This window comes from Eubacterium sp. AF34-35BH (assembly GCF_003477765.1).
Taxonomy (GTDB): Bacteria; Bacillota; Clostridia; order Lachnospirales; family Lachnospiraceae; genus Eubacterium_G.
This window is the reverse complement of record NZ_QUDZ01000003.1, coordinates 57,672-115,342: the sequence shown is the minus strand read 5'-3', so window position 1 is coordinate 115,342 and position 57,671 is coordinate 57,672. Positions and strand designations below refer to the sequence as shown.

Genomic DNA, 57,671 nt, shown 5'->3' with positions numbered 1-57,671 from the left:
AAAATATTCAATGGTAAAAGTAGAGCTTGCAAAGCAGGCAGCTGACCTTATGAATAGCGAGAGAAGTTTTAAGCCGTTATATATTGATATTTTAAGCAGAATTTATAAAGAAACTAAGGACAATGAAGTTTTAACTTCAATATGCAGTGAAATAATTAACAGCGGAAAAATCAATAATGAATATTTTAAGTGGTTAAGAGAAGGTGTAAGAAAAGAATTAAAAATTACTAACCTTTATGAATACTACATATATTCAATAGACATTAACAGTTATGAACCACTGGAGAAAACAGCCTACAAATATTTTTCTTATGGTACAGATACATTGGTTTATAACAAAGATTATTTTTATGCCAATATGCTTGAAAACTTAGGAAAAAATGATGAACTATATCCTAAGTACAAAGCCGGCTTGGAGAAATATGTAACAGAACAGTTGCTTAAAGGAAACAACAATATACATTTAAAGAGAATATATTCGTATATATTAGATGATGAATTTTTAGATGGTAACTTAGATGAATATATGCCTGGAATTATGAACACTTATAGAATGAAGGTTAATAATCAGGACATAACAAATGTTATTGTTTCCCACAAAGAAGTGGAAAGTATACAGAGCATGCCATTAACAGATGGTGAAGCGTATATTACATTGTATACAAAAGAGCCGGTAATTGTTTTCATTAATCATAGTGGAAAAGTATTAGCAGATGTAGATTATACCATGGAAAAAATGGAGGTTACGGCACCACTTACAAAGACAGGCAATAATCTAATGACAATGCTATGTCAGTTAGAAGATGTTATGGATTCTCCTGAAAAATATGTAGGGCAGGTTGTACAGCTTAAAGAAATAGAAGAATCTGACACATTAACAGTTGAGTTTAAAAATTACTTAAAAGAGTTTATTGTTGACTATTATTACAAGGAATTTGATAAGGGACAGTTTGATGACTATATACTTGAGTTTGACATGGAAGAGTTGTCAATGGCATCAAGAAACAAGTTACTTGAAATTCTAATTAAAAAAGAACTTTGGGAAAAGGTTATGCCATATTTAGATAAGTATGGTTATTTGTCAATTAACGAAGGTCTTTTAGAAAAAGTCTGCAGGCATTATGTTGCAGAACAACACTACAGTGAAAATGAATTATTAACAGAAATCTGTGGTTATGTATTTGAGAAAGGCTGTACGGATGAAGCTGTTCTTAAATACATGGCAAAATACTATAATTCAGGAACAGAGAATTTGTACAAACTTTATACTCAAATGAAAGTAATGAATATAACAGACAATGAATTTGTAGAAAAATTACTTGTACATGTTATTTTTGAAGGACAGGTTAATGACAGATTATATGAATTGTATAAAGAGTATATAAAAGGCGTAACAAGAACAGTAATAAGAAAAGCATTTTACAGTTATGTAACATACAATTATTTTGTTAAAAAAATCCAATGTCCGGATAGTGTTTGGGAGATTTTGGAACAGGAATATTTTAACGGGTTGGCAACACCTGTTATTGTTAAAATAGCTTTTGTGGAAAAAATGTCCTCAAAAACTAATATTACTGAAAGACAAATTAAAATTTGTGAAGGATTAATAAAGAGTCTTGTTAAGGATAAGATTATTTTTCAGTTTTATAAAAAGTTTAACAGATGGTTTAAAATACCATTTGACTTAATAGACAAAACAATAATTGATTATAGAACTAATCCAAAACACAGAGTTAATATTGTTTATACAATTAACAAAAACGGTGGTGAACAGGTAGAAAATACTGAAGAAATGAATAGCATTTATCCGGGGATTTTTACAAAGAATATCATTATGTTCTATGGGGAAAAAATTACTTACAAGATTTTGGAATATTCTGATGAGTATCCTTATGGAAAAGAAGTTGCAACTGACTCAATATGTATTAGTGAGAAAAATACATACAATGATGAAAGTAGATTTGGAATGATTAACAGTATGATGATATGCCGAAAAATTGGAAGAGAAGACGCAGCGAGAGAAATGATGCAGTCTTATCAATTGTGTAAGGAAGCAGGTAGAGAAATATTCAAATTACTATAAATTATTGTAGAAAACACAGAAATATATTTGAGATACAAAAACAAGGGAGGAATGAAAGTTGGCAAAAGAAATAATTTTAGGAATTGATTTTTCAAGAGATTATTCACAACTATCATATTTAGATGATACAGGAAAACCAAAGTCGGTTAGTATAGGAACAGAAAATAACTATCTTATACCAACTGCTGTTTGCTTTAACAGTGAACTAAAAGAGTGGTCTGCAGGAGATGAGGCAATAAACAAAAGCCACAGTGAAAACAGCAGACTGATTAGGGAACTACCTTTATTATTTAATGAGGATACAGAAGAAGATGTAGGGAAAATAATGACGGTTTTCTTTGCATATTTATTGAAACTTGCAGTTAATCAATGTAATGGAAGACTTATAAAAAATATTTTAGTAACTGTTGAGGAAGTTAATCAAAATGTACTAAAAGGCATAAAAGAAGTTTTGACTGACCTAGGTTACCAGAAAGATGATATCAGAGTAATAAGTCATTCAGAAAGTTTTGTTTATTATACACTTAATCAGAATAAAGATATTTGGATTAACAAAGTTCTGTTTTTGGAGTTAAACGAATATGAATTTGCCTGCAGACGTTTAGAGGTTGTAAGAGGTCGTGAACCACATGTTGCCGATGTAAAAGTAGAAGATTTAAGTAATCTTTTTGACTTGGAAATGGCAAAAAAAGACATTCATTCATGTGATAGAATTTTGGCAGATTACATGGATGAGTTATTAAAGAAACATGTAGTTTCAGGAATTTATTTGTCAGGTGCAGGTTTTTATCTTGATGGCTGGCAGAAGACTCTTCAGACAATCTGCAGAAACAGAAGAGTATTCAAAGGTAATAATTTAATTGTAAAAGGTGCGGCATACGGAGCAAAAGAATGTTTCCTGCCACCTACTCTTGATAAATATCTTATTTCATGTAAAGGAAGAACAAGAGTAAAGATAACAATGGCTGTAGAATACAAAGGTAAGGACAGTAACATAACCTTATCAAACATTGGAGATTACTGGTATGATGCAACATCGAAAATGGAATGCATTATGGAAAAGCCAACAAAAGCAGTTTTTGAAATTCAGGATTTAATTAATCATTCTAACGATACATTCAAAATTGACTTAAGGGATTTTCCTGAAAGAGAGCCCAACACCACAAGAATAGAAGTTGATTTCAGATATGTGGAAGAAAACAAATTTGAAATAACAATAAAAGATTTAGGCTTCGGTGACTTTTTTGAAAGTTCAGGTATGACTGTCACAAGAGAAGTGACTTTACAGTAAATCATGGAAAGGCAAGGTACAAAACGTGAACTATATTAGATTATGTACAACTCATTGTGATAAACCTTTTTACATAAAAGAAGTAAATAAAAATATTTATTCAATTGAGGAATTAAGTTATTATCTGTACAATTATCTGTATTTAATTGATGACAAATTTTTTAGTGATGAGTTAATAGATTACATCGACAAGGATTTAAAGCAGCATAATATTGCAGCAGGCATAAAACAGATAATTGCTAATGAAGGTGAAATTGGTGAGAAGATTGCTTATGTTATAAAGAACTCAGAGTATTTTACAGATAAAATGGCTGAAAAGCTGGGTAATCATTTAGAGGCTCTTTGCTCAAAAACAGCAGCAGAAAGATGGAAGGCAAAAGCTGACATTCTAATGGATACTGAAAAATATAACATGGCAATAACTTATTATAACAACATATTAAGTAAGGCAATTAACAATGATTTGCCAGAGAGATTTTATGGTGATGTGTACAACAACTTAGGTGTTGCCTATGCAAGACTTTTTGAGTATGAACAGGCAGCAGCAGCTTTTAGAAGTGCTTACAGATTAAACAAAACCAACGAATCTTTAGAATCAATTATTATGTGTGATCTTATTACAGATAACGACAAAAGATTGAAAATAGACCAAAACAAATATTCAGTAACTGACACTGTTGTAAACAGACTTCGTTCCGAACTTATAAAAATGAAAGTGGAAATTCAGTCAGATTGGGATAAGGAAAAAGAAGAGGATTTTATAAGAAAATGTCAGAAAGAATATATTGTAGAAATTAATAGTTAAAATTTCGAAGATTATATTGAATGAAAAAGCACCCTCAAATGAGGGTGCTGAATTTGTTATGAGTATTGTTATTTGTATATAATGATTTTATTCTAAGTTACTTATTTTTAAACGTAGAATTCGGTCAACTTTATATTTGCATGAAACATATGAGATTGACTCAAAAGTTTTTTATGACTACCCCTTGCGTATAATCGGGAACATACATCGCAAGCTTTTTTGATAATGTAGGGCTACTACTTGTTTTACTACCAATTGAATAGCCGTACATTTTTGGCTTGTTGGCGTTGCATTGTCCTGCCCACAATTTTCCTTTAGCGTATGTAAGATAATTTTAGATAAATTTTTCATAACATACCTCCTCCTGCGTAAATATATCACAAAATAAATATAAAAGTTAAATTAATTGATGTGTTAAGTGGAAATTAGTTTAAATGTTATAGAAAATGTGATATTATATGCTGATAGGACAAATATGAGAGGTATAGGGAAATATGAAAGAGAATTTCTCAAAAAAAGATACAAACATAATAAAAGGTATAGCAATTTTATTTTTAATGTTTCATCATTGCTTTTTATCAGGAGACAGATATAGAAATTTGCAAGTAGTCTTTAGTCCTTTTTCGGAGAGTATTGTGAATTATATAGCTGCTTTTCTAAAAATCTGTGTACCGATTTTTGTTTTTTTAACAGCTTATGGCATTACAATATCATTAAAAAAACAATATCAGTTGTCAAAATTGAAATATGACAATATTTCCGAATATGTTAAACATCGATTTTTTAATTTGTATATAGGCTGGATATTTGTGTTTTTATTCTGTGAAATATTTGGACTTATTTACAACAGACTTCCAATCGAGATATATGGGAAAAATATTCAAGGAGTAATATATTTCTGTTTAGATGGACTGGGGATAGCCAATTTGTTTGGTACACCTACGTTAGTAGGAACATGGTGGTATATGAGTTTGGCTGTTACACTTATTTTGATTATTCCACTTGCAATTAAGATATACGAAAAAATTGGTTTTGTGTATATGTTTGTTTTGTTTTCAATTTTATCAAGACAATTAGCAGTGACAGATTCGTCTATAATACATTGGTTACCTGTTGTGTTTTTAGGAATTGTAAGTGCTGATAAAAAGTGGCTTGTGAAAATTGCAAATTATGAAGTGATAAAAAAATCAAATATTCTTAATAAAACAGTTAAATTATTAGTAGGAATTATTTTAATACTTGCATCCATTAAATTTAGACAGAGTGGAGTATCAGCAATTTTGTTTGAAATAAAAGATGGGGTAATTCCTTTTATAGTTATTTGTTTTTGCTATGAATTTATAAATCCTATAAAATATTTAAACACAGCACTTGGTTTTATAGGAAAGCATTCAATGAATATTTTCCTGATACATACATTTATCAGAGCAACGTATTTTAGAAAGTTTATTTATAGTTTTAAATATCCACCGGTTATAATTATTGTTCTACTTGCAATAAGCCTAATGGTATCAATGATTGTCGAATTGATGAAAAAGTATTTGGGATATAATAAAATGACTGATAAAATCAGAGAAAAAGTTGACAAACATAAATAAAATTTATATTATATTTCTATATGTCAAATGCGATGATGAAAAGGAGTAGCAAATAACCTTTGACAGAGAGAAGGGAATGGTGGAAGCCCTTTAGAGAAGTGTTTGTGAAGGTAGTTTTTAAGCAGTTGTGGTGAGAAAGAGTCCATTAGCCACAATCGGTTCGTCTCCGTTATAGGATAAGAGAAGAGATAAATGAAGGTGGTACCGCGAATTTATTCGCCCTTTAGTGCTACCATTGGAATACAGAAGAAAAAGAGTAGCGTTGCTGCTCTTTTTTCTTGTATGTGTACTAATTGACAAAAATAGACACACATTGCCACCAGCCGAAGGCAGGGCAATGTTACAGGAGGAAAAAATGAAGGAAATTGAGAAGAATTACAATCCCGCAGAGATTGAAGACAGACTTTATGAGAAGTGGCAGGAGAAGAAATACTTCCATGCAGAAGTAGACAGAAGTAAGAAACCATTTACTATTGTTATGCCACCTCCAAATATTACAGGACAGCTCCACATGGGACATGCCCTTGATAATACAATGCAGGATATTTTAATTAGATTTAAAAGAATGCAGGGCTATGAAGCTTTATGGCTTCCTGGAACTGACCATGCATCAATTGCTACAGAAGCAAAGATTGTAGAAAAGATGCGTGAAGAAGGCGTAAAAAAAGAAGATATTGGAAGAGAAGCTTTTCTTGACAGAGCATGGGAATGGAAGAAACAGTATGGTGGACGTATTGTTTCACAGCTTAAGAAGATTGGTTCTTCATGTGACTGGGACAGAGAAAGATTCACAATGGATGAAGGCTGCTCAAAGGCTGTAAAAGAAGTATTTGTTAATTTATATAATAAGAAACAGATTTATCGTGGTGAAAGAATCATCAACTGGTGTCCACACTGCTTAACATCAATTTCTGATGCAGAAGTAGAATATGAAGATCAGGCTGGTAAGTTCTGGCATTTAAGATATCCTTTAACAGATGGTTCAGGCTATATTCAGCTTGCTACAACAAGACCTGAAACATTACTTGGTGATACAGCAGTAGCAGTAAACCCAAATGATGACAGATATAAAGATTTAGTAGGAAAGACTCTTACACTTCCTTTAGTTGGAAGAGAAATTCCTATTATTGCTGATGACTATGTAGGTATTGATTTTGGTACAGGTGTAGTTAAGATTACACCAGCTCATGACCCTAACGATTTTGAAGTTGGACTTCGTCATAACTTACCTGTTATTAATGTATTAACAGATGATGCTAAGATTGTTGATGATTATCCAAAGTACGCAGGTATGGACAGATATGAAGCAAGAAAAGCAATTGTTGAAGACTTAGACAAAGAAGGCTTCCTTGTTAAGATTGAAGATCATGAACACAACGTTGGTACATGCTACAGATGTCATACAACTATTGAACCTAGAGTATCAAAACAGTGGTTTGTAAAAATGGATGAAATTGCAAAACCTGCAATTGACGCTGTTAAGAATGGCGATACAAAATTTGTACCACCACACTTTGATAAAACATATTTCCACTGGCTTGAAAATATTCGTGACTGGTGTATTTCACGTCAGTTATGGTGGGGACACAGAATTCCTGCGTTCTACTGTGATGACTGTGGAGAAATGGTTGTAACAAAAGAAGACCATGCTACATGTCCATGCTGTGGTAAAGAAATGAGACAGGACCCTGATACACTTGATACATGGTTCTCATCAGCTTTGTGGCCATTTAGTACACTTGGTTGGCCTGACAAGACAGAAGAGTTAGATTATTTCTATCCTACAAATGTTTTAGTAACAGGATATGATATTATTTTCTTCTGGGTAATCAGAATGATGTTCTCAGGACTTGAACATATGGGAGAAGTTCCTTTTAATACAGTATTAATACATGGTTTGGTTCGTGATTCTCAGGGACGTAAAATGAGTAAGTCTCTTGGAAACGGTATTGATCCACTTGAAGTAATTGATAAATACGGTGCAGATGCATTAAGATTTACACTTATTACAGGTAATGCACCAGGTAACGACATGAGATTCTACTGGGAAAGAGTAGAAGCATCAAGAAACTTTGCTAACAAAGTATGGAATGCTTCAAGATTTATTCAGATGAATCTTCCTGAAGAAAATATTGATTTAAGTAAGAAACCTGAAAATCTTACAGATGCGGATAAGTGGATTTTATCAAAAGTTAACACTTTAGCCAAAGATGTGACAGAAAATCTTGATAAATTTGAACTTGGTATAGCAGCCGACAAAATTTACAACTTTATTTGGGAAGAATTTTGTGACTGGTATATTGAAATGGTTAAGCCAAGATTGTACAATGATAGCGATGATACAAAACAGGCTGCATTATGGACACTTAAGAAAGTATTAATTGATTCATTAAAACTTTTACATCCATATATGCCATTTGTTACAGAAGAAATATTCTGTACAATTCAGGACGAAGAAGAATCAATCATGATTTCAGCATGGCCTGAATATACAGAAGAAAATACTTTTGCAAAAGAAGAAGCTGCAGTTGAAACAATCAAGGAAGCTGTACGTTCAATTAGAAATATCAGATCAGAAATGAATGTTGCACCTAGCAAGAAAGCAAAAGTATTTGTTGTATCAGATGATGCTAGCATAAGAGAAATTTTTGAGAATGGTAATGTTTTCTTTGCAACACTTGGATATGCAAGTCAGGTAATTATACAGGAAGACAAGACAGGTATTGAAGATGATGCAGTATCAGTTGTTATTCCTAAGGCAACAATTTACATGCCATTTGCTGAACTTGTAGATATTGAAAAAGAAAAAGAACGTCTTGAAAAAGAAGTAACAAGACTTGAAAAGGAACTAGCACGTGTTAATGGAATGCTTTCAAATCCTAACTTTGTAAGTAAGGCTCCTGAAAAGAAGATTAACGAAGAAAAGGAAAAGAAAGTTAAATACCAGCAGATGATGGAACAGGTTAAAGAGCAGTTGTTAAGATTGTCTTAATGACTATAACCTAAGGAGGTTATTATGATTAATTTTGATGAGGAAATAAAGAAATTTCATCCTAGTCTTGAAATAGAAGAGGCAGAAGATGCCATATATAACAATAATATTTCAGACATAACAGATGTTATGATACAGATGATTAACGAGTTAAAATCAGAAGAATAACAGTGAAGGATGGAAAAATAAATGATTTGCTACAATTGTGGAAATGTACTTACCAACAGTGACTACTGCAGTCACTGTGGTATGGATGTTAGTGTATACAAAAGAATAGTAAGATTGTCTAACACATATTACAATGCCGGTCTGACAAAAGCAAGAAACAGAGACTTATCCGGTGCTGCTGATACACTTAGACGATGCGTAAAATTAAATAAGCGAAACATTGATGCCAGGAACCTGCTTGGACTTGTTTATTTTGAAATGGGTGAAACTGTACAGGCATTCTCAGAATGGGTTATGAGTACAAACATACAGCCAAATAACAATCCGGCAGATAAATATCTTCTTGCAATCCAGCAGGAAAAAGGCAAGGTAGATGAGTTAAACCATACAATTAAGAAGTTTAACGTGGCTTTAGACTATGCCAGAAACGGCACAGATGATATGGCTATAATACAGCTTAAAAAGGTTCTTAATCAGAATCCTAACTTTATTAAGGCATATCAGTTACTGACTCTTTTATATACAAAGAATGGTCAATATGAAAGAGCCAAAAGAACAATAAAGAAATCTATGAAAATAGATAAATGTAATCCCTTAAGTATCAGATATTTACGTGAAATAAATGAATACATTGAGGATGAAAAGAAAAATGATCCTGATAAGAGAATGGAGAGAAGAAGAAGTTTAAGAGGTGTTATGGTGGACAGACCATATCTAAGTGGTAATGACACAATAATGCCAAAGGAAAACTTCAAAGATGCATTAACAGGTGCACAGAGCATTATGTATGTAATTGTTGGTATCTTATTAGGAGCAGCCCTAGTTTACTTTATAGTTACACCTGCAAGAATATCCAGCGTAACAAGTAAGGTAAATGACACAAAGGTCGAATATAATCAGAAGATTGCAATAAAGAATTCAACAATATCTGAGTTACAGAATCAGGTTGAAACTCTTAAGTCAGACAAGAAGAAGTTGAAAACAAGTCTTGCACAGTATACAGGTACAGGAAATACAATTAGTTCAAACTATAGTAACCTGTTAGAAGCTGTTCAGTATTTCATTGCAAAGGATTATACAAAGAGTGCCACAGCTTTAGAAAATGTAGACGGCAAGATGAAGATGGATTCAGAATCATTTACATCTGTTTATAATACTTTAAACAGCAATTTGTCATCTAAGGTGGAACAGTTAGCATTTAATGCAGGTATGGACGCTTATGAAAGTGCAGATTATAACGAGGCAATAAAGCAGTTTACAAAAGCTCTTGATGCCAACGCTGAAAATGATGAGGCTATGTACTACTTAGGATATTCTTATAGAAGAAAAGGTGATTCTACCAATGCTAAAAAGTGGTTCAAGGAAATTGTTGACAAACATCAGGATTCAGATTTTTACTCAAGAGCACAGAATCTGTTAAATGACAGTGGAACAGAATAAATTAATATTAATTTACTAAAGAGAAGAACAAAAAAAGTTCTTCTCTTTTTCTTTTGCAAAACAGTATTCTAAAGAATACTTTATTAATAAAAAATAAGGAGGACAGTATGGAAGTTTTATATGAAGTGAGAGGAGACAATTTGTTTATTTATTTACCGGAGGAGTTGGACCATCATAATGCCAAAATGATAACAGAACAGTCAGACTGGTACATAATATCAAACCAGATAAAAAATATTGTATTTAATTTTTCGAATACGAATTTTATGGACAGTTCAGGTGTTGGCGTAATTATGGGCAGATACAAGCTTATAAAGCCAAGAGGGGGCAACGTTACGGTAACTAACATAAACAAGACAATTGACAGAATTTTAACGATTTCAGGGCTATATAAAATCGTAAGTAAGACTGAGACATCAAGTTTAGCACAATTATAGGAGGTTAAGATGGAAAATAATATGAGTATGGTGTTTGATGCAAAATCAGAAAATGAAGGATTGGCAAGAATGGTAATATCAGCTTTTATTACGGAACTTGATCCTACAATTGAAGAGTTAAATGACGTCAAAACAGCGGTTTCCGAAGCTGTGACAAACTCAATAATTCATGGGTATAACGGCACAGAGGGAAAAGTGTACATGGATTGCAGTTTGGATATGGAAGAAAATGAAAATCATGGCACATTAAAAATAACTGTAAAAGATCAGGGCGTTGGCATCGAAAATGTAGAGAAGGCTAAAGAACCGCTTTTTACAACTAAACCGGAACTTGAGCGTTCTGGTATGGGATTTATGTTTATGGAAATGTTTATGGATGATTTATATGTGGAATCAAAATTACATAATGGAACAACTGTGTGCATGACTAAGAAAATAAAAAATAATAGAAAATAAGATAGAGGGAGTATGGATACAATAAATCTAATAAAACAAGCTCACATGGGAGACAAAAATTCCAGAGATCAGATTCTCATTGAAAATACTCCGCTAATATGGAGTATTGTGAAAAGATTTCTTGGGAGAGGCTACGAAGGAGAGGATTTATTTCAGATAGGGTGTATTGGTATGTTAAAGGCAATTGACAGATTTGACTTAAGTCTTAATTTGTCTTTTTCAACTTATGCAGTACCTTTAATTACAGGAGAAATCAGAAGATTTTTAAGGGATGACGGAATTATAAAAATAAGTCGGACAATAAAAGAAAATCAAAACAAAATCATGCTGGAAAAAGGACAAATTGAAGAAAAAGAAAACAGAGAGCCTACAATAGAGGAACTCTCTGTTAAATGCGATATATCAAAAGAAGACGTAGTTATTGCTTTAAATGCAATGGGCGCTGTTCAATCCATAGACAAAGAAATTGCTTATGGAAACAGTGAGAAAAAAATAACCTTAGGGGAAAAAATAGAAGATAAGACACAGAGCCAGGAAAAAGTAATTAATAAACTGTTTGTAAAACAAATATTAGAAACGTTAGAGGAAAAAGAGAAAACAATAATTGTTTTAAGATATTTTAAAAATAAAACACAGTCGGAAATTGCTAGCAAGCTGGGATTGACTCAGGTTCAGATTTCCAGATTAGAAAAGAAAATTCTAAAAAAATTAAGAGCACAAGTAAATTTTTAAAAAAATGGAATATTCCACAACTTACTGGAGATAATGTTATAAAACAATTAACTAACAATTTCTATAAGTTTTGGTTAATGAAAGAAATTGAGGAACATTGATTTATTTTTAGTAAGAGGTGGAATATGAAATTTGTAAAAATTATTTTAATAGTAGCAGTTGCTTTGACCATGGCATTGGGAGGCATTTATTTAATGTCGGAAAAAAAGGAAACAACAGAAATTAAGGCGGCAGTTTTAATTTAAAAATGAGTGATACATTATATATCAAAATGGATCAATGTGTGGAAGTAACTAAAAGTTACGTGACAATAGGTGACCTTGGAAAATTAGAGTGCAAAAATAAAACAGTTGTAAACAGACTAAAACCAATCAAACTTCTAAATGACAATTCTAATGGTAAAAAACGATATATTGTTTCGATTATGAAGATATTTGAAATAGTAGATAAAGAATTTGAAAATGTAGATGTACAAAGCATAGGAGAAACAGACTGTATAATTGAATTTAAAAAAGCAAACAGTGATAATAAAGCCTTTGAAATCTTAAAAGTCATAGGTATATGTATAATATTATTTTTTGGTGCAGGCTTTTCCATTATGTCTTTTAACAACGATATTACCATCGGAGCAATGTTTGAAAAAATATGCAAGCTGGTTGCCGGCAGCAAAAATACAGGTAAGACTGTTATGGAAGTATCTTATTCCATTGGGTTAGCAGTTGGAATACTTGTATTTTATAATCATTTCGGACCTAAAAAACTCTCAAAAGATCCTACACCTATTGAGGTAGAAATGAGAAAATATGAAACTGAAATCAATCAGGCATTAATTGACGGTCATAACAGACAGGACGGAAAACTGGATGCTAAATAATAGCTATAAAATTAACATTTAAACAACTATTAAAAGGAAAGATTATGATATTAAAATATATAATTTTAGCACTAATTGCTTTTGGCGGTGGAGCAGTCATTTCCGGAGCTGTCTTTGCATTAATTACATCAACAGGTGTAGTTACAAGGATGGCTGACACTTCAAGAACTGCAAAGCATGTTAGAGCGTATGAAAGTGCAATTGTTTTTGGCGGTGCATGGTGGAATTTATTTTGGATATTCTCAATAAGTCTACCTTTTGCTCCTAATATAGTACAGGGATTCCAACTGATAATGGGGCTGACACAGGGAATCTTTGTTGGTTGCCTCGCAGTTTCATTGGCAGAAGCACTTAACGGAACAGCAATTTTTTCAAGAAGAGTAAAACTAAAATACGGTTTAAACTTTATAATTTTGTCAGTGGCTTTGGGAAAAATGATGGCATCGTTAATACAGTTCGCAAACGACATGGCAAAAAAATAACAGCAAGATAAATAATATAAGCTAAGAAAGACTAACATAAGCAGGATAATTTTGGATAGAAGAGGATAATATAAGAAAGGCAATTTAAGATTGGAAAGGATAATTTATGGCTAGTGAAGAAAAGAAAAAAGCCTACAATGAATATGTAGAAAGAATAACTCCTAATAATAATTTGTTTAAGGATATGTGGAATGCATTCTGGATTGGAGGTTTAATATGTTTAATGGGACAGGTTATAAATGAAATTTTTATGAATTTCGGGATGGAAAAAGAAAATGCAGCAGCTTTTACAACTTTGGTTTTAATATTAGAAAGTGTTATTTTAACTGGAATTGGACTATATCCTAAAATAGCAAAAGTAGGCGGGGCTGGCTGTCTTGTACCTATTACTGGATTTGCCAATGGTGTAGCTTCACCGGCAATTGAATTTCAGGCAGAAGGGCAGATTTTCGGTGTAGGTGCCAAAATTTTTACCATTGCAGGACCTGTAATACTATATGGAATTTTTAGCAGTTGGCTTGCAGGAATTGTATATTGGATATTAAAATTACTGAATGTAATATAGTGGAATAATTAGAATATAAAATTATTAAATTATATGTCAGACAAGTTTTTAGTTTTAAATTATTGAGCATTTTTTAGATAGTGACAAATATCAAGCGAAAAAATAGTGGAAAAAGAGATAGTGAAAAAAACGAAATAATTTGAAACATTTTTATATTTGTCAATTGTAGAACCTTTATGTATTATAAAAAAAGCAGTAATAAATTAACGAAAGTAATACAGGAAAAGGGGAACAATGGAATTATCAAAAGAAAAGAAAAAGTATCTTACATTGTTGGCTGAAAAATATCCAACAAAAGAACATGTATCAAGAGAGATTATTAACTTAAAGGCAATCCTAAATTTGCCAAAAGGAACAGAGCATTTTATGAGCGATATACATGGTGAGTATGAAGCTTTTTATCATATTTTAAATAATTGTTCAGGGGTAATTAGAGAAAAAGTTCAAATGGTTTTTAAGGATACATTAAGTACAAAAGAACAACAGGATTTATGTACTTTGATTTATTATCCGAAAGAGAAATTAAAACTTTTGAAAAAGCAGGACGTCATTAATGATGACTGGTATACAATGACGCTTAGAAATCTTATAAAACTGGCAGGTTTTCTTTCATCAAAATATACCCGTTCCAAAGTTAGAAAAGCAATGCCTGAAGAGTACGCTTATATTATAGACGAGTTACTTCATGCACAGCCTGATGAAGACAATAATCAATTAGTTTATCATCAGAAAATCATTGAAACAATTATAGGAATTGACAGTGCAGAAGACTTTATTATTGAGCTTACTTCTTTAATTAAAAGACTGGCTGTGGACAGACTACATATTGTTGGCGACATTTTTGACAGAGGTGAGAGGGCAGACGAAATAATTGATATGTTAATGAAATATCATACACTGGATATTGAATGGGGCAATCACGATATTTTGTGGATGGGGGCTGCAGCAGGTTCGGAAGCCTGTATTGCAAATGTTGTAAGAAATAACATTAAATACCAAAATATGTCTGTTTTAGAAAACGGATATGGAATTAGTTTAAGAAGACTTCTTTTATTTGCCCAGGAAACATATCCGCATATGGAATTGTCAGATGCAGTTTACTATTCAATTACGGTGATTTTGCTTAAATTAGAAGGGCAGATTATAAAAAGACATCCTGAATATAACATGGATGACAGACTGCTTTTACATAAAATTAATAAAGAAAAGAATATAGTTGAAATAAATGGAAATGAATATGAAATAAAAGGCGAACTTTTTCCAACAGTTACAAAAGAGAATCCATACGAACTTTCTATTGGAGAAGAAGATGTTGTGAACGAATTGAAATTCTCATTTTTAAATAGTAACAGATTAAAAGAGCATGTGGAATTTTTGTATTCAAAAGGGGCAATATATGTTTGTTGTAATAACAATCTTTTATTCCATGGCTGTATTCCTTTAGATAAAGATGGAAACTTCCAGATAGTTGAGTTTGATGGCAAACTGTATAAGGGTAAAAAACTTCTAGACTATGCAGATGCCGTTGCAAGAAAGGCATATTTTGGCAAGCATAATCAAAATAATTTGGATTTTATGTGGTATCTTTGGAGTGGAAAAAAATCACCTTTATGTGGTCGAAACATAAAAACTTTTGAGCGAACATTTCTAGATAATGAAGAGTTGGCTTTTGAGGAGAAGGATCCTTACTATAGTTATTATGAAGAAGAAAAAACAGCAGGTATGATTCTAATTGAGTTTGGTCTGTTTTCTCCATTATCACATATAATTAACGGTCATACACCAATTAAGGTGGGACAGGGTGAGACACCGCTAAAAGCAAATGGCAAGGTTATAGTTATTGATGGAGGTTTCTGTAAGGCTTATCAGAAAACCACAGGAATAGCAGGGTACACATTGATTTATAATTCCCATGGTATGAGAATTAAGGCACACCAGCCTTTTGAGTCAATAGAGAAAGTGCTAAATGAAAACAAGGACATAGAGTCAAGCTCTGATTCCTTTGAAACGGAACCTTATAGAGTGATGGTTGAAAACACAGATGATGGAAAAGAAATCACTGAAAATATTAAGGATTTAGAAATGCTCCTAATGGCATATAGAGAAGGAATAATTATATAAACAGAAATAAATAACGGTTTATAACCAATTTGAGTTAACAGACTTAATTACAGATTTTAAAAAGAACAGTAACATAAAAGAGTAGTAACAAAACAATAATAATAAATAATAATAAAAAAGAGATGTTATCATATCATTATCAATGTGTTGACAGCATCTCTTTTTTATGTGAAAAATTATATTATTTTCTATATTTCCATCACTTTGCTTAAAGCAAATGATGAAGTAGTTTTATATTTATTAAATAGTTAAATAATTACATTTAAGCATTTTTTACTGAATCAAATTCATCAATAATTTCCTGTTCAGGTGCCTTTGTAAGTAAACTTATAACAATAATGAATACGCAGGCAACAATAAATGCAGGAAGTAATTCATAAATATCCCAGGCACCGCCTAATGGTCGAACGACAAATTTCCAAATAAATACCATTGCACCGCCGGCTACCATACCTGAAATAGCACCGTATTTGTTTGAACGTTTCCAGAATAAGGCAAATAACATTACAGGTCCAAAGGTTGAACCAAAACCTGCCCAGGCAAAAGAAACAATCTGGAATACTGAGCTGTCAGGATTTGATGCTAAGAATATGGCAACAATTGCAATACCAATAACTGTACATCTTGCCACGATTACTTTTGCTTTTTCTGATAATTTAATTCCTAAAACTCCGTCCATTAAGTTTTCAGTTACACTTGATGAAGCAGCAAGGAGCTGTGAATCTGAAGTTGACATTGTTGATGCCAAAATACCTGCAAGGATTACACCGGCAATTATTGCAAATAAAATACCATGTGAACTTAAAACATTTGCAATCTGAACAATAATTGTTTCTGAATCTTTTAAGTTATCAATAACGCCAACCTGTGACATTGTGTGACCGATAACACCAATGAAGATTGCTACAGCCATTGCAATAACAACCCAAACGCTGGCGATTCTTCTTGATAATTTGATTTTATTTTTATCTTCAATAGCCATAAATCTTAAAAGAATATGTGGCATACCGAAATATCCAAGTCCCCAAGCCAATGTTGAGAAAATAGTTATTATTCCATAAGGTGAAGATGAGTTAGTTGTTGCATCAAAGGTTGCGTTAAGATTAATGTAACCTGGTAAATCTTTTACATTAGAAGCAACAACATCAATACCACCTACTGAATATACTCCGTATCCAATAACAATTATTAATGCGACAGACATTACAATACTTTGGATAAAATCACTTGTACTTGCAGCCCAGAAACCACCAAGAGTAGTATAAGCAACAATTACGATTGCACTAATAACCATGGCAGCCATATAGTCAACTCCAAATAATGAATGGAATAACTTACCACAGGCAGCAAAACCTGAAGCTGTATATGGTACAAAGAATATAATAATCATAAGAGCTGATACGCATTTAAGAACTTTTTTGTCTCTGTATCTGTTAGCAAAAAAGTCAGGAACTGTAATTGCATCTCCACAGATAACAGAATATTTTCTAAGTCTCTTTGCAACGATTAACCAGTTTACGTATGTACCAATGCCAAGACCTACAGCAGTCCAGAAAGCATTACAAACACCTGTAAGGTAGGCAACGCCCGGTAGTCCCATAAGAAGCCAGCTACTCATGTCTGAAGCTTCGGCACTCATTGCAGTAACGAAAGGTCCCAATTTTCTTCCGCCTAAATAAAAATCTTCGGTACTATTATTTACTTTTGAATAATAAACACCAATTCCAATAATTGCTACCATATAAACAATGATAGAAATTAAAATACCAATTTCTGATGTTGTCATAAAATTCTCCCCTCATAACAAAATTCTTCTATATTCTATAAAAAAAAAGAAATTTAATCAAGTAAAACACTAAAATAGTGGGTAAAAACCAAAATAGTGACAAATAAAATATTAAAAAGCAACTAATAAAATATTAAAATAGTAACTAAAAAAGTAATTAATAAAAATAGTAAATAGGAATAAATTGAAAAATTAAGTGCAAAATAATAGTAAAAATTAAAGTGAGGATGGAAATATGGGTAGAATAATGGGAAAACAAAGCATAGCTTTTGATAATCCACCATATATTTTGGAAGGTGCTTCCATTGTTGGACAAAAAGAAGGTGAAGGACCCATGGGAAAGTTATTTGACGTGGTAGAACAGGATCCAATGCTTGGTCAGGATACATGGGAAGATGCAGAGAGTCTTTTACAAAAAGAAGTAATACAGAAACTTCTTTTTAAGTCTAATTTAAGTAAGGAAGACATCAGATACATTTTTGCAGGGGATTTGTTAGGACAACTTATAGCTACTACATTTGGCATACTGGATTTTGAAATACCTTTCTTTGGTCTGTATGGTGCCTGTTCCACAATTGGTGAAGCGTTAAGTATTGCGGCAATAACGGTAGACGGTGAAAATGCAGAAAACGTAATTGCCATAGCTTCAAGTCATTTTGCAAGTGCAGAAAGACAGTTTAGATTTCCTCTTGCCTATGGAAATCAAAGACCTTATGCTGCAACCTGGACGGTAACCGGAGCTGGCGCAGTGGTGGTAAGTAAAAACAAAGGTTTTGCAAAAATCACAGGAATAACTACCGGCATAATTGTGGATTATGGTGTAAAAGATGCACAAAATATGGGGGCCTGTATGGCACCGGCAGCAGCAGATACCTTGTACAGACATTTTAAGGATTTCAACACCACACCTGAAGATTACGACAAAATAATAACCGGTGATTTAGGCATAGTTGGAAAGACAATTCTAATGGATTTATTAAGAGAAAAAGGATATGACATATCCAAAAAGCATATGGACTGTGGCGTGGAAATGTTTGATGGTAGTAGTCAGGACACACATGCAGGAGGAAGTGGCTGTGGTTGTGCTGCCACAATTCTAACATCATACATTTTTAAACAGTTAAAAAAGAAGGTCTGGAAAAAGATATTGTTTGTGCCTACAGGTGCTTTAATGTCTCCGGTAAGTTTTAATGAAGGAAACAGCGTTCCGGGAATTGCACATTTAGTACAAATAGAGGCAGATTAAAATGGCAATTAATATATACGTTTTAACTATAATCTCATCAGTAAATGAAATTGGTTAATAAGATGAATAAAATTAGATTAAATAAGATAAAAATAGAAGATCAAATAAGTACAGGTTAGTGACAATAAAAAGTATATAATAAATAAAATTTAATTAAATATAAGAAGGATTAGAAATGATATTTATAAAAAGTTTTTTGGTAGGTGGAATTATTTGTGCCATTGTGCAAATATTTATTGATAAAACAAAACTAACTCCTGGAAGAATTATGGTAGGTTTAGTTTCCTTGGGAGTAATTTTAGGGGCAATAGGAATTTATGAACCTTTTTCAAAGTGGGCAGGCTGTGGCGCAACAGTGCCATTACTGGGCTTTGGAAATAATCTGTGGAAGGGAATGAAAGAAGCCATAGAAGAATCTGGTTTTTTAGGATTGTTTAAAGGCGGTTTTACTTCCAGTGCAGTTGGAATTTCAGGGGCGTTAATTTTCGGATATTTAGCATCTTTGATTTTTAAACCCAAAATAAAATAAAAGGTGACAAAATAGTAAAAAATCATTAAAAAAATAGCAGATGAAATAGTGAAAAAATTAACAAAATAAAAGAAAAAGTTTGCGCATAAAAGTGAAAAATAAAGTACGCTTAAAAGTATTAAGTAATCGCTATAAAAATTCAGTCCACACTTAATAAAATAAAGCTCTAAAACAAAACACTTTACAATATTAAGTTTAATGTTTGAAATACTTGATAAAGTAAAGAAATTAATATATAATCCTCTTTAGTGTGTTAAAGTGTAAAAAAAAGTAATACACGAGATTAAGAAAAATATATTAAGGAGGGCTACAAATATGTCATATGTAGACGAGGTATTAGCTAAGGTTCATGAAAAGAACGCTAGCGAACCAGAATTTTTACAGGCAGTTGATGAAGTATTAGAATCACTTAGACCTGTAATCGAAAAGAACGAGGAAAAATTTAAGAGGGAAGCATTACTTGAAAGAATTTGCGAACCTGAAAGACAGATTAAGTTTAGAGTTCCTTGGGTTGATGATAATGGACAGGTACAGGTAAATACAGGATACAGAGTACAGTTTAACTCAGCTATTGGACCATATAAGGGTGGTTTAAGACTTCACCCATCAGTAAATCTTGGTATTATTAAATTCTTAGGATTTGAGCAGATTTTTAAGAACTCACTTACAGGACTTCCAATCGGTGGTGGTAAAGGTGGTTCTGACTTTGATCCTAAGGGAAAATCAGATAGAGAAGTTATGGCATTCTGCCAGAGCTTTATGACAGAACTTTGCAAATATATCGGAGCAGATACAGACGTACCAGCCGGAGATATTGGAACAGGTGCAAGAGAAATCGGATATATGTTTGGACAGTATAAGAGAATTCGTGGATTATATGAAGGTGTTCTTACAGGTAAGGGACTTACATACGGTGGTTCTTTAGCTAGAACAGAAGCTACAGGATACGGATTACTTTACTTAACACAGGAATTAATGAAAGATCATGGCGAAACAATGGAAGGCAAGACAGTAGTTGTATCAGGTGCTGGTAACGTTGCTATCTATGCTATTCAGAAAGCTCATCAGATGGGAGCTAAGGTTGTTACATGTTCTGATTCAACAGGATGGATTTATGATCCAGAAGGAATCGATGTAGATCTTCTTAAAGAAGTTAAGGAAGTTAAGAGAGCAAGACTTACAGAATATGCTGCAGCAAGACCTTCAGCTGAATATCATGAAGGACGTGGAGTATGGCAGATTAAGTGTGATATCGCTCTTCCATGTGCTACACAGAATGAATTACTTATTGATGATGCTAAGCAGTTAGTTGCAAACGGATGTAAAGCTGTTTGTGAAGGTGCTAATATGCCTACAACAATTGATGCAACAGAATACTTACAGGAAAACGGAGTTTGGTTCGTTGGTGGTAAGGCTGCTAATGCAGGTGGTGTTGCTACATCAGCTCTTGAAATGTCACAGAACTCGGAAAGACTTTCATGGACATTTGAAGAAGTTGACGCTAAATTACAGACAATCATGGTAAATATTTATCGTAACATCAGTGATGCTGCTAAGAGATACGGATTTGAAGGCAACTATGTAGTAGGTGCTAACATCGCCGGATTCGAAAAGGTTGCAGAAGCTATGGAAGCACAGGGTGTTTGCTAATTATTGTAATCAAATATGATAACATAAATAAAGGCGTGTTACTGTATGGTAGCACGTCTTTTGTTTTCAATTACAAGAAATGAAATACTTAAAAAGGAGAAAAGTGAATATGAAAAGAATAATAACATTGGCAACAATAGGAGTATTGTCTATTAATTTAATGGCATGTGGTAATGTAAAAGACAAAGCAAAAGGAACAGAAAACACAACGACGACAACAATAACGAAAAGCACAAAGGAAAATATAACTTTTAATCTTACAGAAAAAAGTGAACAAATATTAAAGGTGCTTAAAAATGAGAAAAAGTATTACAATGCTGAATTAAAGAGAGAATGTTACATTAAGGATTATAATTCAGATAATTATATGACTGTAAATTCAAAGGGCAAATATGAATACCAGAAAGAAAGTAATGCTGAAAAAATAAACATTCAATCCTGGTGTCAGGTGGATATGGATGCTGACGGAGAACAAGAGGTCATCTTACAAACAGGTACAGGAAACGAAATTGTATTAACTTATAAAGATGGAAAAGTGTACTCTTATGCATTCCCATTTAGAGGCATGAAGAATATAAAGACAGATGGGACTTTTGAAAGTTCAGGAAGTGCTTCAGATACATATATTGGCAGATTGAAATTTAATAATGGTGAGTGCTATTATAGTGAAATTTGTACAGCTGATAGCTCAAATGAAAAATCAGCTATTTATAGAATAAATAATAAGAAAACTACAAAAGAAAAAGTTGATAATTTCCTGAAAAAACAGAATAAAAAAGAGAATGTAATGTGGAATACGGAAAATCCAATTGCTAAACAATGAAACTAAACAATAAAACTGGAAAAAATCTTAAATATAGTTTAATAACAAGAGAGAAAGAGGGGAATATGGAACAAATAATAAGCATATACAATGAATTTCATGGCGATATTTTTATATTTGTAATTAGAGTTCTGATTGGAATCTTGCTTATATAATAAAAGGCTCTAGCCGTTTGGCTAGAGCCTTTTGTAGTGGGAATCTATTCTTCAGAAGTATTTTTCTTTGATGAATTACCTGAAGTTTTTGACTTTGTATCAGCTTTGGCTTTTACAGTTGGTTTGTTATTGTTTTCTTTTGTAGAACCTTTAGAATCTGGATTGCTTTTAGCCTTAGCTGTTGTTTTACTTCCTGATTTAGCAGTTGTCTGATTCTCACTGGCGTTTGTAGTAGTAGAACTGTAATATTTTTTCTTTGTGTAGTAATTATTGCTGTTACTGTATGATTTTGTGTAACTGTTTGAATGATAATTACATTTTGCCGGTTCACTACCTTTTTTGTAATATTCAACATGAGTTTCAGGACAAACACCGTCAATGGCAACTTTTCCTGAAGAATCGCATATATCGTATGCTTTTACATTTTTTCCCTGTTTAAAGTTTGTCTTTTTGTATTTTTTTACTTTATCAATTTTGCTAACAATCTTTGACCACATTCTTTCATGGAATGCCTGATCACCTGATAATGACTTATTTTCATCATATCCTGTCCATATTGAGGCTGTAAGATATGGTGTGTAACCACAGAACCATAAGTCATATTCACTTGAAGTAGTACCTGTTTTTCCAGCTACAGGCATGTCGTCGTCAAGCTGGCAGGCTGTACCTGTACCGGAAGTAACAACGCTTTCCATTGCTTCTGTTAAAAGAACCGCTGTAGATTCTTTTAAAACTGTGTGAGTAGTAGGAGTAGTTCTGTCAAGAAGAACACGTCCGTTTTCGTCAATTACCTGTGAATAAAAAGCAGGTTGTGTATATGTTCCTAAGTTAGCAATGGTTGCGTAAGCGGCAGTCATTTCTAAGTTAGTAACACCATCTGTAATACCGCCTAAAGCTAAAGGCTGATGTATATCAGATGTAACTGAACCATCTTTTTCAACACGATTATCAACAAGAGTTGTTATTCCAAAATTACATAAGTAATCGTAACCAAGTTGTGGTGTAATTGCTGTAATTGTTTTTACTGCACATACATTCATTGAGTCGGCGATGGCTTTCTTAACAGTTACTGTTCCACGATAACCACTGTACCAGTTATTAACTGAACGACCATTTGAATATCTATATGGCTCATCAACAATAGTAGTTGAAAGAGTATAGCCCATTGTGTCAATTGCAGGTGCATAAGCAGCTAATACCTTAAAAGTAGAACCCGGCTGACGGGTTGAATCCGTTGCTCTGTTAAGAGAAAGGTTTACATTTTTCTTTCCACGTCCACCAACAATGGCTTTAACATAGCCTGTATTCTGATCCATTACTGTAAATGAAACCTGAGGTTGTGGATTATAGTACAATGTTTCAGCCTGAATGTAGCCTAATTTTTTCTTTACACCTTTTTTGTAATACTTTTGTTTTAAATGTTTCTTGTAAGCGTCAACTTCAGCCTTGGCTGATTCTTTTGATGAAAAGATTAACTGATAATTGCTTTCGCCTAAAACTTTTCTGTGGTAGGTACTAATATCACTTTCATCATAATTATCAACTGTTCCGTCAGGATTTTGAACTGTCCATGCCCAGTTAATTGAGTAATAAATTGAGTATGGATAATTTGCATCATTAGATGTTTCTTCGTCACAAATCTTCTGAATGTCACTATCCTGTGTTGAGTAAATTTTTAATCCGCCACTGTACACTGCGTTGTAAGCCTGAGTGTATGAGTAGCCTTTGATGGACTGTAAATCAGCCATAACCTGATTAATAACTTCATCTACAAAATATGAATTAATTGAATTACTGTTTTTTTCAATTTTGTTATTAACCTTCTGAATTCTTGAGTAAACATCATCTTTTAAAGCTTGTTTATATTCCTTCTTTGTAATATGACCTGCGGCTTTCATGTTCTTAAGAATCTTTTTACGTCTTTTAGCATTATGCTTAGGATTCAAAATCGGATCATAGTAAGAAGGATTCTGTGTAATAGAAGCAATTACTGCTGATTCAGAAATTGTTAATTTCTTTGCCTTCTTATTAAAATATCTTCTTGAGGCTGCCTCAACTCCTAAAGTATTAGAACCTAAGTTAATAGTATTTAGGTATGTTTCTAATATTTTGTCTTTTGATGTGACTTTTTCTAATTGAACTGCAAGATACTGTTCCTGAATCTTTCGTTTAAAAGAAGCAAGGAAAGAACTTTCATTTGTCCAGTTAGTAAAGACATTATTCTTCAAAACCTGCTGAGTTAAGGTACTGGCACCTTCTGACGGATTCATTGTTGTAAGTGCAATGAAAGCAGCTCGACCGATACCCTGTACATCAATACCGTTGTGTTCGTAGAAACGAGAGTCCTCAGTATCAATAAAAGCCCATTTCAAATGATCAGGAACCTGATCCAGACTTATCTTGATTCTGTTCGAACCAGATGTTACAAGGGTACTGATTTTTTTATTATTAGAATCATAAACAGTAGTAGCTGATGCCGAAGGCGTGATGGAAATATCATCTACCGATGGGGCACTTTTGATAATTCCATGTAAAAGTCCTAAGCCCAGAAATCCTACTGTAATAATAAGGAGAACTAAAAGATAAAGAAATACTTTTAATACTCCAACTAATGATTTTGAAACCACTTTTCTTTGTACAGAAACTAAATCTTTTTGTTTGTCAATGGTCTCTCTGTATCCAAAATTCATAGAAAACCTCCTATTCCGTTCAATTATATCAAAAGACATACATTAAATAAAGGGGAAGTTTGTCGCCAAAAATCGAATGCAAATATTAGTTTTTATGATAAAAAAGATTTGCAATATTTGTCAGTGTGGATATGGAGAAAAAAGTATGTTAAAATGGCAGAGATAAATTTTAGTTAAAGTAAAAGGAAAAGGTACATTAATGGAAGAATTTTACATGGTCGACGGTCCGGCTCAGGGAGAAATCGTAGAGAAAAAATCAAGGTTTATTGCCAATGTTTTTCCCGTTGATTCTGAGGAACAGGCATTAGAAATAGTAGAGAAAACTAAGAAACAGTATTGGGATGCAAGGCATAACTGTTTCGCTTTTGTAATAGGAAAGAACAATGAAGTGCAGAGATTCAGTGATGATGGAGAGCCCCAGGGAACAGCAGGTAAACCGATTTTGGAAGTGCTGACAAAAGGTAATATCCATAACACCCTTATAATTGTTACAAGATATTTTGGTGGTACATTGCTTGGCACAGGTGGGCTTGTAAGAGCGTACGGTCAAAGCTCTAAGGCAGCAATAGAAAACAGCCGGCTTTTGAGAGTTTGCGAAGGTGTTAGTTTCTCAGTTGAGTGTGATTACAATAGCATTGGAAAAATAAAATATATAATTGCACAAATGAATATAGAAGCAAAAGAAGAGTACGGCGCAAATGTTAAATTAGATATTGAAATGCCAAAAGAAAATTTTGAAAAATTTAAAAGTCAGGTGGTAGAGGCTACTAACGGACAGGCGGTATTTAGCAGAGTTGATGATATTGAATATAAGCAAAAATGTACTGATTAACTTCACTATATAAATACAAAATAGAAATAATGGAAAAAACGCTAGTTGTAAACGTAATAAAATACAAATAAATCCGTTATGATAGGAAAAGATTGAAAAAAATTAAGTTTGTGATAAGATAGATAAGGTTATGCCTATGTGCAGATTAGTGAAAGTGAGTTTTTAAATTACTTTTGAAAAAGTATATAACGTAGGTTTATTATAGAAACTAACAATTAACGCATATTATAAAAAGCAGATTAATAAATACAAATAAGGAGATAAAAGATGATTAGAGAAGATGTTAGAAACATTGCCATTATTGCCCATGTAGACCATGGTAAAACAACTTTAGTAGATGAACTTTTAAAGCAAAGTGGTGTTTTTAGAGAAAATCAGGAAGTTGCTGAAAGAGTAATGGATTCAAATGATATTGAAAGAGAAAGAGGTATTACAATTCTTTCTAAGAATACAGCAGTAACTTATAAGAATACAAAGATTAACATTATTGATACACCGGGCCATGCTGATTTTGGTGGAGAAGTAGAACGTGTTCTTAAAATGGTAAATGGTGTTGTTTTAGTTGTTGATGCTTTTGAAGGTGCAATGCCTCAGACAAGATTCGTTTTAAAGAAAGCATTAGAATTAAGCTTACCTGTTATTGTATGTATCAACAAGATTGACAGACCGGAAGCAAGACCTAACGAAGTAATTGATGAAGTATTAGAGTTATTTATCGACTTAGATGCTAACGAAGATCAGCTTGAATGTCCTTTTGTATTTGCATCAGCAAAGCAGGGATTTGCCAAATTAAAAATGGAAGATCCTGATGTAGACATGAAGCCTTTATTTGAAACAATTATTGATTATATACCTGCTCCAGAAGGTGATCCTGAAGCAGATACACAGGTTCTTATTAGTACAATTGACTACAACGATTATGTAGGTAGAATCGGTGTTGGTAAGGTTGATAATGGTACAATCAAAGTAAATCAGGATGTAGTTTTAGCAAACTATCATGATCCTGAAAACACAAAGAGAGTAAAAATCAGCAAACTTTATGAATTTGAAGGATTAAATAAAGTAGAAGTTAATGAAGCAACAGTTGGTTCAATTGTAGCTATTTCAGGTATTGCGGATATTAGTATTGGGGATACAATCTGCTCAATCGAAAATCCAAAGCCAATACCATTCCAGAAGATTTCTGACCCAACAATTTCTATGCAGTTTATGGTAAATGACAGTCCACTAGCAGGTCAGGAAGGTAAGTTTGTTACATCTCGTCATTTAAGAGACAGACTTATGAGAGAATTAAACACTGATGTTTCTTTAAGAGTTGAAGAAACAGATGAGAAGAATTCATTTAAAGTATCAGGTCGTGGAGAACTTCATTTATCTGTACTCATTGAAAACATGAGACGTGAAGGTTACGAATTTGCAGTAAGTAAAGCAGAAGTAATTTACAAGGAAGATGAACGAGGCAAGAAGTTAGAGCCAATGGAAATTTGTTACATTGATGTACCTGAAGAATTCTCAGGAGCAATTATTGAAAAATTAAGTAACAGAAAAGGTGAATTACAGGGAATGGCACCAACAGGTGACGGATTTACAAGACTTGAATTCTCAATTCCATCAAGAGGTCTTATTGGATACAGAGGTCAGTTTATGACTGACACAAAGGGTAACGGTATCATGAACGCAATGTTCGATGAATACGGTCCTTATAAGGGAGAAATCCAGTACAGAAAACAGGGTTCACTTATTGCTTTTGAAGCAGGTGAAGCGATTACTTACGGCTTATTTAATGCTCAGGAGCGTGGTACATTATTTATAGGACCTGGCGAAAAAGTATATTCAGGTATGATTGTAGGTCAGACAGGTAGAGCTGAAGACATCGAAGTAAATGTTTGTAAGACAAAGCATTTATCAAACACAAGAACATCAAGTTCTGATGAAGCTTTAAGATTAGTGCCTAAGAAGGAATTAAGTCTTGAGCAGGCATTAGAGTATATTGATACAGATGAATTACTTGAAATTACACCTGAAAGCCTAAGAATTAGAAAGAAAATATTAGATCCAACATTAAGAAAGAGAGCTAATATTAGAAAACAGAATCAGTAATATTTGATTTTTATCAGGTATGTGGAAAGCATAAAATCGTGTGTGAGTTTTAATCGCACACGATTTTTGCGTTATTATTGAAAATTAATTGCACAAAAAAGTTATTTTTGACACATTCTTAAAAATAAAATCAATTACTAAATTCCTAAAGTAAAATGTAAGAGTAGCATTTAGCTGACAATATTTTAATATTTACCGGAGGAAGAATAGTAATGAATTATGAGAAGTTTGTAAAGGAAGTTAAAAGAGGGGTTGAAGACATTGTTGAAAAGGAATTAGGTGAGGGAGTAGTTGTAGTACGAAATGTTTTAAAGAACAACAATGTTAGAAGAAAAGCCATTAGTATTGTAAGGAAAGAAGAGGTGGCTACACCTACGATATATTTAAGAAATTATTTTGTAGATTTTAAGCATGGAAGAGACATGACAAATATATGTACTGAGATTTTTAATATGTATTTATATAGTATGGATAGCTTTAATGCAGATATAGATTTAAGAGACATAGCAGATTTTGAGAAAGTAAAGACCATGATACATTATAAGTTGATTAATTATGAAATGAACAAAGAATTATTAAACAAAGTACCTTATTTAAAATTTTTAGATTTGGCAATTGTATTTTATATAATGGTTTCGGAAGATGGGGAAGGTCAGGCAACTGCATTAATTCATAAGGAACATTTGGAAGGATGGGGAATTTCCAGAAAAGAACTTAGGGATATTGCGTTCAAAAATACATGGGACAAATTCCCTGTTGTAGTTACACCAATGGAAGATATTATTTCAGATATGATATTAAAAGATATATTAGGAGATGAAGACTGGGTGGAAGATGAGTTTGGAAGTAATTATGGAAATGGATATGGAGACGAATTTGGAGAAAGTTTTGAAGGTGATGATGGCGAAATAATAAGTGAAGATACGATGTACGGCGATTACACTTACGGAGAACTTAAGACTTTAGTAAGAGAAGAAGTTAATAATATGAAAATAGAAGATGTTAATATGTATGTTATGACCAATACTATGAAATTAAATGGTGCAACCTGCATTACATATCCACATGCAATAGAGAAATTTGCCAGTGAACATGATAGTGATGTATACATTATTCCAAGTTCGATACATGAAGTGATTTTGATTCCAGATATTAGTTGCTCAAGAGAGTATATTGATGAAATGATAAGGGACGTTAATCGAAGACAGTTAGATCCGGTAGATGTATTATCAGACCATGTTTATATGTATAGAAGAGATATTGGTGAGATAGAATAAAATGCATCTGGCCAGAATCGAACTGGCATTATCGCCTCCGGAGGGCGACGTTCTATCCATTAGACTACAGATGCATAGCCTTTATTTTACATTAGAATTAAGAAGGGTTCAATACCTGCTAAGTTGAATTTTAGTTTTATTTTTGATATTATGAGAGAAATTGTTGAATAAAGGAGATGTGAAACGTGGATAATCCAAAGGATTTCGAAGAAGATGAAAATAAATTATCCAAGGAAGAGCTTGATGCACTTCTAGAGGAAGTAGAAAACGATAGCAGACAGGTAGTAAGAAGAGAACAACCTGTAAAAAAGAAAAATATTAGATTTGATATGATAATTGCAGCAGTTATAGCATTTGTTATTGTAGTTGGAGGTGTTTTATTAGTAAGACATTTTGTTGTTAATACTCCATCAAAGGCAGAGAAAGCTGTAGCTGAGAATCCACTACAGGACGATAAGTATCCTGAAATAACTGACGTTGTAAAAAATTATCTCAATGCTTTTTTAATTGAAGATGACGCAAAGAGAGCTGAGATAATCGCACAGTATGTTGGAAACTTATATGACATTAACAGCGTGAAGCAAAGAACTTATGTATCGGAATATAGTGATGTTGAATGTTACACAAAGAAAGGTCCTTATGATGACACGTATGTAGTTTATGCATATTATCAGATGGGACTTAAGAATATTGACACAACAGTTCCTGCAATTAGCAGATTATATGTTGTTAGGGATAAGAAAACAGGAAATGTTTATATTCAAAATGATAGTGGTGATGATATTCAAAAATACATGAATAAAGTTACAAAAGATTCTGATGTTCAGGATTTATTAAAAGATGTTCAGGAAGAATTTGAAAGTGTTAAGGCATCAGATCCTAAGGTTAAGGCTTATTATGATGCTATTAATGCTAAAGCAAATGAAAAGAAAAATGAGACTACTACAGGAACTTCAAACAATAAGAATGAAACAACTGCATCTCATACATCTAACAATGCAACAACAAAAGCATCTGTGACAACACAGGCACCTACTACAAAGGTGAATAGTACAACAAAGCCACAGACAACAGCTTCAAAAAATAACAAAAACAAATAGAAATTAGTAGGTCAAATAAATGGAAAACGTATGTTATATAGTTGGTGCCGGAGATAACTCCGGTACCAATTTTACTAAAAAAGAAAATGATTTTGTAATAGCGGCAGATGGCGGTTTTGAGAAAATACACCAACTTGGAATAGAACCTGATTTGGTAATAGGTGATTTTGACTCTTTAGGATATGTTCCTGTTGGTGGCAATGTGGAAAAGCACAAAGTAATGAAAAACGAAACAGATATGATGATTTGTGTTAAGACAGCATTGCACAAAGGCTTTAATAACATTGTGATTTTCGGAGGAACCGGTGGAAGGATAGACCATACTTTTGCCAATATACAAACACTTTTATATGCATCACAATTAGGAGCCAACATTAAGATGGTTGATGGTAATAACACATATACAGTTGTTTCAGATGGTTCGATTTCAATAACAGGAAAAGAAAAAAATATATTTTCGGTTTTTGCGATAAACGGAGTTGCTCATAATGTTACAATAAAAAATGCATTATATAATATAGAAAACTATAAACTTGAGGAAAACAGACCTTTAGGGGTAAGCAATCAGTTTGTAAATGCAAATCCTGTTATATCAGTTGGAAAAGGAAGTCTTCTAATTGTATATTAAACTAATCAGATATGTATACAATACTTTGCCAACTTGACAAAAAATGTTAAAGAATATAGAATAAATAATGAAAAATATGTCGCTAGGGGTGCCGGATGGCTGAGAGATGTATGTCGACCCTCACTACTTGATATGGTTAGTACCATCGTAAGGAAGCATTTAGTTATGTATAGGTTCTCTGGTGATATTATATTCTAAGGAGGACTTTTTTTATGGAAAAAACAAAGAAAACAGGAACATTGGTAGAATGTTCAGTTTTGATTGCTATGGCTTTTGTGTTAAGCTTTATTAAGATTATCGACATGCCATACGGTGGAGCAGTAACAGCGGCAAGTATGTTGCCTATTATAATTGCAGGTTACAGGAATGGATTAAAATGGGGACTTATTACAAGTTTTACATATAGTATTTTGCAATTATTAACAGGTCTATCAAATGTTTCTTATGCTACATCAACAACAGCTATGATTGCCATAATTCTTTTAGATTACATTGTGGCTTTTACAGTGCTTGGTTTACTTGGTGTTGTTAAGAAAAATAAACATCAGACAGGTGCCTTAGTTTTAGGAACATTGATTGTTTGTTTATTAAGATATTTATGTCATTTTATTACAGGTTGTACAGTATGGGCAGGTGTATCAATTCCAACAGCTGATGGAGCATTATATTCTTTAGTATACAATGGAGCATACATGATTCCTGAAACTGTAGTTACAGTATATGTTATGGCGCTTGTTTCAAATTCAATTGATTTAAGAGCAGCAAAACCTGTAACAAGAGAAAAGTCAAAGAACATTATGGCTGTTTTAAATGGCGTATTAGTATGTGGTATAGCAATAATTGTTGACTTCCTAATTATATTTAGACAAATCCAGACAGAAGACGGATTTAAGATAACACTTATCGCAAATACAAACTGGATGTTAGTAGGTGTGATTTTATTAGTAGGTGTTATTGTTGGTGGCTTAACTTATGTAATTACTAAATTAGTAGTTTCAAAAAAGAAAACTGTTTTGCCTAGAAGAGAAAATTAATAAATCAGAAACAAACCTTGAAAGAAAATAAAGCTGATTAATAAGCAAATTAATTACTAAAGCGAATTAATTACCAAAACTAATTAATTGCAAAAACGAATAATTAATCATGCTGAAAAATAAATAATAATATTTATAGATATGTATTTGTGTGAATGTAAAATATAAATAAGGGTATTAGAAATAAATTAAACTATAAACTATTAGAGGGAGAGTACATGTTCTATAAATTTGTTAGCTGAAGCTGTAACAAAATTGTTGCAGCTTCTTTTTAGCATTTTGTAGCTGAAGTTTCATTTGTTTTAGTTTGAGTTAAAGTTTTATTGCTTTATATATTAGTTAAGGTTTTTGATAATATACAGCTTCTCTTATCTTATTTTTGTTGACGTTGTTTCTAGTATCATTTATCATTATTAAGATGTATAATTTAGAAGGATTTATTTAGAATAATTTAAGTTAAAAATACTAAAATAAGGTATGTATATGGATAATAAAAGATTAAAAGAACAGAAAAGTAATACAGAAGAAATAAGATTAAATAAATTTTTAAGTGATGCAGGTTTTTGCTCAAGAAGACAGGCTGACAGATTAATAGAAGAAGGGCATGTTAAGGTAAACAACGAAACTGCTTTGATGGGGCAGAAAGTAAATTTGTTAGACAAAGTTACTGTTGATGGAAAAGAAGTTTCAAGAGAAGAAGAACAGATTGTTATAGCTTTTAATAAGCCTGTTGGAGTAGAATGTACAACTGACAAAAATAATCCCGATAATATTGTTGATTATATTAACTATAGGAAGAGAATTTATCCTATTGGAAGATTGGACAAGAATTCTCAAGGGTTAATATTGTTAACGAATGACGGGGCGTTGGTTAATAACATTTTAAAAGCTTCCAATTATCATGAAAAGGAATATGTTGTAACTGTTGATAAACCCATTACAGAGGAGTTTATCAAACAAATGTCCAAAGGAGTAAAAATATTAGATCAGGTTACAAGACCTTGCGTTGTTAAAAAAGTTAATAAACATACATTTAATATTATTTTAACTCAGGGCTTAAATAGACAAATTAGAAGAATGTGCGAAACTCTTGGCTTTAAAGTTCAGAAATTAAAAAGAGTCAGAATTATGGGAGTGCATTTGGATAATTTACCAATTGGAAATTATAGAAACTTAACAAATAGTGAATTAGATTCATTAAAGAAAAATTAAAGCGGTTTATCAAAATATGTAAGTGAGGGGTAGATTTAAAGTGGATAAAAAAGAAAGAATCAAAGAGTTAGTAGATATATTAAATAAGGCGAGTAAAGCATACTATCAGGATGCAAAGGAAATAATGAGCAACTTTGAATATGATGCTTTATATGATGAATTAGTACAGTTAGAAAAAGATACAGGAATTGTTTTGGCGAACAGCCCCACTGTTAATGTAGGCTATGAGGTTGTAAGTGAACTTCCTAAAGAACAGCATGAAAGTCCAATGTTATCTTTGGACAAAACTAAGGAAGTAAGTGTGCTGGCTGATTTCGCGGGAGACAAAAAATCATTATTGTCTTGGAAACTTGATGGCCTTACAGTGGTTTTAACATACCAGCAGGGAAAACTTTTTAAGGCTGTTACAAGAGGTAATGGTGAAATTGGTGAAGTTATAACAAATAATGCAAAAACATTCAAAAACATTCCTTTAAGCATTCCTTATGAGGGAAGACTGGTGTTACGTGGAGAAGCCATTATAAAATATTCTGATTTTGAAAAAATCAACAGGGAAATTGAGGATGCTCAGGCAAAATATAAGAACCCAAGAAATTTATGCTCAGGTTCCGTAAGACAATTAAACAGTGAAATTACTGCTAAAAGAAATGTAAACTTTATAGCTTTTGCCTTGATTAGTGCAGAAAATGTTGATTTTAAAAATTCAATTGAGCAGCAATACTTATGGCTTGAACAACAGGGATTTGAAGTTGTTGAAAGAAAAGAAGTAACATCTTCAAATATGGAAGAAACTGTAAAATATTTTGCAGAAAAAATCAAAGAATACGATTATCCTTCAGATGGTTTGGTTTTAATGTATGATGATATTGAATATGGTTTATCTTTAGGTAGAACTGCGAAGTTCCCAAGAAACGGAATTGCTTTTAAATGGGAAGATGAACAGGCTGAGACAACTTTAGAATATATCGAATGGAGTCCAAGCAGAACAGGTTTGATTAATCCTGTTGCAGTTTTTAAACCGGTAGAACTTGAAGGGACTACAGTTACAAGAGCAAGTGTTCACAATATCAGCATAATGGAGGAACTTAAATTAGGAGATGGGGATACAATTAAAGTGTACAAGGCTAATATGATTATCCCTCAAATTTCCGAAAACGTAACTAAATCAGGCAAGTGCGTTATACCTGAAATTTGCCCGGCATGTGGAGAAAGAACAGAAATAAAAAATGACAACGGAGTAAAAACTTTATATTGTCCGAACAAACAATGCCCCGCAAAGCATGTTAAATTATATTCATTATTTGTTTCAAGAAATGCAATGAACATAGATGGATTATCAGAGGAAACTTTAGAGAAATTTATCGATGCAGGATACATTCACGAATTTGCGGATATATTTAATTTAAGCAGATATCAGAAAGAAATTGTGGAAACACCTGGATTTGGCCAAAAGTCTTACGACAATTTAATTGATTCCTTAAACAAGGCAAGAGAGGTAGAATTACATGCTCTTTTATATAGCCTGGGAATTCCGAATATCGGTGTGGCAAATGCCAAGCTTATTTGCAAATACTTTAATAATGATATTGAAAAAATCACACATGCTACAGCAGAAGAGTTAGTTAAAATAGATGGCATTGGTGACAAGATGGCTGTTAAATTTGTGGAGTATTTTTCTGATAAAGAAAATATTAAAAAGTTTAACAACTTATTAAATGAATTAACAATTATAAAAGAAGAAAACAACGAAGAACAAAACATGGCAGGTCTTAACTTTGTGGTTACAGGAAGTGTGGAAAGGTTTGCCAATCGTAATGAAGTAAAAGATTATATCGAAAAAAGAGGTGGCAAGGTTACAGGCTCAGTAACTTCAAAAACTAATTATTTAATTAATAATGATTTACTATCAAATTCTTCTAAAAACAAAAAAGCCAAAGAACTGGGTATAGAAATCATTAATGAAGAACAGTTTTTAGAGCGTTGGAAATAAAAAAATAATATCTTAAGTATACACAGAAAAGCAGTTGACAATACAACTGCTTTTTATTTATAATTGGATTGTATTACACCAAGTAGTACAAATGAAAAAGAAAGGGGTAAGGAATGCTTACTGTAAATTTCAGTTCCAGAACACCGGTATATCAGCAGCTATACGATGATGTAATAAGACTGGTATCTTTAGGTGTTTTGAAAAGTGATACAAAATTACCACCGGTTAGAATTTTGGCTACAGAATTGGGAATTAATCCAAATACTGTTCAGAAGGCTTACAAAATGCTTGAAAAAGATGGATATATATATTCTACAGTAGGAAGAGGAAGTTTTGTTTCTAACAAGTTAGATCAAAACCAGGCAGAAAAAATCCAGGCGAAAAATGATTTGAAAGAATCAATAGATAAAGCATATAAAAAGGGGATTACCAAGGATGAAATGATTGAGTTGGTAGATGAAATTACAAGCGGAGGAAGAGTGAATGATTGAAATAAAAAATCTCACAAAAAGATTTGAAAAAACAGTCGCAATAAATAATTTAAACTGCGAAATATCAGAGGGAATGATATTCGGTTTGGCAGGTAGCAATGGCAGTGGAAAAAGTACATTACTTAGAACATTGTCTGGAGTTTATGAACCTAATCAGGGACAGGTTATAATTGACGGTCAGAATGCCTTTGATAACCATGTTATAAAAGAAAGATGTGCATACATTGCTGACTATCCGTATTTCTTTAATGATAGTACAGTTGATAAAATGGCAGACTTGTACAGAAGAATGTATTCAAACTGGAGCGAGGAACGTTATTTGAAATTATGTTCAATGTTTCCAATTGCAACAAACAAAAAAATTGTAAACATGAGTAAAGGTATGCAACGTCAGGCGTCTGTTATTTTGGCGTTTGCAACAAATCCTAAATATTTATTTTTAGATGAAATTTTTGACGGCCTTGATCCTGTAATAAGAAATACATTGAAAACATTGATAATTGAGGATGTAACAGACAGAGAGATGACATGTATTATAGCATCTCATAATCTTAGAGAAATAGATGATATTTGTGACAAAATCGTACTTTTACATAAAGGTACATTGGTAACTAATGAAGAGACCGATGAACTAAAAAGCCAGATGCATAAAATACAGCTTGCTTTTAATAAGTCAATTGACAGAAAAGTGTTTAGACAAATTGGGGCTGACATAATGAGGCAGGTTGGAAATTATTATGTACTTATGGTAAAGGGAGATATTGAGGAAATCATGAAAGAATTAAATGAATTGGAACCTGCATTTATTGAGGTTATGCCTTCTACATTAGAAGAAGTATTTATAAGCAAAATGGAGGGGGTAGGATATGGCAAGTAATATACCGACAGCTTTCAGTCAAAGGAAGAAAGCTTTAAACTTATTTAGATGGACTAACAAAAGATACAGAGGCATATTAATTGCATATATTCTTTTATTATCAGTATCATCTCCTTTAATGGAACTTATTATTAAATTAAAAAACAGAAACATAGAAGAAGTTGCAAATGCGGCACCGGTGCTTATTGGAACAACATTTACATTAGTGGCAATGATTTTTTCTACAGTCTTTGCCTTTGTGTCATTTTCATACATACATAATAAAAGATGTGTGGATATGTTTGGTAGCTTTCCTGTAGATAGGGCGACAATGTTATTTACAAGATTGTTTTCTGTAATATTCCAGACAGTTATACCAATATTTATAGTTGGCTTAATTAGTGCAATGATGACTTTTGACTTGGATGGATTTTTGCACGTGTCAAGAAATGTATTGTTTGTTGCAATTGCTGTTGTAGGCAACGTGGCATTTATTTCAGTAGTTTCACTTTGCTGTGGAACAGTTGTGGATACAGTTGTAAGTTATATAGCCATAAACGGAATTTATCCGGTATGCATTTTGATTTGCTACCTGTTCCCAAATTCAATACTTCCGGGATACAGCGTAAAGTCAATGAATAACTACGAAATTTACACATTTTTAAGTCCTTTCCTTGCACCGTTTGCAGGGGCTTTCGGAAAACACAATCTGCTCTATGTATTATGGTGGGTAGGTTTTAGTGTAGCATTACTTATTGCAAGTTACTATCTCGTTAAGAAAAGAAAAGTTGAAGTTGCACAGAACTCATCAATTTATATAGGACTTGAGCAGACTATAAAAGTATTTGCCGGTTTTGCAGTTGGTTTCTGTTTCGGCTGGATACTTGTTGCTATTTCTGGAAAAGAATCAACAGGGTTACAGTTTATATGGTTTACTGTTGGAATTTTAATTGGCACAATTGCAACAGTTATAATACTCCATTTAATTTATAACAGAAGTCTGGCTGACATTAGAAAAAGTGTTTTAGTAATAGGAATCGATATAGTTTTTGTATTAATTTTTTTGATTTCAATTGCCAGAGGCGGTTTAGGATTTGACAAGAGAATACCTAATGAAAAAGATGTAGAGGCAGTTGCAGTTTCAATGGACAGCAGTTCAAGCTTCATTGTAAACGGCGTTAATATTAGTGAGTATTATATTAAGGATAAGAACGCAATTGAGGCAACTTTAAATGCACATAGAGCTGTTGTTAAACAGGTACTTGAAGATAAGAGTATAATATATCCTATTTACGGAAGTAAAGATGTAACATTCGCAGAAGAAGGCGTGGATGAAATAACAAAGGATTATTATAGATTAAACATTTCATATAAGCTGAAAAATGGTTCTTATATAAACAGAACTTATGATGGATGTTTTTATGGGGATGAGTTTGACAGATTGTCAAAAATCGTTAAGAAACAAAATAATATAGTTGGTAATCTTATGAAAATACCTGCTTCCTATCTGTCGTATGTTGAGATAACTGACACTGTTAATGACAGAAGTACAGGCTTAGATGAATTTACTGAAAAAGGAAAGAAGGAAATTTACGAAGAGCTGAGAAATGCAGCAAAGAAAGATTACGACCAAATGGGTGAAAAATTCTTTAGCACAAAGAATATGAAATGGCAGTTGGCATTATCATTTATAGAAGACACTTATAATGGTGACGATAATCAAATATACGTAACACTCAACATTAGTAAGAAACATAAAAACTTATATAAATTCTTAATAGATAATGGATATGAAAATATTGAATTAATTAACTTAAAACAGGAAATGCATAGTGGTCAGGACAATAATTATGGCACAATGACCGGAAAAGAACAACGCACTGTTTATTTTAAAGTTCCAAAGTATTGGAACAATACTAAAGAGATAAGAGCCTTTTTATACGACAGTGATAAATTTGATTTTTACACAACATCTTTTAGTGTTAAAGAATCAAAATGTGAGAGAGTTAAGGGAAATCTTTGGAAATATACATATTCTTTAGGTAGTAACATGGAAACAGGCACTTTAGATAAGGTGTTTGATAAAATTATGTTCTGTCAGGTAGAAGAGAATGGCGTACAGACTACAGGATGTGTAACATTACCTAAAAATAGGGAAAAGAAATGCCTGAAATTAAAAAACGGTAAGTTTGGTCTTAATGGTGATGGCATTAGAGATTCTTTATATAACTATAAGTGGGAAAAATTAAAGTAGTCTTATTGACCGAGAAAAAAATAGTGATATAATTGAATAAGGTTTTGATTTAAATACACATATGTCAAAATATTAGACAAATTGATAATACGGAGGAATAAAAGATGGACAAGAAAAATATTGACTGGGCAAATCTTGGTTTTGGTTATGTAGATACAGACAAGAGATTTGTGGCAAATTTCAAAGATGGCAAGTGGGATGATGGAGTATTAACAGAGGACTCAAACGTAGTCATTAACGAATGTGCCGGAGTATTACAGTATGCTCAGACTATTTTCGAAGGAATGAAGGCGTACACAACAGAGGATGGCCGCATAGTCACATTCCGTCCTGACTTAAACGCATCTCGTTTCGCTGATTCAGCAAGAAGATTAGAGATGCCTGTATTCCCAGAGGATAAATTCGTAGAAGCTATTAAAGAAACAGTAAAGGCTAACGCAGCATACGTTCCACCATATGGTTCAGGAGCTACATTATATGTAAGACCTTATATGTTCGCAAGCTCATCAGTAATTGGTGTTAAGCCTGCAGAAGAATATCAGTTTAGAGTTCTTACAACACCTGTAGGACCTTACTTTAAAGGCGGTGCAAAGCCAATTACAATTAAGGTTAGTGATTTTGATAGAGCAGCTCCTCATGGAACAGGACATATCAAAGCAGGTCTTAACTATGCAATGAGCTTACATGCAATTGTTACTGCACATGCAGAAGGTTTTGATGAGAACATGTACCTTGATGCAGCAACAAGAACAAAGGTAGAAGAAACAGGTGGTGCAAACTTCATTTTCGTAACAAAAGATAATAAAGTTGTTACTCCAAAGTCAAATAGTATTTTACCTTCAATTACACGTCGTTCAATTATGTATGTTGCAAAAGAATATCTTGGACTTGAAGTTGAAGAAAGAGAAGTATTCATCGATGAAGTTAAAGATTTTGCAGAATGTGGTTTATGTGGAACAGCAGCAGTTATTTCACCTGTTGGTAAGATCGTAAATCATGGCGAAGAAATCTGCTTCCCAAGTGGAATGGATGAAATGGGACCTATTACAAAGAAATTATATGAAACATTAACAGGTATCCAGATGGGCAGAATTGAAGCTCCAGAAGGCTGGTTAGTAGAAATTAAGTAATGACAATAAAAAGTCCGCTTATGTAACAGTAGGCGGGCTTATTTATTAATTGGGATTTCAAAGAAATCACAATTAATAAATAACGTTCCACTAGGGATGCACACTGGCGCAAAGGGAAAAATGTTGCTGAAGCAACATGCGCTCGATGCGTAGAATGTCACAAGGGACATTCTTAGTTATATAATTGGGATTTTTTAAAAACCCCAATTAATTTGTTGTAGCTATTACTATTATGAAGGAGAAAAATATATATGTGGACAAGAGCAGAATTAAAAAGTACAGCCAGACAGATACTACAGAAGAATTACTGGAGTGCGGTACTTGTAACTTTGATATTATCCATTGTTATTGGCAATTTTAGTTTTGGAACATCAGTTAATTTTAATGACGTAACAGATTACATAACTAACACGGGAAATTCTATATTAACAGACAACTCTTATATGGAATATACAGATCAAAGTGCGAATTTACAGTTTAATATTTTAAGAACAAGATTACTGGGAATTATAAAAAATATTTCATACACACAGATTTCCATGGTGTTAATACTTGGAATAATCATTTTCCTCGCAGGTCTCGCTTTAGCTTTCTTAGTTTTTGCGCAGTTAGAGGTTGGCTGTAAGAGATGGTTAATTAAAAACAGAACAGTGAATCCTCAATTTAGTGAAATGACAGAAGGGTTCAGAAATGGGTATTTAAACATTGCAAAAACAATGTTTTTAAAATCATTATATACATCATTATGGTCACTGTTATTTATTATACCCGGTATAGTTAAAATGTACGAATACAGAATGATACCATATTTGCTCGCTGAAAATCCTAATATGAGTTCCAGCGAAGCTTTTAGAAGAAGCAGACAAATGATGATGGGAAATAAAATGAATGCGTTTGTCCTTGACTTATCATTTATTGGTTGGAATATTTTGGCATCATTTACATGTGGTATACTTAACATATTCTATGTTGTACCATATAAATATTTAACAGATGTAGAATTGTACGTGACTCTATGTGGTTATCCTAAGCACAATAATCAGCAACAGCATGATAATTTTAATACAAATTATGACAGTTACGAAGAAGTTTAGAAAAAAGTCACTTTTTGGAAACAAAATTCGATTATTATACTAGACAAAGGAATTATAATTTGTTAAAATTATAACAAAGTTGAAAATCTTTTTAAAAATTATATATATGGAGGATTAATATTATGTCAAAAAAAGTAGTTATTGCAGGCGCATGTCGTACAGCAATCGGTAAGATGGGTGGAGCTTTAAGCACAACTCCAGCACCAGTTTTAGGATCTATTGTTATTGAAGAAGCTCTTAAGAGAGCAGGCGTACCAAAGGACGCTGTTGATCACGTATACATGGGATGCGTTATCCAGGCTGGTCTTGGACAGAACGTAGCTCGTCAGGCTTCAATCAAGGCAGGTCTTCCAATTGAAACACCAGCAGTTACAGTAAACGTTGTTTGTGGTTCAGGTCTTAACTGTGTAAACATGGCTGCACAGATGATTAAAGCAGGAGATGCTGATATTGTTGTTGCAGGTGGTATGGAAAATATGTCAATGGCACCATACGCACTTCCAAAGGCAAGATTTGGTTACAGAATGAACAATGGTACAATCATTGATACAATGGTAAATGATGCTTTAACAGATGCATTCAACAACTACCACATGATGATTACTGCTGAAAACGTAGCTGAACAGTGGGGAATCTCAAGAGAAGAATTAGATGAATTCTCAGCAAACTCACAGCAGAAATGCGAAAAGGCTATGGCTGACGGTAAGTTCAAAGATGAAATCGTACCTGTTGTTGTTAAGAATAGAAAGGGCGATATCGTTGTAGATACAGATGAAGGACCAAGAGCTGGTACAACAGCTGAATCACTTGGTAAATTGAGATGCTGTTCAGGAAAGCCTGATGGTGTTATTACAGCAGGAAATGCTTCAGGTATTAACGATGGAGCTGCAGCAGTTGTAGTTATGAGTGAAGAAAAAGCTAAAGAATTAGGTGTTACACCTATGGCTACATTTGTTGGCGGAGCACTTGGTGGTGTTGCACCTGAAATCATGGGTGTTGGACCAGTTGCTTCAACAAAGAAAGTTATGGAAAAAACTGGCTTAACAGTTGATGATATGGACTTAATCGAAGCTAACGAAGCTTTCGCAGCACAGTCAGTAGCAGTTGCTAGAGACTTAAAGTTCGATATGAGCAAAGTAAACGTAAACGGTGGTGCTATCGCACTTGGACATCCGGTAGGAGCTTCAGGTTGCCGTATCCTTGTTACATTACTTCATGAAATGCAGAAGAGAGATGCTAAGAAGGGTCTCGCTACTTTATGTATCGGTGGCGGAATGGGTTGCTCAACAATCGTTGAAAGAGACTAATTGAATACATAAAAAGCTGGTGGCAATTTTTTACTACCAGCTTTTAGTGTGTTTTTCTACCATAAGAGTTTATCCAAACTCTTAATACAATTATAATTTTTTAAGGAGAAGTGATATGGAATTTATTACTTATGAACAGGATGGATTTGTTGGAGTAATTACAATCAACCGTCCAAAGGCATTAAATGCATTAAACAGCCAGGTTCTTGATGAATTAAATGCAACTTTAGATGCAGTTAATTTAGATGAAACAAGAGCATTAGTTTTAACAGGTGCAGGAGAAAAATCATTTGTAGCCGGTGCTGATATTGGAGAAATGTCAACATTAACAAAGGCTGAAGGTGAAGCATTTGGTAAAAAAGGAAACGATGTATTTAGAAAGTTAGAAACATTTGACATTCCTGTAATCGCTGCCGTAAACGGATTTGCTTTAGGTGGTGGATGCGAAATCTCAATGAGTTGTGATATTAGACTTTGTTCTGAAAATGCAATTTTCGGACAGCCTGAAGTAGGTCTTGGAATCACACCTGGATTTGGTGGAACACAGAGACTTGCAAGATTAGTTGGTCCTGGAATGGCTAAGCAGATGATTTACACAGCTAGAAACATTAAGGCTGATGAAGCTTACAGAATCGGTCTTGTAAATGCTGTATATCCACAGGAAGAATTATTAGATGCTGCAAAGAAGTTAGCTGCAACAATTGCTAAGCAGGCTCCTATCGCAGTTAGAGCTTGTAAGAAAGCTATCAATGATGGTCTTGATGCAAGCATGGATGATGCTATCGTTATTGAAGAAAAATTATTTGGAAGCTGCTTCGAAACAGAAGATCAGAAGGCAGGAATGGGTAACTTCCTTGAAAAAGATAAAGAAAAGAAGTTAAAGGTTGTTCCTTTCCAGAACAAATAATTAAATAAGGAAAACACCACATGGATTTAATTTCATTGTGGATACAATTTAAATTTTATAAAAATATTTTTGGAGGAAAATAAGATGAAAGTTGGAGTAATTGGTGCTGGTACAATGGGCCAGGGAATCGCAAAGGCTTTTGCTATGGTTGATGGTTACACAGTAGCTTTATGTGACATCAAGCAGGAATGGGCAGAAGGCGGAAAAGACAAGATTGCTAAAGGATATGCAAGACTTGTTGAAAAAGGAAAAATGACACAGGAACAGGTTGATGGTATTCTTGATAGCATCACACCAGGTCTTAAGGAAGACTTATGTGCAGATTGTGACTTAATCGTTGAAGCTGCATTTGAAAACATGGAAGTTAAGAAAACTACATTTGGTGAATTAGATAAGATTTGCAAGCCTGAATGTATCTTTGCTTCAAATACATCATCACTTTCTATCACAGAAATCGGAAATGGTCTTACACGTCCTATGATTGGTATGCATTTCTTCAACCCTGCTGATAGAATGAAGTTAGTAGAAGTTATCGCAGGCGTTAATACACCTGACGAAACAGTAGAAGAAATCATTAAGATTTCAAAAGAAATTGGAAAGACACCTGTACAGGTAAATGAAGCTGCAGGATTTGTAGTAAACAGAATTTTAATTCCAATGATTAACGAAGCTGCTTTCATTAAGATGGAAGGTGTTTCAGATATCGCTGGTATTGATGCAGCTATGAAGCTTGGTGCTAACCACCCAATGGGACCACTTGAATTAGGTGATTTCGTTGGTTTAGATATCTGCCTTGCAATTATGGATGTACTTTATAATGAGACAGGAGATAGCAAATATCGTGCATGTCCATTAATCCGTAAGATGGTTAGAGGTGGAAATCTTGGTGTTAAGTCAGGTAAGGGATTCTACGTTTATAACGCAGACCGTACAAAGACACCAGTAGATGCTCAGTAATTTAGAGCAAACTATAAATATGGAGGAAAGATAAATGGATTTTACTTTAAGCAAAAAACATGAAATGGCTAGAACTCTTTTCAAAGAATTCGCTGAAAATGAAGTTAAACCTCTTGCTCAGGAAACAGATGAAAATGAACAGTTTCCAGTAGAGACAGTTGAAAAGATGGCAAAATATGGTTTCCTTGGTATACCGGTTCCTAAGGAATACGGCGGACAGGGATGTGACGTTTTAACATATGTAATGTGTGTTGAAGAATTATCAAAAGTATGTGGTACAACAGGTGTTATCGTATCTGCACATACATCACTTTGTATCGATCCTATTATGACATTCGGTACAGAAGAACAGAAGAAGAAATATGTTCCAGATCTTGCAAGTGGTAAGAAGCTTGGAGCTTTCGGTCTTACAGAACCTGGTGCCGGTACAGATGCACAGGGACAGCAGACAAAGGCTGTATTTGATGAAGCTACAAATGAATGGGTATTAAACGGTTCTAAATGCTTCATTACAAATGGTAAGTACGCAGATGTTTACATCGTAATCGCTGTAACAGGTAAAGTTGAAAAACGTGGTAGAATGATGAAAGAAATTTCAGCATTTATCGTTGAAAAAGGAACACCTGGATTTACATTTGGTACAAAAGAAAAGAAGATGGGTATCCGTGGTTCAGCTACATACGAATTAATATTTGAAGATTGCCGTATCCCAGCTGAAAACTTACTTGGTAAGAAGGGTAAAGGTTTCGGTATCGCTATGCATACACTTGATGGTGGACGTATTGGTATCGCTTCACAGGCTCTTGGTCTTGCTGAAGGTGCTCTTGAAACAACAATCGAATATGTTAAGGAAAGAAAACAGTTCGGTAGAGCAATTGGTCAGTTCCAGAATACTCAGTTCCAGTTAGCAGATATGGCTACTAAGGTAGAAGCTGCTAAGATGTTAGTATACAAGGCTGCAAGAGCTAAAGATACTCAGAAGGAATATGGTTTCGAAGCTGCTCAGGCTAAATTATATGCAGCAGAAGTTGCAATGGAAGTTACAACTAAGGCTGTTCAGTTACACGGTGGTTATGGTTATATCAGAGAATATGACGTTGAAAGAATGATGAGAGATGCTAAGATTACAGAAATCTACGAAGGTACTTCAGAAGTTCAGCGTATGGTAATCTCTGCAAACTTATTAAAGTAATAGGAGGTACTAATCGTGAAAATTATCGTTTGTGTAAAACAGGTACCTGATACAAAGGGCGGAGTTAAATTCAACCCAGATGGTACATTAGATAGAGGTGCAATGCTTACAATTATGAACCCTGATGATAAGGCAGGCCTTGAAGCTGCACTTAGATTAAAAGATCAGTACGGTGCTGAAGTAACAGTTCTTACAATGGGTCTTCCAAAGGCTGAAGATGTTCTTCGTGAAGCTATGGCTATGGGTGCTGATAACGGAATTTTAGTAACAGATAGAGTTTTAGGTGGTGCTGATACTTGGGCTACATCTACAACAATCGCTGGTGCTATCAGAAATATTAAAGATTATGATATCATTATTACAGGACGTCAGGCTATTGATGGTGATACAGCTCAGGTTGGACCACAGATTGCTGAACATCTTGGAATCCCTGTTATTTCATACGCTGAAGGTATTGAAGTTGACGGAGATAGCGTAATTGTTAAGAGACAGTATGAAGATAGACATCATATGCTTAAAGCTAAAATGCCTGTATTAATTACAGCTCTTTCAGAATTAAATGATCCTCGTTACATGACTCCAGGTGGAATTTTTGATGCTGTTGATGCTGAAATCACAACTTGGGGAAGAGCAGACTTAGTAGATGTAAACGATGGAGACCTTGGCCTTAAGGGCTCACCTACAAAGATTGCTAAGGCATCAGATAAGGTTCGTAAGGGTGCTGGAGAAAAGGTTGCTCCTGATTCACCTGATGAAGCAGTTGAGTACATCATGGACAAATTATTAACAAAGCACGTTATTTAGTAGAGAGGAGATTATAATTATGCAGAACATTAATTTAGAAGATTATAAAGGCGTATATGTCTTCGCTCAGCAGGTAGATAACGAATTAAGCGGTATCGCATTCGAGTTACTTGGAGAAGCAGGAAGACTTGCAAAACCATTAAATACAGAAGTAACAGCCGTACTTCTTGGATCAAACGTTGGAAATTTAGTTGATCAGTTAGCTGAATATGGCGCTGATAAGGTTATCGTTGTTGATAATCCTGAACTTGAAACATACAGAACAGAACCATATGCTCAGGCTTTAACAGCAGTTATTAATGAATTCAAGCCTGAAATTATGTTAGTTGGTGCTACAGCAATCGGTAGAGATTTAGGTCCTACAGTTTCAGCTAGAGTAGCAACAGGTCTTACAGCTGACTGTACAGTTCTTGAAATTGGTGATTTCCCAATCAATCCAATTCCAGGTAGAGAACAGAAACATAATCAGCTTCTTATGACTCGTCCTGCATTCGGTGGTAATACAATTGCTACTATTGCATGTCCGGATCATAGACCACAGATGGCTACAGTTCGTGCCGGTGTTATGCAGAAAGCAGAACCAAAGCCAGGTGCAAAGGCAGAAGTTATTAACTTTGACGCTAAGTTAGAAAAGAACAGCAAATATGTTGAAATTCAGGAAGTAATTAAGTCTGTAACAGAAACAGTTGACATTATGGACGCTAAGATTTTAGTATCAGGTGGACGTGGTGTTGGTTCAGCAGAAAACTTCAAACTTCTTGAAGATTTAGCAGAAGCTCTTGGTGGTGAAGTAGCATGCTCAAGAGCAGTAACAGATAACGGTTGGTTACCAGTTGACAGACAGGTAGGACAGACAGGTAAGACAGTTCGTCCACAGGTTTACTTTGCAATTGGTATTTCAGGTGCTATCCAGCACGTTGCCGGTATGGAAGAATCAGACCTTATTATCGCAATCAATAAAGACGAAGATGCTCCAATCTTTGACGTAGCTGATTACGGTATCGTAGGTGATTTAAACAAAATCGTACCACAGCTTACAGCAGCAATTAAGGCAGCAACAAGTGAAAAATAATCGCGAAGCTTTGAGTAAAGCGACGTAAACATAAAAAGCGAGAAGGTGGAATCGTGCTTGCACGAATGAAACCTTCTCGCTTTTTATGTAACACGCGGCATTTTACGAATGCCGCGTGCTTCTAGATTTGTTTTACAAATCAAGAAGAAACGTCGCTTCAAAGAAATGAAAATGAAAATAATGTCAAAAAAATTTCTTATGGAAAAATATAATATTGATATTAGTGAATATGATTTGATAATAGGGTATAGAGCTGATGATTCTTATTTCAGATTTGCAGAAGACTTTTTAAATAATTCAATAAGTGTTGAAAAATTAGAAAGAGCAAAGGATATTAACAAAGCCAGTGTGGGAACAGAAAAAAATATTGCTGAAACTTTAGGATGTAATATTGAAGAAATAATTTAATAAAGTTAAAAAATGATTTGCATGATTAAATAATTTTAGAAAAATGGCAGAAAATAATAGTAAATGTTAAAAAAATGAAAAAACACTGTAAAAACGTTTAAAAATCTGTTAATATTATAAGGCAATAGCAAATAATAAGAAAGGAAAGTATAGCTAGGCTATACAAAAGAGGAGAATGTTAGAGAAAATATTTAAACTCAAACAGAACAATACTTCTGTTAAGACAGAAGTAATTGCGGGTCTTACAACATTTATGACTATGGCATATATTCTTGCTGTAAACCCAAGTATTTTAAGTGCTTCCGGAATGGATAAGGAAGCGATTCTTATTGCTACATGTTTAGCTTCATTTATTGGTACAATGTGTATGGCGTTTTTTGCAAATCTTCCATTTGCTTTATCAGCAGGTCTTGGACTTAATGCTTATTTTGCATACACAGTTTGTGGAGAAATGAAATATTCATGGCAGATAGCATTATTTGCAGTATTTGTTGAAGGTATTATTTTTATAATTCTTTCTTTAACAAATGTACGTGAAGCTATTTTTGATGCAATTCCATTTAATCTTAAGAAGGCAGTATCAGTTGGTATTGGTTTATTTATTGCTTTTATTGGTTTACAGAATGCAGGACTTGTTCAGAATTCTGATTCAACACTTGTTACTATTACAGACTTTACACAGAATTTCCATACAGCAGGCATTACAGCATTATTAGCTGTTATTGGTGTATTCATTACAGCTATACTCTATATTAAGAGAGTAAAAGGATCAATTCTTATTGGTATCGTATCAACATGGATTCTTGGAATTATCAGTGAATTAGTAGGATTGTATGTTCCTAATGTAGAAAAGGGAGTATATTCAGTTATTCCAACTAATTTTGTAAGTTTTGATTTTTCAGCATTAGGAAAAACATTTGGTCAGTGCTTCAACCTTGACTTCAAGGCTGTTGGTCTTGTTAACTTCATCATTGTTGTATTTGCATTCCTTTTTGTAGACTTATTCGATACGTTAGGAACAATCATTGGTGTAAGTACAAAAGCAGGTATGCTTGATGAAGATGGTAAGTTGCCAAAGATTAAACCGGCACTTTTATCTGATGCTATTGCTACATCAGCAGGTGCTATTCTTGGTACATCAACAACAACAACATTCGTTGAATCATCAGCAGGTGTTGCAGAAGGTGGACGTACAGGTCTTACAGCAGTTGTTACAGGATTATTATTCTTAGTAGCTGTTATTTTCTCACCTTTATTTGTTACAATTCCATCATTTGCTACAGCTCCGGCACTTATTATGGTTGGATTCCTTATGTTTGGAGCTATTACAGATATTAAGTTTACAGATGATAATTTAACAGAAGCTATTCCAGCTTACCTTTGCGTAATTGCAATGCCATTATTTTACAGCATTTCAGAAGGTATTTCAGTAGGAATTATCTCATATGTATTAATTAACTTAGTATGTGGAAAAGGTAAGAAGGTTAAGCCTTTATTGTATGTTTTAGCTGTATTATTTATTTTAAAATATATATTCTTATAAAATAATATAACTATAGATTTGAAAATTGAATATTAACTGCATATATATAATGTTATATGCAGACAAAATAAAGGTTATGGTACTAACTTGGTAGTTGGTATCATAACCTTTTATGTTATATATATGTTTACCATTTTAGTCAAAGCAGTTATAATGTAAAAGAAGAAAAATGTATATATGAAAATATGTAAATAAGAAAATATATAGTGCTAATTAAAAATAGATAATGGGAAAAGCTAGGTGGAAGCATTGTATATAATGTAACATTCTTCCAAGGTATATTTACATAGACAATATATAAAATAGTTATATAGGAGAAATTTATGAATATAAAAATTGAGTGGAAACAGTGTTTGAAAATTGGAATAAGTATATTCGCACTTTTTTTGTGTATTAACTACTGGAATGCGGTAGCTAATACGATAAGTGTGTTTATTAGTGGTGTTACTCCGATTTTAATAGGGTGCGTGGTTGCGTATATGGTTAATATTTTTATGTCAGGACTTGAAAAAAGATATTTTCCTAACAGCACCAAAGAAGGTGTTATAAAAAGCAGAAGACCTGTATGCATGGCACTGGCAATCGTTATTGTTTTAGGTGTGATAGCACTTTTGATTTATATGATTATACCAGAATTAATCAGATGTATTGAGACTTTTATTAATGGCATGCCGGATTTAATAAAAGAAATTTCTCAAAATAAATATGTTAAAAGAATGGTTTCTCAGGAAACATTAGACCAACTAAAAAACATGAAATGGGATAGCTATTTGGAAAAAATAGGTGGCTTTCTGTTTTCAGGAATTGGTGGTGCGGTAAATGCAGTGGCTGCTGTTGCAAGTTCTGTTATATCTGTTGTGGCAACTATTTTAATTGGAATTATTTTTTCTATATATTTTCTAACAGGAAAAGAAAGATTAATTAATCAAACAAAAAGAGTAATAAAAGTTGTTTTTAAGGAAAAATGGTATAACAAAATAATGCATTATATTTATATTTTTGATGATTGTTTTCATGGTTATATTGTGGGCAAATTAATTGATGCAGTTGTCCTTGGTGGGATGTGTATGCTTACCATGTTTATTTTAAGATTGCCATATGCGGTTATGATTGGAACACTAATAGGTTTTACTGCATTAATACCAGTTGTTGGTGCATATGTAGGAACTGCTGTTGGGGCAATTATGGTATTAACTGAGTCACCAATGCAGGCTATTATATTTATAATTATTATTATGGCAATTCAGTTAGTAGAGGGAAATGTAATTTATCCAAAAATCATGGGCAATTCAATAGGTCTTCCCGGAATTTGGGTTTTGGCAGCTGTAACTGTAGGTGGTAGTTTGTTTGGAATAATTGGTATGTTAATTGGTGTTCCAATTATTGCGGGATTCTATAAGATAGCATCTGAAAGTATTCATAAAAGGGAAGAAAAACTAAAATAAATCCTTTTAAAAAGTGCAAAAACAACGCTAGAAATATTATTGAAAAAATACTACAAAAGAAGTATTATATATTTTGTAGAACTAACAAAAGTTAGTAAGGACAAACAACTAAGGAGGAAAAGAAAATGGATGTATTAAAGAAAGTAGGAATGTTCGCAGCTGGAACATTATTTGGAACAGCAGGAATTAAAGTTTTAACAAGCAAGGATGCAAAGAAAGTATATGCTAACTGTACAGCAGCAGTTTTAAGAGCTAAGGACTGTGTAATGGATACAGTTACAGCAGTACAGGAAAACGCAGAAGATATTTATTCAGAAGCACAGCAGATTAATGAAGAAAGAGCTGCTGAAGAAGATTTTTTTGAAGATGAAGATGTAGTGGAAGACGAAGAAGGCGAAGAAGAATAATGAAATTTGTTATTAAACACGATATAAAAGGAAGAATTCGTGTACATTTCATTAATGGAAAAATGTCTTACAGAGACGCTGATATTGTTCAGTATTATTTTGAAAATCTGGCTTGTATAGAAGCGTGTAAAGTGTTTAATAGAACAAGTGACGTTGTACTTAATTATACATGTACACGAAATAACGTACTGAAACTTTTACAGACTTTTTCTTATAAAAAAGTTAATGTGCCTGATACATATTTAGAGAATACAGGTAGAGAACTAAATGAATATTATAAGGAAAAGCTTATTGACAGGGTAATGGTACGCTATGGATGTAAGTTTTTACTTCCAACAAGTGTAAAGATAGCATTGACACTTTATAATGCTACAAAATATATCGTCAAAGGCATAAAGGTTTTGGCAAAAGGCAAACTGGAAGTGCCTGTTTTAGATGCTACAGCCATAGGTGTATCTGTATTCAGGGGAGATACATCTACAGCAGGCTCTATTATGTTTTTACTTAGTATAGGCGAGTTACTTGAAGAGTGGACTCATAAGAAATCTGTTAGTGACTTAGCAAAGAGCATGTCGCTTAACATTGAAAAAGTCTGGGTTAAGCATGGTGAAATTGAAGAGCAGATTGAATATAACAAAGTTAAACCTGATGATATTGTAATTGCAAGAATCGGCGAGATGGTTCCTTTTGACGGAGTTGTAGTTTCCGGTGAAGCAATGATTAACCAGTCATCAATGACAGGAGAATCAATACCTGTAAGAAAGGTTACTGATAATTATGTATATGCAGGAACTGTTATTGAAGAAGGTCAGATAGAAGTTAGAGTTAAACAGACAGGTGGAACAGGTAAGTTTGATCAGATTGTTACAATGATAGAAGAATCTGAAAAATTAAAATCTTCAATAGAAGGAAAAGCTGAACACTTAGCTGACAAACTTGTTCCATTTTCATTAGGTGGAACACTTTTAACATATCTGTTTACAAGAAATGCTATCAAGGCAATTTCTATACTTATGGTTGATTATTCCTGTGCATTGAAATTGGCTATGCCTGTTTCTGTGCTGGCAGCCATAAGACAGGCGAGAGAACATAATATTACAGTAAAAGGTGGTAAGTTCCTTGAAAAAGTTGCAGTAGCAGATACTATTGTGTTTGACAAAACCGGTACATTAACAAAAGCTGAACCGGTTGTTGTGGATGTGGTGCCTTTTAACGGTTATTCAAAAGATGAACTTTTAAGAATAGCAGCCTGTTTAGAAGAACATTTTCCACATTCTATTGCAAACGCAGTGGTGAATAAAGCAATAGAAAGAAATTTAGTTCACGAAGAACTTCATAGCAAAGTTGAATACATAGTTGCCCATGGAATAGCTACAACTATTTCCGGAAAACGTGCAGTTATTGGAAGTTATCATTTTGTTATGGAAGATGAAGGCTGTGTTATACCTGAAGGCAAGCAGGAATTATTTGATAGTTTACCTAATGAATATTCACATTTGTATCTTGCAATTGAAGGCAAACTTGAAGCAGTAATATTAATTGAAGATCCTTTACGTGAAAATGCAAAGGACACAATTAAAAAGTTAAAGAAGAATGGCATTAAGAAAGTTGTTATGATGACTGGTGACAGTGACAGAACAGCAAAAGCCATTGCAAAAAAAGTCGGTATAGATGAATACTATTCAGAAGTTTTGCCGGAAGATAAGGCAAAGTTCGTAGACAAAGAAATTGCAATGGGACATTCTGTGATTATGATTGGAGATGGCATTAATGACTCACCTGCATTATCTAAAGCAGATGTTGGAATAGCCATGAACCATGGAGCACAGGTTGCAAAGGAAATTGCAGACATAACTATTGATGGCGAGGATTTAAGCCAGATAGTAACATTACTTAAAATAAGCAAATCATTAATGAAAAGAATTAATAGAAATTATCGGACAATTGTTTCCTTTAATAGCGGTTTGATTGTAATGGGAGTTGCAGGAATCATTGCACCTACAACATCAGCGCTGTTACATAATGCATCTACTTTGGCAATTGGTTTAAGTAGCATGAAGGATTTAGATTTGGAAAGATAATAGTTGTGGTATAACACAAATAGTTGAGTGGAATATCATAGACAACAACTTGAAAATAAAGAATCAAAAGAGGACTATAGTTTGGATGTAGAAACATTCAGGCTATGGTCTTTTTTTGCGCAATACGAAAAAAAGTTACTGAGGGGAAAATCCCTTTATTCCTACTAATTTTCTATGAAAAAATAAAAAAATAAAAAAACACTTGATTTTTTACCATAGTTAGAATATTATAACTATAGTTAGATATAACTAACTTCTTTTGAATAGACATTTGGACTCCGAAGAAAGCCCGGAGGGAGTAGCTACCCTCCGTTCGGAATCCTCCAAAAACAACCAGAAAGGTAAGAGAGGAGACACAATGAATTTTTTAGAAATTGAAAAAGTTATTGGAAGAGAGATTATTGATTCCAGAGGTAATCCTACTGTTGAAGCAGAGGTATATTTAGCTGATGGAACAGTTGGAAGAGGAACAGCACCTAGCGGAGCTTCCACAGGAGAATTTGAAGCCTTAGAGCTTAGGGATGGTGACAAAGACAGATATTTAGGAAAAGGTGTTGCCAAGGCTGTTGATAATATCAATACAGAGATAAATGATTTACTTGCAGGAATGGATGCAAGTGATATTTATGCAATAGATAAGGCTATGATTAAAGCCGATGGAACAAAGGACAAATCAAAGTTTGGTGCTAATGCAATTCTTGCTGTATCAATTGCAGCGGCAAAAGCAGCAGCACAGTCTTTAGAAATTCCCCTTTACAGATTTTTAGGAGGAATTTCAGGAAACAAACTACCGGTTCCTATGATGAATATTTTAAATGGTGGTGCTCATGCGGCAAACACAGTAGATGTTCAGGAATTTATGATCATGCCTGTAGGGGCTGATTCATTTAAAGAAGCATTAAGATGGTGTTCAGAAGTGTTCCACAATTTAAGTGCTTTATTAAAAGAAAACGGACTCGCAACATCAGTTGGTGACGAAGGAGGGTTTGCTCCTGACTTAAGCAGCGATGAAGAAGCAATTGAATACATATTAAAGGCTGTTGAAAGAGCAGGTTATGAACCTGGAGGGGACTTTATGATTGCAATGGATGCAGCATCAAGCGAATGGAAAGGTGAAAAGAAAGGTGAGTATATTTTGCCAAAGGCTGGTACAAAATATACATCAGAACAGTTAATTGAACATTGGAAGAATTTAGTAGAAAAATACCCAATCATTTCAATTGAGGATGCCCTTGATGAAGAAGATTGGGAAGGATGGAAAAAACTTACAAAAGAACTTGGTGATAAAGTTCAGTTAGTAGGTGATGACTTGTTTGTTACAAATACAAAGAGATTAAGTAAGGGGATTGAACTAAACTGTGGTAATTCGATTTTAATAAAGTTAAATCAAATTGGTTCAGTTTCTGAAACATTAGAAGCCATTAAGATGGCGCATAAAGCAGGATATACAGCAATATCTTCACACCGTTCTGGAGAAACAGAAGATACAACAATTGCAGATCTAGCCGTAGCACTTAATACTTGCCAGATTAAAACAGGAGCACCAAGTAGAAGTGAAAGGGTTGCAAAATACAACCAGCTTTTAAGAATAGAAGAACAGTTAAAAGATGCGGCTGTTTATCCTGGCATTAAAGCTTTTAATATTAAAAAATAGTATAATAAAGGCATTTTTAGAGGAAAAAATATGGTTGAAAAATATTTAATTGAATGGTGTTCATCCACTTTGGCGTCGTTAAAGACTGCAAGCCTTTTTAATTGGCACTACGTTCACGACAATATTACTTTAGAACAAGTGAAAAGCAGTATTGATGAAATGAATGAAAAATTCAAAGAAAAAGGAATTCAGATTGAAATACTTCGTGAAGAAGAAACCTGGGCGCTTATTTATGTGTACAGAGTAAAAAAACTTGAAGAAGACTTAAAGAAAAATGAGGTTAGTAAATTTTTAAGAGAAAATGGGTACAAAGAGACTTGTGTAAATTATGCGATAAGCTTACTTAAAAAAAGACTAATGGATTTAAAAGCTTTTCCGCATGAAATAGGAGTGTTTTTAGGATATCCAATAGAAGATGTTATAGGGTTTATTAATAATAAAGGGTGCAACTTTAAATGTTGCGGGTATTGGAAAGTTTACGGGGATAAAGAGAAAGCAATCAAAGAATTTGCAAGGTATGATAAGTGCAGAATGATTTATACAAAGTTATGGAATCAGGGGAGAAGCATATTGAAATTAACGGTGGCAGCATAACTGTTTAAAATATATTTTTCAACAATATTTATTTCATGTTTTGAAATAATAAGGGGTTAGATGGAAAATAAAACTATGAAATGGGAAAGAGTAAAAATAACGAAAACAAAAATATGTACTTTAATGAAGAATGTGAAGTATAAGAACTATGGAAACTACAGAATTAAACACAAAAAAGACTAAATAAATAATGTAATTATTATAGTAGAAAGAAGGAAAGAAATGAGTAAAATAGCAGTAGTATTTTGGAGTGGAACAGGAAATACAGGAGTAATGGCTACTAATGTTGCAGAAGGTGCAAAAGAAGCCGGAGCAGAAGTTGATGTAATATATGTATCAGACTTTAGTGCTGATAAGATGGATGATTATGACGCAATTGCGTTTGGTTGCCCGTCAATGGGGGCTGAACAGTTAGAAGAAAGTGAATTCGAGCCTGTATTTTTAGCTTGTGAACCAAAATTAAGTGGAAAGAAGATTGCCTTATTTGGCTCATATGGCTGGGGCGATGGCGAATGGATGAGAAATTGGGAAGAAACATGCAAAAACGACGGTGCAGTTTTAGCAACAGATTTTGTAATCTGTAATGAAGCACCTGACGATGATGCAATTGAACAGTGTAAAGCTTTAGGAAAAGCATTAGTTTAGGTTACTATTTTAAATATCTATATAAGGGCAATTAAAAATATAGGTATTTAATTTAATAATACATACACGATACTTACATATATTTTGTAATTTTAATCTTAATCCAAAAAAGGCCGAAGCATTAGTGCTTCGGTTCTTTTTTTCTTGACCGAATTATGTGTAAGTGCTATTATTTAAAATAGTTTATAACGGATTACTATGTTATATATATTAAATAAAAAAATGTGAGGTATACGAAGATGACAAAGAGTTTTGACGATTTACTAGCAAAGGTTTCACAGTGCTCAAAGAAAACTGTAGCAGTTGCATGCGCACAGGATGATGCAGTACTTGAGGCTGTAAAAGCAGCAAAGGAAAGAGGAATTGCAGATGCAATTTTAGTAGGCAATGAAGCTGAAATTAAAACTATTGCAAGAACATTAAAAATGCATATAAATGAATATAAGATTATTAACGTAGAGGATCCTGTTGAGGCAGCAAGAACAGCAGTAAAGTTAGTTCATGATGGCGAAGCAGACATGTACATGAAGGGACTTATTGATACTAAGACATTCTTAAAGAGTGTACTTGATAAGGAAGTTGGTCTTAGAACAGATAAAACATTATCACACGTTTGTGTATTTGAAATCAAAGGTGTTGATCGCTTATTATTCTTATCAGATGTTGCTTTTGTACCATATCCTGATTTAGCTACAAAAGCAAATATTATTAAGAATACAGTAGAAATTGCTCACGCATGTGGAGTTGAATGCCCTAAGGTTGCACCAATTGCAGCAGTTGAAGTTGTTAATCCAAAGATGCCATGTACAGTAGAGGCTGATGAGTTAACAAAGATGAATGAAAATGGTGAAATCACAGGTTGCATCGTTGATGGACCACTTTCACTTGACTTAGCAATTGAACCACAGGCAGCTTTCCATAAGGGAACAACAGACAGAAAGATTGTTGGTGATGCTGATGTATTATTATTCCCTGATATTCATGCAGGAAACATTACATACAAGTGCTTAGTTCATACAGCTGAATGTAAGAACGGTAACATCTTAACAGGTACAAGCGCACCTGTTATCTTAACATCACGTTCAGATGAATTTGAAGTAAAGGTAAATTCTATTGCTTTAGCAGCGATTGTAGCTGAAGCAATGAACAAATAAATATGACTTTTTAATCGCTCGTTAATTGCGGGTGATAATCTATACATTAAAAATAAGGAGATTTTAAAATGGCTTATAAGATTTTAATTATCAATCCTGGTTCAACATCAACAAAGATTGGTGTATACGAAGATGAAACACAGGTAATGGAAGAAACACTTAGACATTCAACAGAAGAGATTGCAAAATATGAAACAATTTATGCACAGAAAGATTTCCGTAAGGAAGTTATTTTAAATGTACTTAAAGAAAAGAATGTTGACTTAAACGATATAGATGTAGTAGTTGGACGTGGTGGTTTATTAAAACCAATTCCAGGTGGTACATACGCAACAACACCTGAATTATTAGAAGACCTTAAGATTGGAAAACAGGGACAGCACGCATCAAACCTTGGTGGTATTTTAGCACATGAAATCGCTGCTGAAATTAATGTAACATCATATATCGTTGATCCTGTAGTAGTTGACGAACTTCAGGATGTAGCAAGATTATCAGGACATCCTTTATTCCCACGTATTTCAATTTTCCATGCATTAAATCAGAAGGCTGTTGCTAAGAGATATGCAAAGGAAGTTGG

General features: G+C 33.4%; 50 protein-coding genes, 1 tRNA gene, 1 riboswitch and 1 other annotated feature (2 of these 53 cut by a window edge). Of the genes, 47 read left to right on the top strand and 4 right to left on the bottom strand.

Annotated elements, in window-relative coordinates; all coding sequences use genetic code 11:
* The 3 genes in view from DWZ69_RS04170 to DWZ69_RS04160 are tightly spaced (at most 58 nt apart) and all read left to right on the top strand, a layout consistent with a single transcriptional unit that may run on beyond the window.
* Window positions 1-2,083 carry the 3' portion of a DUF5717 family protein gene (locus tag DWZ69_RS04170; protein ID WP_147337630.1) on the top strand. The gene continues 1,454 nt to the left of window position 1, outside the view, so only the last 2,083 of its 3,537 coding nucleotides appear in the window; the start codon falls outside the window, past its left edge; it ends in the stop codon at window positions 2,081-2,083.
* A 58-nt stretch (window positions 2,084-2,141) separates the two neighbouring features.
* Window positions 2,142-3,374, top strand: coding sequence for a DUF5716 family protein (locus DWZ69_RS04165; RefSeq protein ID WP_117998903.1), 1,233 nt, complete (start codon window positions 2,142-2,144; stop codon window positions 3,372-3,374).
* 25 nt (window positions 3,375-3,399) lie between these two features.
* Window positions 3,400-4,179 (top strand): tetratricopeptide repeat protein, encoded by a 780-nt coding sequence (locus DWZ69_RS04160; RefSeq protein WP_117998904.1) that lies wholly within the window; start codon window positions 3,400-3,402, stop codon window positions 4,177-4,179.
* Window positions 4,180-4,356: 177 nt separating this feature from the next.
* Here DWZ69_RS04160 and DWZ69_RS12050 read toward each other — a convergent pair whose 3' ends face one another.
* Window positions 4,357-4,530: a hypothetical protein gene (locus tag DWZ69_RS12050; RefSeq protein ID WP_158561047.1), complete on the bottom strand. Its 174-nt coding sequence runs from the start codon at window positions 4,528-4,530 to the stop codon at window positions 4,357-4,359.
* A 143-nt stretch (window positions 4,531-4,673) separates the two neighbouring features.
* On the opposite strand from DWZ69_RS12050, the gene DWZ69_RS04155 reads away from it, so the two are divergent.
* From DWZ69_RS04155 to DWZ69_RS04110, 11 genes are all read left to right on the top strand, one after another.
* Entirely contained in the window at window positions 4,674-5,777 is a 1,104-nt protein-coding gene (locus DWZ69_RS04155) for an acyltransferase (RefSeq protein WP_117998905.1), read from the top strand.
* A gap of 23 nt (window positions 5,778-5,800) precedes the next feature.
* Window positions 5,801-6,004, top strand: a binding site (T-box leader).
* Window positions 6,005-6,132: 128 nt separating this feature from the next.
* Window positions 6,133-8,769, top strand: a complete 2,637-nt coding sequence (locus tag DWZ69_RS04150; RefSeq protein WP_117998906.1) for a valine--tRNA ligase — start codon at window positions 6,133-6,135, stop codon at window positions 8,767-8,769.
* Window positions 8,770-8,793: 24 nt separating this feature from the next.
* Complete coding sequence (locus tag DWZ69_RS12160; protein WP_022165840.1) at window positions 8,794-8,937, top strand: hypothetical protein; 144 nt, start codon at window positions 8,794-8,796, stop codon at window positions 8,935-8,937.
* A 21-nt stretch (window positions 8,938-8,958) separates the two neighbouring features.
* Window positions 8,959-10,377: a tetratricopeptide repeat protein gene (locus DWZ69_RS04145; protein WP_117998907.1), complete on the top strand. Its 1,419-nt coding sequence runs from the start codon at window positions 8,959-8,961 to the stop codon at window positions 10,375-10,377.
* Window positions 10,378-10,484: 107 nt separating this feature from the next.
* Entirely contained in the window at window positions 10,485-10,814 is a 330-nt protein-coding gene (locus DWZ69_RS04140; RefSeq protein WP_117998908.1) for an anti-sigma factor antagonist, read from the top strand.
* A 9-nt stretch (window positions 10,815-10,823) separates the two neighbouring features.
* Window positions 10,824-11,270, top strand: a complete 447-nt coding sequence (gene spoIIAB / locus DWZ69_RS04135; RefSeq protein ID WP_117998909.1) for an anti-sigma F factor — start codon at window positions 10,824-10,826, stop codon at window positions 11,268-11,270.
* Between the two features lie 12 nt (window positions 11,271-11,282).
* Window positions 11,283-12,002, top strand: coding sequence for a SigB/SigF/SigG family RNA polymerase sigma factor (locus DWZ69_RS04130; protein ID WP_117998910.1), 720 nt, complete (start codon window positions 11,283-11,285; stop codon window positions 12,000-12,002).
* Between the two features lie 247 nt (window positions 12,003-12,249).
* Complete coding sequence (locus DWZ69_RS04125) at window positions 12,250-12,876, top strand: stage V sporulation protein AA (RefSeq protein ID WP_117998911.1); 627 nt, start codon at window positions 12,250-12,252, stop codon at window positions 12,874-12,876.
* Between the two features lie 44 nt (window positions 12,877-12,920).
* Window positions 12,921-13,358, top strand: coding sequence for a stage V sporulation protein AB (locus DWZ69_RS04120; RefSeq protein ID WP_117998912.1), 438 nt, complete (start codon window positions 12,921-12,923; stop codon window positions 13,356-13,358).
* Between the two features lie 106 nt (window positions 13,359-13,464).
* On the top strand, window positions 13,465-13,923 hold the full coding sequence (locus DWZ69_RS04115; protein WP_117998913.1) for a SpoVA/SpoVAEb family sporulation membrane protein: 459 nt from the start codon (window positions 13,465-13,467) through the stop codon (window positions 13,921-13,923).
* Window positions 13,924-14,157: 234 nt separating this feature from the next.
* On the top strand, window positions 14,158-16,044 hold the full coding sequence (locus tag DWZ69_RS04110; protein WP_117998914.1) for a fructose-1,6-bisphosphatase: 1,887 nt from the start codon (window positions 14,158-14,160) through the stop codon (window positions 16,042-16,044).
* Between the two features lie 262 nt (window positions 16,045-16,306).
* On the opposite strand, the gene DWZ69_RS04105 is transcribed toward DWZ69_RS04110, so the two are convergent.
* Window positions 16,307-17,830, bottom strand: coding sequence for a sodium/proline symporter (locus DWZ69_RS04105; RefSeq protein ID WP_117998915.1), 1,524 nt, complete (start codon window positions 17,828-17,830; stop codon window positions 16,307-16,309).
* Between the two features lie 235 nt (window positions 17,831-18,065).
* Here DWZ69_RS04105 and spoVAD point away from each other — a divergent pair, with 235 nt between their 5' ends.
* The 4 genes from spoVAD to DWZ69_RS04085 all read left to right on the top strand — a co-directional run bounded on the left by spoVAD (window position 18,066) and on the right by DWZ69_RS04085 (window position 22,078).
* Window positions 18,066-19,076, top strand: a complete 1,011-nt coding sequence (gene spoVAD, locus DWZ69_RS04100) for a stage V sporulation protein AD (RefSeq protein ID WP_117998916.1) — start codon at window positions 18,066-18,068, stop codon at window positions 19,074-19,076.
* A gap of 175 nt (window positions 19,077-19,251) precedes the next feature.
* Window positions 19,252-19,605, top strand: coding sequence for a stage V sporulation protein AE (gene spoVAE / locus DWZ69_RS04095; protein ID WP_117998917.1), 354 nt, complete (start codon window positions 19,252-19,254; stop codon window positions 19,603-19,605).
* Window positions 19,606-19,920: 315 nt separating this feature from the next.
* Window positions 19,921-21,255: an NADP-specific glutamate dehydrogenase gene (gdhA, locus tag DWZ69_RS04090; protein ID WP_118436229.1), complete on the top strand. Its 1,335-nt coding sequence runs from the start codon at window positions 19,921-19,923 to the stop codon at window positions 21,253-21,255.
* A 109-nt stretch (window positions 21,256-21,364) separates the two neighbouring features.
* Window positions 21,365-22,078, top strand: a complete 714-nt coding sequence (locus DWZ69_RS04085) for a hypothetical protein (RefSeq protein WP_117998919.1) — start codon at window positions 21,365-21,367, stop codon at window positions 22,076-22,078.
* 199 nt (window positions 22,079-22,277) lie between these two features.
* Here DWZ69_RS04085 and DWZ69_RS04080 read toward each other — a convergent pair whose 3' ends face one another.
* Window positions 22,278-24,923, bottom strand: a complete 2,646-nt coding sequence (locus DWZ69_RS04080) for a transglycosylase domain-containing protein (RefSeq protein WP_158561048.1) — start codon at window positions 24,921-24,923, stop codon at window positions 22,278-22,280.
* A 199-nt stretch (window positions 24,924-25,122) separates the two neighbouring features.
* On the opposite strand from DWZ69_RS04080, the gene DWZ69_RS04075 reads away from it, so the two are divergent.
* From DWZ69_RS04075 to DWZ69_RS04065, 3 genes are all read left to right on the top strand, one after another.
* The gene (locus tag DWZ69_RS04075) at window positions 25,123-25,755 is read left to right on the top strand and encodes a YigZ family protein (RefSeq protein ID WP_117998921.1); all 633 of its coding nucleotides are present in this window, start codon (window positions 25,123-25,125) and stop codon (window positions 25,753-25,755) included.
* Window positions 25,756-26,022: 267 nt separating this feature from the next.
* Window positions 26,023-27,855: a translational GTPase TypA gene (gene typA, locus DWZ69_RS04070; protein WP_117998922.1), complete on the top strand. Its 1,833-nt coding sequence runs from the start codon at window positions 26,023-26,025 to the stop codon at window positions 27,853-27,855.
* A gap of 212 nt (window positions 27,856-28,067) precedes the next feature.
* Window positions 28,068-29,132 (top strand): DUF5688 family protein, encoded by a 1,065-nt coding sequence (locus DWZ69_RS04065; protein ID WP_117998923.1) that lies wholly within the window; start codon window positions 28,068-28,070, stop codon window positions 29,130-29,132.
* A gap of 2 nt (window positions 29,133-29,134) precedes the next feature.
* Here DWZ69_RS04065 and DWZ69_RS04060 read toward each other — a convergent pair.
* Window positions 29,135-29,206 (bottom strand) — tRNA-Arg (locus DWZ69_RS04060).
* Window positions 29,207-29,317: 111 nt separating this feature from the next.
* On the opposite strand from DWZ69_RS04060, the gene DWZ69_RS04055 reads away from it, so the two are divergent.
* The 26 genes from DWZ69_RS04055 to buk form a co-directional block, all read left to right on the top strand.
* Window positions 29,318-30,232, top strand: coding sequence for a hypothetical protein (locus DWZ69_RS04055; RefSeq protein ID WP_117998924.1), 915 nt, complete (start codon window positions 29,318-29,320; stop codon window positions 30,230-30,232).
* A gap of 19 nt (window positions 30,233-30,251) precedes the next feature.
* Complete coding sequence (locus tag DWZ69_RS04050) at window positions 30,252-30,860, top strand: thiamine diphosphokinase (RefSeq protein WP_117998925.1); 609 nt, start codon at window positions 30,252-30,254, stop codon at window positions 30,858-30,860.
* A 74-nt stretch (window positions 30,861-30,934) separates the two neighbouring features.
* Window positions 30,935-31,031: riboswitch (TPP riboswitch) on the top strand.
* 41 nt (window positions 31,032-31,072) lie between these two features.
* Window positions 31,073-31,894: an energy-coupled thiamine transporter ThiT gene (locus tag DWZ69_RS04045; protein WP_117998926.1), complete on the top strand. Its 822-nt coding sequence runs from the start codon at window positions 31,073-31,075 to the stop codon at window positions 31,892-31,894.
* Window positions 31,895-32,377: 483 nt separating this feature from the next.
* Entirely contained in the window at window positions 32,378-33,106 is a 729-nt protein-coding gene (locus DWZ69_RS04040; RefSeq protein WP_117998927.1) for a pseudouridine synthase, read from the top strand.
* A 40-nt stretch (window positions 33,107-33,146) separates the two neighbouring features.
* Entirely contained in the window at window positions 33,147-35,096 is a 1,950-nt protein-coding gene (gene ligA / locus DWZ69_RS04035) for an NAD-dependent DNA ligase LigA (protein ID WP_117998928.1), read from the top strand.
* Window positions 35,097-35,209: 113 nt separating this feature from the next.
* The gene (locus DWZ69_RS04030; RefSeq protein WP_022165362.1) at window positions 35,210-35,587 is read left to right on the top strand and encodes a GntR family transcriptional regulator; all 378 of its coding nucleotides are present in this window, start codon (window positions 35,210-35,212) and stop codon (window positions 35,585-35,587) included.
* A complete protein-coding gene (locus DWZ69_RS04025; protein WP_117998929.1) occupies window positions 35,580-36,464 on the top strand; it encodes an ABC transporter ATP-binding protein in 885 nt (294 codons plus the stop codon). The genes DWZ69_RS04030 and DWZ69_RS04025 overlap by 8 nt, the downstream gene beginning before the upstream one ends.
* Complete coding sequence (locus DWZ69_RS04020; RefSeq protein WP_117998930.1) at window positions 36,454-38,697, top strand: ABC transporter permease; 2,244 nt, start codon at window positions 36,454-36,456, stop codon at window positions 38,695-38,697. The genes DWZ69_RS04025 and DWZ69_RS04020 overlap by 11 nt, the downstream gene beginning before the upstream one ends.
* Window positions 38,698-38,801: 104 nt before the next feature.
* On the top strand, window positions 38,802-39,827 hold the full coding sequence (locus tag DWZ69_RS04015; protein ID WP_117998931.1) for a branched-chain amino acid aminotransferase: 1,026 nt from the start codon (window positions 38,802-38,804) through the stop codon (window positions 39,825-39,827).
* 251 nt (window positions 39,828-40,078) lie between these two features.
* Window positions 40,079-40,921 carry a DUF975 family protein gene (locus DWZ69_RS04010; RefSeq protein WP_117998932.1) on the top strand — a complete coding sequence of 281 codons (843 nt, stop codon included), beginning with the start codon at window positions 40,079-40,081 and terminating at the stop codon, window positions 40,919-40,921.
* 122 nt (window positions 40,922-41,043) lie between these two features.
* Window positions 41,044-42,228 (top strand): acetyl-CoA C-acetyltransferase, encoded by a 1,185-nt coding sequence (locus tag DWZ69_RS04005; RefSeq protein ID WP_117998933.1) that lies wholly within the window; start codon window positions 41,044-41,046, stop codon window positions 42,226-42,228.
* Between the two features lie 115 nt (window positions 42,229-42,343).
* Window positions 42,344-43,135 carry an enoyl-CoA hydratase-related protein gene (locus DWZ69_RS04000; protein ID WP_022165356.1) on the top strand — a complete coding sequence of 264 codons (792 nt, stop codon included), beginning with the start codon at window positions 42,344-42,346 and terminating at the stop codon, window positions 43,133-43,135.
* Between the two features lie 84 nt (window positions 43,136-43,219).
* On the top strand, window positions 43,220-44,092 hold the full coding sequence (locus tag DWZ69_RS03995; protein WP_117998934.1) for a 3-hydroxyacyl-CoA dehydrogenase NAD-binding domain-containing protein: 873 nt from the start codon (window positions 43,220-43,222) through the stop codon (window positions 44,090-44,092).
* Between the two features lie 34 nt (window positions 44,093-44,126).
* On the top strand, window positions 44,127-45,284 hold the full coding sequence (locus tag DWZ69_RS03990) for an acyl-CoA dehydrogenase (RefSeq protein ID WP_022165354.1): 1,158 nt from the start codon (window positions 44,127-44,129) through the stop codon (window positions 45,282-45,284).
* Between the two features lie 15 nt (window positions 45,285-45,299).
* The gene (locus tag DWZ69_RS03985) at window positions 45,300-46,088 is read left to right on the top strand and encodes an electron transfer flavoprotein subunit beta/FixA family protein (protein WP_022165353.1); all 789 of its coding nucleotides are present in this window, start codon (window positions 45,300-45,302) and stop codon (window positions 46,086-46,088) included.
* 19 nt (window positions 46,089-46,107) lie between these two features.
* Window positions 46,108-47,160 (top strand): electron transfer flavoprotein subunit alpha/FixB family protein, encoded by a 1,053-nt coding sequence (locus DWZ69_RS03980; RefSeq protein WP_117998935.1) that lies wholly within the window; start codon window positions 46,108-46,110, stop codon window positions 47,158-47,160.
* Window positions 47,161-47,268: 108 nt separating this feature from the next.
* Entirely contained in the window at window positions 47,269-47,568 is a 300-nt protein-coding gene (locus tag DWZ69_RS03975) for a DUF3990 domain-containing protein (protein ID WP_117998936.1), read from the top strand.
* A gap of 175 nt (window positions 47,569-47,743) precedes the next feature.
* Window positions 47,744-49,111, top strand: coding sequence for an NCS2 family permease (locus DWZ69_RS03970; RefSeq protein WP_118436227.1), 1,368 nt, complete (start codon window positions 47,744-47,746; stop codon window positions 49,109-49,111).
* Between the two features lie 323 nt (window positions 49,112-49,434).
* Entirely contained in the window at window positions 49,435-50,556 is a 1,122-nt protein-coding gene (locus DWZ69_RS03965) for an AI-2E family transporter (protein ID WP_117998938.1), read from the top strand.
* Window positions 50,557-50,681: 125 nt separating this feature from the next.
* On the top strand, window positions 50,682-50,963 hold the full coding sequence (locus DWZ69_RS03960; protein ID WP_117998939.1) for a DUF6110 family protein: 282 nt from the start codon (window positions 50,682-50,684) through the stop codon (window positions 50,961-50,963).
* A complete protein-coding gene (locus tag DWZ69_RS03955; protein WP_117998940.1) occupies window positions 50,963-53,044 on the top strand; it encodes a heavy metal translocating P-type ATPase in 2,082 nt (693 codons plus the stop codon). Before DWZ69_RS03960 ends, DWZ69_RS03955 begins: the two co-directional genes overlap by 1 nt.
* Window positions 53,045-53,402: 358 nt before the next feature.
* Window positions 53,403-54,698 (top strand): phosphopyruvate hydratase, encoded by a 1,296-nt coding sequence (gene eno, locus DWZ69_RS03950; RefSeq protein WP_117998941.1) that lies wholly within the window; start codon window positions 53,403-53,405, stop codon window positions 54,696-54,698.
* A gap of 30 nt (window positions 54,699-54,728) precedes the next feature.
* Complete coding sequence (locus DWZ69_RS03945; protein WP_022166028.1) at window positions 54,729-55,292, top strand: DUF3793 family protein; 564 nt, start codon at window positions 54,729-54,731, stop codon at window positions 55,290-55,292.
* A 222-nt stretch (window positions 55,293-55,514) separates the two neighbouring features.
* Entirely contained in the window at window positions 55,515-55,937 is a 423-nt protein-coding gene (locus DWZ69_RS03940) for a flavodoxin (RefSeq protein ID WP_117998942.1), read from the top strand.
* 239 nt (window positions 55,938-56,176) lie between these two features.
* A complete protein-coding gene (gene ptb / locus DWZ69_RS03935) occupies window positions 56,177-57,091 on the top strand; it encodes a phosphate butyryltransferase (RefSeq protein WP_117998943.1) in 915 nt (304 codons plus the stop codon).
* A 68-nt stretch (window positions 57,092-57,159) separates the two neighbouring features.
* A protein-coding gene (gene buk, locus DWZ69_RS03930; protein WP_117998944.1) for a butyrate kinase crosses the window boundary here: on the top strand, window positions 57,160-57,671 show its start. 556 nt of this gene lie beyond the right edge of the window; the window shows 512 of its 1,068 coding nt (coding positions 1-512); its start codon is at window positions 57,160-57,162; the stop codon falls past the right edge of the window.

Excerpts from the sequence above, each read along its gene's own strand:
- DWZ69_RS12050 (WP_158561047.1), bottom strand. The coding sequence starts at position 4,530 with ATGAAAAATTTATCTAAAATTATCTTACATACGCTAAAGGAAAATTGT.
- DWZ69_RS04155 (WP_117998905.1), top strand. The coding sequence starts at position 4,674 with ATGAAAGAGAATTTCTCAAAAAAAGATACAAACATAATAAAAGGTATA.
- DWZ69_RS04150 (WP_117998906.1), top strand. The coding sequence starts at position 6,133 with ATGAAGGAAATTGAGAAGAATTACAATCCCGCAGAGATTGAAGACAGA.
- DWZ69_RS12160 (WP_022165840.1), top strand. The coding sequence starts at position 8,794 with ATGATTAATTTTGATGAGGAAATAAAGAAATTTCATCCTAGTCTTGAA.
- DWZ69_RS04145 (WP_117998907.1), top strand. The coding sequence starts at position 8,959 with ATGATTTGCTACAATTGTGGAAATGTACTTACCAACAGTGACTACTGC.
- DWZ69_RS04140 (WP_117998908.1), top strand. The coding sequence starts at position 10,485 with ATGGAAGTTTTATATGAAGTGAGAGGAGACAATTTGTTTATTTATTTA.
- spoIIAB (WP_117998909.1), top strand. The coding sequence starts at position 10,824 with ATGGAAAATAATATGAGTATGGTGTTTGATGCAAAATCAGAAAATGAA.
- DWZ69_RS04130 (WP_117998910.1), top strand. The coding sequence starts at position 11,283 with ATGGATACAATAAATCTAATAAAACAAGCTCACATGGGAGACAAAAAT.
- DWZ69_RS04125 (WP_117998911.1), top strand. The coding sequence starts at position 12,250 with ATGAGTGATACATTATATATCAAAATGGATCAATGTGTGGAAGTAACT.
- DWZ69_RS04120 (WP_117998912.1), top strand. The coding sequence starts at position 12,921 with ATGATATTAAAATATATAATTTTAGCACTAATTGCTTTTGGCGGTGGA.
- DWZ69_RS04115 (WP_117998913.1), top strand. The coding sequence starts at position 13,465 with ATGGCTAGTGAAGAAAAGAAAAAAGCCTACAATGAATATGTAGAAAGA.
- DWZ69_RS04110 (WP_117998914.1), top strand. The coding sequence starts at position 14,158 with ATGGAATTATCAAAAGAAAAGAAAAAGTATCTTACATTGTTGGCTGAA.
- DWZ69_RS04105 (WP_117998915.1), bottom strand. The coding sequence starts at position 17,830 with ATGACAACATCAGAAATTGGTATTTTAATTTCTATCATTGTTTATATG.
- spoVAD (WP_117998916.1), top strand. The coding sequence starts at position 18,066 with ATGGGTAGAATAATGGGAAAACAAAGCATAGCTTTTGATAATCCACCA.
- spoVAE (WP_117998917.1), top strand. The coding sequence starts at position 19,252 with ATGATATTTATAAAAAGTTTTTTGGTAGGTGGAATTATTTGTGCCATT.
- gdhA (WP_118436229.1), top strand. The coding sequence starts at position 19,921 with ATGTCATATGTAGACGAGGTATTAGCTAAGGTTCATGAAAAGAACGCT.
- DWZ69_RS04085 (WP_117998919.1), top strand. The coding sequence starts at position 21,365 with ATGAAAAGAATAATAACATTGGCAACAATAGGAGTATTGTCTATTAAT.
- DWZ69_RS04080 (WP_158561048.1), bottom strand. The coding sequence starts at position 24,923 with ATGAATTTTGGATACAGAGAGACCATTGACAAACAAAAAGATTTAGTT.
- DWZ69_RS04075 (WP_117998921.1), top strand. The coding sequence starts at position 25,123 with ATGGAAGAATTTTACATGGTCGACGGTCCGGCTCAGGGAGAAATCGTA.
- typA (WP_117998922.1), top strand. The coding sequence starts at position 26,023 with ATGATTAGAGAAGATGTTAGAAACATTGCCATTATTGCCCATGTAGAC.
- DWZ69_RS04065 (WP_117998923.1), top strand. The coding sequence starts at position 28,068 with ATGAATTATGAGAAGTTTGTAAAGGAAGTTAAAAGAGGGGTTGAAGAC.
- DWZ69_RS04050 (WP_117998925.1), top strand. The coding sequence starts at position 30,252 with ATGGAAAACGTATGTTATATAGTTGGTGCCGGAGATAACTCCGGTACC.
- DWZ69_RS04045 (WP_117998926.1), top strand. The coding sequence starts at position 31,073 with ATGGAAAAAACAAAGAAAACAGGAACATTGGTAGAATGTTCAGTTTTG.
- DWZ69_RS04040 (WP_117998927.1), top strand. The coding sequence starts at position 32,378 with ATGGATAATAAAAGATTAAAAGAACAGAAAAGTAATACAGAAGAAATA.
- DWZ69_RS04030 (WP_022165362.1), top strand. The coding sequence starts at position 35,210 with ATGCTTACTGTAAATTTCAGTTCCAGAACACCGGTATATCAGCAGCTA.
- DWZ69_RS04025 (WP_117998929.1), top strand. The coding sequence starts at position 35,580 with ATGATTGAAATAAAAAATCTCACAAAAAGATTTGAAAAAACAGTCGCA.
- DWZ69_RS04020 (WP_117998930.1), top strand. The coding sequence starts at position 36,454 with ATGGCAAGTAATATACCGACAGCTTTCAGTCAAAGGAAGAAAGCTTTA.
- DWZ69_RS04015 (WP_117998931.1), top strand. The coding sequence starts at position 38,802 with ATGGACAAGAAAAATATTGACTGGGCAAATCTTGGTTTTGGTTATGTA.
- DWZ69_RS04010 (WP_117998932.1), top strand. The coding sequence starts at position 40,079 with ATGTGGACAAGAGCAGAATTAAAAAGTACAGCCAGACAGATACTACAG.
- DWZ69_RS04005 (WP_117998933.1), top strand. The coding sequence starts at position 41,044 with ATGTCAAAAAAAGTAGTTATTGCAGGCGCATGTCGTACAGCAATCGGT.
- DWZ69_RS04000 (WP_022165356.1), top strand. The coding sequence starts at position 42,344 with ATGGAATTTATTACTTATGAACAGGATGGATTTGTTGGAGTAATTACA.
- DWZ69_RS03995 (WP_117998934.1), top strand. The coding sequence starts at position 43,220 with ATGAAAGTTGGAGTAATTGGTGCTGGTACAATGGGCCAGGGAATCGCA.
- DWZ69_RS03990 (WP_022165354.1), top strand. The coding sequence starts at position 44,127 with ATGGATTTTACTTTAAGCAAAAAACATGAAATGGCTAGAACTCTTTTC.
- DWZ69_RS03980 (WP_117998935.1), top strand. The coding sequence starts at position 46,108 with ATGCAGAACATTAATTTAGAAGATTATAAAGGCGTATATGTCTTCGCT.
- DWZ69_RS03975 (WP_117998936.1), top strand. The coding sequence starts at position 47,269 with ATGCCGCGTGCTTCTAGATTTGTTTTACAAATCAAGAAGAAACGTCGC.
- DWZ69_RS03970 (WP_118436227.1), top strand. The coding sequence starts at position 47,744 with ATGTTAGAGAAAATATTTAAACTCAAACAGAACAATACTTCTGTTAAG.
- DWZ69_RS03965 (WP_117998938.1), top strand. The coding sequence starts at position 49,435 with ATGAATATAAAAATTGAGTGGAAACAGTGTTTGAAAATTGGAATAAGT.
- DWZ69_RS03960 (WP_117998939.1), top strand. The coding sequence starts at position 50,682 with ATGGATGTATTAAAGAAAGTAGGAATGTTCGCAGCTGGAACATTATTT.
- DWZ69_RS03955 (WP_117998940.1), top strand. The coding sequence starts at position 50,963 with ATGAAATTTGTTATTAAACACGATATAAAAGGAAGAATTCGTGTACAT.
- eno (WP_117998941.1), top strand. The coding sequence starts at position 53,403 with ATGAATTTTTTAGAAATTGAAAAAGTTATTGGAAGAGAGATTATTGAT.
- DWZ69_RS03945 (WP_022166028.1), top strand. The coding sequence starts at position 54,729 with ATGGTTGAAAAATATTTAATTGAATGGTGTTCATCCACTTTGGCGTCG.
- DWZ69_RS03940 (WP_117998942.1), top strand. The coding sequence starts at position 55,515 with ATGAGTAAAATAGCAGTAGTATTTTGGAGTGGAACAGGAAATACAGGA.
- ptb (WP_117998943.1), top strand. The coding sequence starts at position 56,177 with ATGACAAAGAGTTTTGACGATTTACTAGCAAAGGTTTCACAGTGCTCA.